Raw genomic sequence first — 57671 nt, 5'->3', positions numbered from 1 at the left:
CTGACGATTAATGGCTTTCTGAATGTTCTGGGGATGGTAATTTGTGCATTTTTCACCGCAGAGACACCACATGCACTGATTATGCTGGTGTTATTTCTTGGCGGAGTGTTCCGCTCTCTGCAATTTACCGCCATTAACACTCTGGTGTTCTGTGATGTGCCTAAGGATCAGATGAGCCATGCGAACTCCCTGTTCAGCGCTTCATCTCAGTTATCGATGGGAGTCGGCATCACTTTCTGTGCACTGAGCCTGTTCCTTACAGAGCGTCTGAGCCACGCTTCTGAATGGCTGTCACAACTTCCGGCTATCAGCTTCCGTCTGTCATTTGTCGCGTTGGGGATATTATGCCTGATAGCAATGGTGGACATTCTGTTGCTGGAGAAAAATGCCGGCAGCCAGGTGGCAACTACCCGTAAGTAGTATATGCAAAGTGGCCTGCCGGAGGCTGACTGCCCCGGCAAGCCATTCAGTTAGTTATAGTAATAATCCTGCCCGTTATTACGAATATACCAGCCAGTCAACGCCATTCTCTCTTTATGTGCCGGCTTCACCTCATGCAGAATTTGTTCCGACAGGAAACAAATAACACTTCCGGCAACTGGCTCAATCAGTCGCTCGCCCTCCGGCAGATGCAGGCAGAGTTGTCCACCGTCCAGAGGGTGCCAGTTCTGATTAATATAAACAATCAGCGTCACTGCCCTGCGCTTATCGTTTGCAAAACAGTCATAATGGGGTTTGTAATAAGCCCCCGGGGGATAGCGGGAAAAATGCCCTTCAAAATCGTTCAGCCCCAGATAAAATTCGCGGTTAAGTAGCTGACGAAGGGTTTCCACCAGCCCCAGATAACCGCGAATAGCCGGCATCTGTTCATCCTTCTCTATCCAGCTGATGCTGTCAGAACGGATCGACTCATTAATAATATTTTTCACCCCCTGGCCAATGCCGGCTTGCAGGAAAGTGCGGCTATGGCAAAGGTCGGCTAACTGTGACACCAGAGTGGCATCCAGTACGTTTTGCTGATAAAACCACCCCTGTTCACACAGTTGTTGAACTAACGCGTCAGAATCAAGCATATCGCCCCTGAAACGGGAAAAACGGAAAGTGCCGCGATTATATCCGGGTGAACTGATGGCAACCACTGGATTCATTGTGACCAGGGAAGGATTTTAAGTGAATAGCATCAGCCTGGCATCCTTGCCCGGCTGACGACAATCAGAGGGTCAGATATCTTTGGTCGCGCTGGCTGCCATCGTAGCATCAGCACGGGTTACCCCTTTGACCATAGCAACACGGTAGTAGATACCCGCAGACAGTGCGACACCGATAAACCAGCTGAAGTTAGCCACTTCATGCAATGCCGGAATAAAGCTTATCAGCAGACACAAAACCACCGATGGAATCAATGCCATAATCGCTTTCGGGTTAAAACCGTTCCGGTACCAGTATGCCCCTGTCGGAGTGTCATTAAACAGATCGTCAGTCCTGATGTGGCTGCGGTTAATCAGATAGAAATCACACAGCAAAATGCCAAATAACGGACCTATAAACGATCCCAGCACATCCAGCGTGTAGTGAATCAGCTCGGGTGACTGGAACAGATTCCAGGGCGTCAGGACGACAGATCCAACTGCCGCAATCATCCCGCCCATACGGAAGCTGATTTTTTGCGGTGAACAGTTAGAGAAATCGAACGCCGGAGAGACAAAGTTCGCCACGATATTAATTCCGATAGTCGCAGTGATCATCGTCAGCAATGCAACCGCCATTGCTACCCCGCTCCCCACCTGTGAAACCGTTTCGATAGGATCGGTAATCATGCGTCCAAATAATGAGTGGGTACCGGAAACAATCACCACGGTAATGATGGAGAACAGTAAAAAGTTAAACGGCAATCCCCAACGGTTACCACGGCGGATATCCTGCATACTGCTGGCATAACGAGAGAAGTCGCCGAAATTCAGTAACGGGCCAGAGAAGTAGGAAACGACCAGAGCTACCGCAGAAATCATCTGCCAGCCCTGAGCAGCCGGTGAAAGTGCCTTCTCAGACAAGGTCAGAGAAATCCCCGAGAAACCAGTCTGCGAGATAATCCAGACAGCCAGGGCCAGCATAACGATATAAACGGCAGGCCCTGCTATATCGATAAAACGCTTAATGGCATTCATGCCATGCCAGAATACCAGTGCCTGCAATACCCACATCACAGCAAAACAGATCCAGCCGAGTGCTGATAAACCAAGAAAATGGGCGGTTGTCATAGGGACCAGCGATGGCCAGAACTTTAGCAGTACCAGCATCAAAGCATTCGATGCCAGCCAGGTCTGAATACCGTACCAGGCAAACGCAATTAAGCCCCGGATAATCGCCGGAATATTTGCGCCAAACACCCCAAAAGCCTGTCGACACACTACCGCGTAAGGAACACCGCTTTGCTGGCTTGGCTTCGCGACCAGATTAGCAAAAAACTGAACGATACAGATCCCTGCCAGCAGACAAAGCAGTACCTGCCACCCTGCCAGACCCAGCGCGAAGAAGCTGGCGGCCACGACATAACCCCCCATACTGTGTACATCTGACATCCAGAAGGAAAAAATGTTGTACCAGTTCCAGTGTTGTTCCCGGACCGGTGCTAAATCATCATTAGTTAATCCCGGGCTGTAAGCTGGTTTGACGAGCCCGGAATTCTGTGGTTCATTTTTTGGCATAGTTGCAGTCCCCTGTAGATGGCTGATTAAACATCGGCACTGTTATCACCCTGCAGGATCCGGACCAGTTTTCATTTTTTTTGTATACAAAATTTCAAAAATGAGTATACCTAATAAAGACAGTGATTCAGGAGAACAGTAATGCTGAGCGCCAGCCCCTACCGCGAAAACGCCGAAGGTCATGAAAAAGAGCACAAAATCCGTGAAGCCTTGATGAAAGCGATAGTTGAGCATCAGCTACCGCCTGGCAGTAAGCTGCCTGAAGAGGCTCTGGCAGAAGCCTTTGGTATTAGCCGTACCGGGATCAGAAAAGTACTGACACGCCTTGCAACAGTGCAAATGGTTAATATGACGCCCAAACGTGGGGCATTTGTTGCCAGCCCCGATGAGCAGGAGTCACGGCATATATTCCGTACCCGTTCACTGGTGGAGCTGGCCAATTTGCAGGATGTCACTAACCGGGTTCAACCGGTCGATATCCGGGATTTGTCAGGGATCCTGACACAGGAACATGAAGCACATCATCAGAGGGATGCCGCGGCAGCCATCCGCTACTCGGCAATGTTTCATATCCGGCTACATGCAGTGGCCGCCAATCCGGTGGTCAGTGACATTATTACCAATCTGACCCTGCGTTCTTCGTTGGTGATAGCCGCCTGGGGGAGCCAGTGGCAGCAGGGTTGCCGTGATTCTGAGCACCACCAGCTGCTGGACGCGCTTCAGCAGAAAAATGTGCCATTACTGAGTTCGTTGTTACAGCAGCACTTTGACAATATTGTGGGCAGCCTGAATTTCAGCAGCCACAAAACCCCTCCGCCGGATTTCCGGAAACTGTTTTCTGCATAATGGACCGGAGTAATGATGAGCCAATATTGTATACAATTAATTAATCCTAACACCAGTCAGTCAATGACCAATAATATGGCCACAGCGGCCAGGGCAGTGGCTTCTGCCAGCACCCGGATTCTGGCGGTGAATCCGCAGTCTGGTGTTGGTTCAATTGAAGGCCATTTTGACGAAGCTATCGCGGCAGTGGGAGTGCTACAACAGATCCATCAGGGCCGTCAGCAAGGTGTTGATGGCCATATTATTGCCTGTTTTGGTGATCCGGGGCTACTGGCTGCCAGAGAGCTGGCCAGCGGCCCGGTGCTGGGTATTGCCGAAGCAGCGATGCATCTGGCCACCATGGTGTCCACCCGGTTTAGCATTGTGACAACCCTGCCGAGAACAGTCATTATCGCCAGGCACCTGTTACAACAATACGGTTTTACTGATCACTGTGCTGCGATCCGTACTATCGATTTACCGGTGTTATCGTTGGAAGATAGCAGCACGATCGCTGGCGATCGGATACGTGAACAGTGCCATCTGGCCATACAGCAGGATAATAGTGGAGCGGTGGTACTGGGATGCGGAGGTATGGCCGGTCTGGCAGAACAACTGACGTCAGAACTGGGTATCCCGGTGATTGACGGGGTTAGCGCCGCGGTAAAGCTGATGGAATCACTGCTGAGTTTAAGGCTGACCACCAGCAAACATGGCGATCTGGCTTATCCGGTGGCGAAACCGCTAAGCGGAATCTTTTCTGATCTCAGTCCCGTCTGAGCAACAAGCCAACCATGGGTTATTGCGGTTTGCGCGCTACAGCACAGACCGACGTTGCATCATTGTGTCATGCACCTTATGCTGAAATCACTTTTCGAATCATTAAAACAACGGCTTTTCAGCCCTGTTTTCCATCGCACCAGACCGGTACTTCTGGTCTGCTATGAATCATGAGGATAATTATGGCTGCAACACCTGTTTCTGCCAAAGCCCTGACGCTTGGCCACGGCCCGGCGTTACTCGAAGTTTTCCTTGAACCAACCTGCCCTTTCTCAGTTCGCGCTTTTAATAAACTGGATGGCCTGGTCAGTCTGATGGGTGAAGATCAGTTAACGGTTAAAATTTATCTGCAGTCACAGCCGTGGCATATGTTTTCCGGGGTCATTACCCGTGCCATTCTGGCTGCAGCAACACTGCCTGACGGTAATGCAGCGGCACTCAAAATTCTCAAAGCTATCGGTGATCATCGTGAAGAGTTTGAATTTACCGATCATTGCCGTGGACCGAATATGGATGCCACACCACAGCAAATCGTTGAACGACTGGAAAAGTACAGTGGCGTCAGTGTCAGTGAACCGTTTGATAAGCCTGAGTTACAGCAACTGATTAAATGGCACTGTAAATATTCACGGCAAAACGGGATTCATGTTTCACCTACCTTTATGATTAATGGTCTGATTCAGGCCGATATGGGCAGTGGTGAAGAGATAAGCCGGTGGGCTGAACGCATCCACAAAGGCTAATCTTAAAACGGTAAACAGCCGGCCTGTTTACCGTTATTTCCTGACACCCTCTCGCTTTGTCACCCCTGAAACAATTTTTATTACTTTGATGTAAATCACACTTTTGTGTTTCTTCACAAAGGCGTAATATGGCCCTTATCACCTTATTCCAGTGTGGATATCCTCCAGATGCACCGTTAATTTAACCCACTGTTATGTAACCTTTTTTAAGGTTATTTTTGTCATGATGTGGCTTTTTTTTGGCTGCCTGCAACTATTCCAATAATGATTCAATAAAAAATGCATAATTCATTACTTTTTCGGCTACGTTTTGCCTGCAAAACGACTTTTGCCCTGGTGATGGCGTTAATTTTGAGCTTTGTCCTGCAGTTGGATACACCTAAGTGGTCAATGATGACGGTGGCGATTATTGCCGCCTCCCCGGCCTTCGCCTCCGGCGGTGAGCCGATGACCGGCGTTTTAAGATTCAGGGGCTTTTTACGACTGATTGGTACTGCTGTCGGTTCTCTGGGGGCTGTGGTCATTATTTGCGGACTTGCCCGCGCTCCGGTACTGATGTTGTTTGCCTGCTGTCTGTGGGCCGGATTCTTTTCCTGGCTGTATACCGTGGTCAAACAGGAAATTTCTTACGCTTTTGGTCTGGCTGGCTATTCGGTATTTATTATTCTGGTTACCGCCTGGCAGACTCCGCAGGATGCGCCACAGATTGCCATCTACCGCTCTCTGGAAATATCGCTCGGCTTACTGTGTATTATTTTTTCCGATTTAATCTTTCTGCCGCGAAGTATTAAACCGCAAATCAGACGATTTATTGATGAAAGTCCGATGGCACTATTTGGGCTGATGTCCTGCTGTTTCACCGCCACCACCGAGCAGGAATTTGAAGATCGTTTCAAACTTATGCTGGCCGAATGCAAGAAATTTAATGCCATGCGCCAGGTCTTAAAAATGGAGTCGACCCACAACAATCCTGCGCTACATCAGCGTCTGAAAGGAATCAACGGGCTGATGTTCCATTTGTGTACTCTGACGTATGAAACCTGGCAATATTTCCACCTGCGACCTGAAAAACGAAGTACCAGCTGGTATATGTTATTTAGCCAGATTCCGGACTCTAACATTACGCTATCCCAGAAACTTCATCAGTTTACCCTGCTGATTCATCAGCTTTCGCCGGTACAGACTCCATATGCTCTCTCATCATGGATTAAAGGACTGAAGGAGTTACGTATTTTATGTACCGGTGTTCACTCCAAAATGCCGTTACATGATGTCGAAAAAGAGATCATCGGCCGTTACGAGATTAATGCCGCAGCATCCGTGCAGAAAGCCCATGCACTGGTTAACGGATTCCGTACCTTCCTAACCGGTGCCGTCGGCTGTTGTCTGTGGTTTACCACTACCTCCAGCGCTGTCACCGGATTTCTGATTATTTCGAGTATTGTTTCTACTCTGGCAATGCGGGCTGAGAATCCACGAACTGTGGCTATCGATTTTATCTACGGAATGATTTACATCCTGCCGATCAGTATCTTCTATTATCTGATTGTTTTGCCCGGAACGCAGCAGAGCTTCACCTTATTGATAATCTCCATCAGCTTTCTGGTATTTTTCTTTTCGCTTTGTGTTCAGTGGAAAATGCCTGGCAGTGGCGCATCACTGATGTTTGTCTTCAACTTAATTCCAATTACCAACCCGGAAACTTTCAGCTTTAATCACTACCTGGACAGTGCACTGGGACAGATTATTGGAGCCATCGTCACTTTACTGATTATCTGGTTGATCCCTGATCTCAGCCGGAGTTCGATGTCAAATTCTCTGCTGCGTAATATCCTTACTACATCACTGCAGACTCTGACCACCAACCCTAAACGCCGGAAAGTCAGCCGCCTGAGTGCACTGTATGATGACTTGTTGCTGCTGATTACCCTCGACAGCCGCAAATTAATGCGTTACCGGCTGGCGATTAATTTGATTATTATTTATCGCCGTATCACCGCATTAAACATTCCTTATCTGCAAACACTGTCAGAGTTTCACCAGCAAATACGTGAAACAGCAGAGGATTTATCCCGGCAAAAAATGGCTATTCAACGGGAACAGGCTTACATCAGGTTACAGCAGTTATTGCACGAATATCTGGAAGTGATCAATATCCTGCCAGACAACGAAAAAATAACTCTTGTCGTCAACGATTTGCAGGCTTTGCTCAGGACCTATCGTGGTGAGTTAATCAGCCGCTAAGATTTTCATCTCTCCGCCAGACAGCTTCAACCCTGTTGGGGCTGTCTGGCGGATATCCACTACCTGCCCTTTTTGTTACAGCCATCCCGCAATTAATTGTGAAATGCATCACAGCATTGACTACCGGCTTTATGTAATGTGAGACACTGATTTAAAAGGCTTTTTAAATCCCTGAGGTTTTCATTATGAAAAGGGTATGCAATGTTAGCTGATTATCTGAATGACCAGAATATCCATATTTGTGACTCGGTAGATAACTGGCAGCAAGCCATTACGCTGTCAGGAAATCCACTACTGGCACAGGGAATCATCACCCAGCGTTATATCGATGAAATTATTGCCGAACACGGACGTACCGGCCCCTACTATGTGCTGGCTCCGGGCGTAGCGATGCCACACAGTCGCCCGGAAAACGGCTCTGTCGGCGTAGGTCTTTCACTACTGATAGTTAAACAGGGTGTGGACTTCGGCAGTTCCGACAACGACCCGGTTAAAGTCATCTTCTTCCTCGCCGCCAAAGATGCTGACAGCCATATATCACTTATCTCATCACTGGCCGAATTGCTGGATGAAGAAGAGAATATTGGGCTTCTCGCCACCGGCAACAGCGAGACGATCCACGAACTGATTAATCGTTATTAACCGACACAATGATGTTATTTAAACTGCGACCCGGAAACAGCTCTCCGGGTTGCTTTACATCTCAGGGGAAATACTATGAAAATTTACGCAGTGTGTGGTCACGGTCTGGGCAGCAGTTTTATGCTGGAAAAAAATATTAAAACTGTAATGACTAAAATAGGTAAGGAAGCAGAAGTTGGTCATATTGATCTGGCCTCTGTCACTAATAATTTAGCGGATATTTTTGTGGTAGGTCAGGACCTCGCCCCGGGAATTTCCGGCAAAGTCGATGCTCATAAAGTCGTGGTACTTAAAAGTATTATTGCTAAAGCAGAGCTTGAAGAGAAACTGTCTCAATGGCTGGCGGATAACGCCTGATTGCTGTTAACCATCTGAATTGTATGCCTTCGGGAGCGTTACTATGGGTTCAGTTCTCTCTTTTTTCCTTGATATTCTGAAAGTACCTTCCATTCTGGTGGGTCTTATTGCACTGATTGGCTTGTGTGCCCAGAAAAAAAGTATCGATTTAATCATTCAGGGCACCATTAAAACTATCCTCGGATTTCTGGTTTAAGCGGTGGGGCTTCAGTGCTGGTCACCACTCTTGGACCTTTAGGTGGCATGTTTGAACATGCGTTTAATGTGCAGGGAGTTATTCCGAATAACGAAGCCATTGTTTCATTGTCCATGAGTAAATATGGTGAAAGTACCGCTTATATTATGGCGTTCGGTATGGTTGCCAATATATTCCTGGCGAGATTCAGCCGACTGAAATATATCTACCTCTCTGGCCATGTCTCGTTTTATATGGCCTGTATGCTGGCGGTTATTTTAAGCATTGCTGGTTTCAGCGGCATTTCATTAGTGATTTGTGGTTCTCTGATTATGGGAATTTTCATGGTTGCGCTGCCAGCCCTGGCTCAGCCATTTATGCGCAAAATCACCGGTGAAGATGAAGTCGCGCTGGCACATACCGGAACCATTGGTTATGTGCTCTCCGGTGTGATTGGCAAGCTGGTTGGTAAAAACTCGGCTTCCACAGAAGAGATGAATTTACCCAAAAACCTTGGCTTCCTGCGTGACAGTACCATTTCAATTTCTCTGACCATGATGGTGGTGTACATCATTCTCTGCCTGTGTTCCGGCAGCAGCTATGTTGAGCAGAATTTCAGCCAGGGACAGAACTTCTTTATCTTCTCGGTCATTATGGGGATTACCTTTGCAGCCGGAGTTTACATTATCCTTGCCGGGGTACGCCTGATATTGTCTGAAATTGTTCCGGCATTTCAGGGCTTTTCGGAACGTCTGGTCCCCGATGCCAAACCAGCACTGGACTGCCCTATTGTTTACCCGTACGCACCTAACGCTGTACTGATCGGCTTTGTGTCCAGTTTTGTCGGTGGTCTGGTTGGTCTGGTCATTCTGGGTAAACTGGACTGGGTATTGATTTTGCCGGGTGTGGTACCTCACTTCTTCACCGGAGCTACTGCCGGGGTATTTGGTAATGCGACTGGTGGTCGGCGTGGAGCAGTCATTGGTGCCTTTGCTAACGGGCTATTGATCACCTTCCTGCCAGCAATTTTGCTACCTTTACTTGGTCAGGTAGGTCTGCAGAATACGACCTTCTCGGATTCTGACTTTGGGGTGGTAGGCATTTTACTGGGCAATGCCATTAAGTACCTGACACCGACAGTGATTATCTCTCTGTTGGTCGTTATCTATCTCCTGATGATCGGCTACAACATGATCGCTAAGAAAAAAGCCTGATTAGCTGCAGGGCGGGAGTATCTTCCCGCCCTTTTCAACGCCGGTCGAGCGGCTGTTTACTGGTGGGAGGCGGAAAAACCCCATTAATGGCAGCAATGTCGGCTGCAGAAAGGACGATTCCTGTAGCCAGAGCATTGCGTTGCGCATGTTCGGGGTTCCCCGTTTCGGCAATAGCCGTCATGTTTTTTTGCAACAGTATCCATGCCAGTGCAATTACCGAAGCATCCGTACCATGTTCCGCAGCAATTCGTTCCAGTACCGGTGCCCTTAACAAAGGAGCCCCGGCGCCTCCCAACGGAGAATAGGCCATCAGGCTGACTCCCGCCCGCTGACATAATGAAATCAGCCGGTATTCAATGCCTCTGCTCTGACAATTGTAAAGCACCTGATTAATCTGGCAGTTTTCGCCTCCCGGAATATTCAGTAATCGCGTCATATCCTGAATATCAAAATTCGAAACGCCCCAGCCGCCAATCAGCCCCTCTTCCCGCAAGACTTCCAGACTACGTACTGCCCAGGGCAAATGCCCCGGATAGCGCCAGTGCAACAAATAGTAATCCAGATAATCTGTATTCAGCCGTTTTAGCGATGCCAGACACTGTCGTCTGGCAAGTAACGGGTTGGCATTCCACGGAAATATTTTCGATACCAGACACACTTCCTCACGTCTGGTTGCCATCACTTTACCAACCAGACGTTCTGAGCGGCCCAGTCCGTACATTTCGGCGGTATCAATGGTGGTGATCCCTGCATCGATGGCCTGGTGTAGTGCACTGATCTCAGTTTTTTCCGGATAACGGCCGGTGCCAAGATGCCATGTTCCGGCAGCCAGTGCAGAAAGATTTTGCTGTTTTTTCATACTACTCCTGCGATAAAAATCAGAATGCACTGTAATCAGTATGTGATCAGGATCGGGTTAATCGCAAATTGCCACCGATAAGCCGCGTGGATAACTATCGCCTACTGGAATTATCAGGCTCTCTGCACGACACTGATAATTTACGTCAGGAGCCCGACGGTGACACAACAGACCACACTCTTTTGTAATCAGCAGACCATTTCCGGGCCGGGAAGTATCCGGCAACTCAGTCAGCTAATCTCCCAGCCAGGGCTGCCAACACTGCTCTTCAGCTGCCGCTCTTTTCTGGAAAGCGAGGTCTGGCAACAGTTACAGGAATCCCTCTCTCCCTGGATCCTCGGGATAATCACCGTCAGCCACGAAGCTTCTCCACAACAACTGGATGAATGGATTTCAGAATGGCGTGGTAAAGCAGAACGGGTAGTGGCTATTGGCGGAGGGAGTGTTCTGGATGCCGGCAAAGCCTTTAGTACTCTCTGCCTGCAACCCCTTCCGACAGTGCATTATCTGGAAAAAATTGGTGATACACCGCTGGACGGCAAACGGCTGCCATTAATCGCGGTCCCAACCACTGCAGGCACCGGCAGTGAAGCCACCCAAAACTCAGTGGTCACAGACCAACAGCACTATCAGGTTAAAGCATCTCTGCGCCACCCTCGGCTGGTACCGGATATCGCTATCCTTGACCCGTTGCTGCTGCGCCATGCTCCTGCTGCAGTGCTGACCCGCTGCGGAATTGATGCGTTTACGCATCTGTTCGAAGCCTGGTTATCTTCTAAAAGCAGTTTTTTCAGCCGTCAGTTCTCTCTGCAAGGCATGCTGTTGTTTATCGCTGCATGGCCCGATCTCGACCGTCAGGACCAGCGGGGAGACGAGGCACGTGAAAAGATGATGATGGCATCCTGGCTCGGTGGACTGAGCCTGTCAATGGCAGGGCTCGGGGTGATTCACGGAATTGCCGGGGAAGCCGGTGCTATTATGCCGTGGCACCACGGCGAAGTGTGTGGTCGGTTACTGCTACCGTTCCTGGCTTTATGTGCAGAGGAACAGCACCCTGAACTGCAAGCCCGTTTGACCGAACTACATCATCACTTATTTCCGTCACAGAAAGAGGCCAATCCGGCACGCTATCTGGCTAAATGGCTGCAAAAAAACACAGTTTGTGACTTTTGGCAGTCGCCACCGTCACTTAGCCCTGCACAGCTGGAAAAAATACTTAGTACTGCTAACAGCAAAAACTCACTGATTACTTACAACCGTGAACAGTTGCTGTTTATGATTCGCGAAAGCTGGCCGGTTATCGGTGAATAACCGGTTGCCGGTGATACTTACACCAGCAACCGACATGTCAGCGCCGGAAAAATTGCAGAAAGGCATTCCGGTGCTGTCGGTCACGGAACGTGCTGATCAGAAATTCCAGCAGGTTAAACAGCAGACACAGCAGCAGTAATACCATCACATACGGCAAAGCATTTTGCCACGGTAACCCCATCTGATTAACCCCGGCAATTGCTTTGACTGCCCAGGTGGAAGGCAGCAAATCGGATAACAGACGAACTCCCCACGGCATTGCCTGCACCGGCCAGATGGTTCCTGATATATAGAATACCGGCATGGTAATAAATGACAGTGTCAGATAAACAATTTCCACCCGTCGGATACATTCGGTAAGCAGGTTTCCGAGACTTATTACCGCCAGCAAAAACGGGAATGTCAGCAATAAAAGCTCGGGGATAGAGGCCGTTTGCCGATAACCCAGAACCCAGGGCCAAAGCCCGAACAGTACGATGGACAAAAATAACCAAACCGGAACCAGCGCCGAATAGGCCCCCAGGATCACCGACAGCGAAGGCTTACCACGGGCACTGATGGTCAGATTTACCCGGACGCTGGCAATCAGCAATGAGTGTTGTAACAACATCACCAGTAGTCCGGGAAAAATGATGGCAGCAAAACTAATACCCGGGTTAAACACCGGCTGAGTTACCGCCCGTATCGGGGTTAACAGCACATTAGCTTCGGGTAAGGTAAAACCGTTATTCAGCAGTATGGTTGTTTCGTACTGCGCCAACATTTGCTGATAGGCAGCGATAACATCCTGTTCTATCTGCCCGTTAGCCAGACGGTTAGTGGCATCACCAAAAACCGGTATGGCCACACTGTTCCCCGCCAGCATTTTTTTCTCTAAATCAACCGGCATAACAATAACTGCGAACAGCTTACGCCACCCCAGATCACGGCGGGCATGTTCCAGGCTGGAGTAATTAATCATATCAATTTTTGAAGTCGCATCCAGAGAACGGATAAGTAATCTGCTGGCAGGGCTATGGTCCATATCCACCACTGCAACCGGTAAATCCCAGACAGTACGGTTAGCATAAACCATACTCATAATACACAGAGATATCAGCAGTATAGCCCACATAGGCCTGGCAAGCATTCCGGAAAGCACGGTAATAAACGTCTGACGATACTCTTTCATACCATCGCCTCCTGATCGCGTAACCGTGCCGGAAGCCTTTTACGTACCAGCAGACTAATAACCACAGGGTAGATCAGTAACACTGCGCAGACCTCAGCCACAGGCATTGCCGGAACCTCGCGCAGAAACAGGTCAAACATGGCATAGAGTGCATGAGTCAAGGGTTCAAGGTTGGAGATTAACTGTGCTGGCCAGGGCATTGATAACTCTGGTACAGCCATTCCCGAGAAGGTCATGGCAATACTGACCATTAATGCCATCAGGGTATAAGCAGTGATAGCTGTACGGGTAAAAGTAAACAAAAATACAGCCAGACTTTGCGCGGCAATAATGTAAAAGAACGCCACAAAAAACATATAGACCGGATTTCCAACCACCCTCGCATCAGAACTCCAGACCAGCAAGGCTATCTGAGCCATCAACACCGTTGTGTACATCAGTGTGTATGGCGCCAGTTTACCCAGCAACGATAATGTGAAGGAGTTCGAATAGATCAATGGCTTGCTGCGTGAAAGCACATAGATCATGCAGGTCACCACAAACAACTGCATCAGATGAATGGTGGCAGCAAACTGCTGGTAATAAATGTAACTGCCACTGGCATTAAACAGGGTTTGATAGGTCAGGGAAACCTGGGGCAGAGTTGGTACTGTCTTACCAATTTTTCCGGCAATAATCGTCCGGTAACGGGTATTTATGTCGGTCATCAGCCCCGAAAAGTCCTGGGTTGAATAGAGTCCGGCAGCATAGAACAGTGCATTGTAATAAAACACTACCTGAGGCTGGCGACCAGCCAGTGCATCGGACTCAAAATTTACCGGAATATAGAGAATGCCGTAATCTTCTGCAGTTCGTAGTTTTTCTTCAGCTTCCGGTAAACCTCCCGGCCATTCGGTCAGCCTTGCATGAGGGCCGGCATCCAGTTTGCGAATCAACTCCCTGGATAGTTCGCTGTGATCGTTATCAACTACCGCTACTGGCAGATGCAGCAATGTTCCTGCCGAAAAGTTGCTGCTTAAGAGCCAGAACAATAATAACGGGAAACACCAGGTCAGCCAGTGAATAACCGGCTTACGAAAATCAACCCGTATTTCCTTACTGAATGCACGGCTGAAACAGCGCCAGCTGCGTTTTAGTGTTGCCACTGCCATAATGCACTCATTCCCTGTCGTAATCCTTTTACCGGCATCACCGGCCACAAACGAACCTCAAAGGTTTTCAGGTCAAAATCCCCGGTAGCCCTGGTCGCGCTTTTGGTAGAGAAATCTCCCAATGGGGCAATGTAGTGCACCTTCGCTTCGATCATTTTGTTGTTTAACGCCGGAACTCTTAACCTGACAGTGTCCCCCTTACGGACATGGGCAAGAATATCTTCCCGCAGGTTGAATACGAAATAAGCCTGCGGCAATCTGACCAGCGTCAGTAACGGGCTGGAGGCCGTGAGTAATTCACCGACTTCTGCGGGTATCGGGCCCACTTCCCCGGAAACCGGAGCTCTTACCAGCAAGTCATCAGTCTGGGCTTTCACTTCCAGCAGTTGCTGTTCAGCTTCATCTAACTGAGCGGCATAGATATCACGCTGCTCCAGCCGGTCTCCGTTCAGGCCTTCATCCAGGTTGGCGCGGGCACTCTGCATGGCATGCAAAGCGGTATTACGACTGGTTCGTGCAGTCTCCAGATCCTGTGCAGAAATATAACCTCTGGCCGCTATTTTTTGCTGGCGCTCATATTCGTCACGGGCATTCTGATAATCAGCCGTTGCAGAGTCCAGTTCGGCCCGCAGATTGCGGAGGCTCTCTTCGCGGGTGCCATTCAGCGATAAATCCAGCTGAGCCTTTGCCTGGTCGCGTGCAGCTTCAGCTGCACGTAACTGAGCAATCAGCTCAGGTGCGTCCAGTTTCATCAGTACCTGTCCTGCTTTTACATCATCGCCACGCTCTACCAGTCGTTCGACCACCCGTCCTTTCGCTTTAGAGGCGACAATAACTTCAGGTGCATCAACTTCCCCCTGTAATAACAACCCCTGATTCTGCGCCCTGAAAAAAACGGCCAGGGAAACCACCGCAATCATTAATAACACGGTGAGTATTATTTTCTTATTCATACTAACTGCTCCGGCTTACAATCTGTCTGCTCCATGATCATTCCTGAGTAGTCTGACATAAATTCAGCATAGAGCATTGATATAGATTATGCATAAGTAATTCCAACGATTTATTTCAGATATTTTGCGAAAATTCGCTATTTTTCAGCACTAAAGCAAAATCGTCATGCAATTAGAAAATAATAATTCAGCCCGGATGAATCAGTTCTCATTTACCGGGTGTAAAAATAAAATATATAGCGTTTAAATAACCGGGAATATAACCGACAGCATAAAATAATTATGCTGCTATTCCACAAAGCGATGCCATGATAGCGGCCTGGTTTGATACTGCGAATGCTTATCAGCGGTCACCGGTTGTGAAACAAGCTTCGTTACAGAAAGGTATCCCGGTGCAGAAATGACAGCTAGCCCTGTTCAAAAGCGTGACAAACATCACCTATCTTAGATGCAGCCTATCAAATTGATATGCAGTAACGGATTTAACCCTAAAGCGCGGAAGGTTATGATTTAACCAGTTCAAAAATACATTATCGACAGAGGTGACTATGTTTTCATTAAACCGTTTTAACAGTAAAGAACTGGCACTGGCCTATGTCTCTGCACAGAAAGAGCCTTTGTCTCCGGCAGAGTTTCTGAATGCTGTGACCGCTGCAGAGCTGTCATTCAGCCGGTTGCTTAATTCTTCACAACTGCCTGAGAAACAGCCGCAGCCTGCATACTCTTTTGAAAGTTAAGCAGTAATGCCAGAGGTGCTGTTTGCATGACCCGCCGGAAAAAAGTCAGTTACAGACTCAGCAGACACGGAAGTGAATGGTATACAGTTGTTCGACGCCCGGATAAATTTTTGCAATCACCTGGCGGAGTTGCTGTTCTGTCATATTTTCCTGGCGGGCATGTTCAGTCGTCAACTCAGACTGGCGAACCGGTGTGACACTCAATACTTCCAGTGTGGCAAAATATTCCCCGTTATCCTCATAACCTGCCCGGAGGCGTTGACCCTGCCGGAATCCCGATTCTTTCTCATCCCGCAGTGTAATCGTCTTTTTGCCTGCTAAAATATCCGGGGCAAAATGCCGGTAAAATGTAATGTCTGTACTCATGATAGACCTTTTCTGGCTTTGTCAGACAGCACAGGGCCACTGACGGCGCCCTATGATATCAACGTTTAGGAGACTACCAGCTTTTAATCGCACCGCCATTGAAGATAACATCCGCAGCAGCAGCTACTTCCGGCGACTGGTAAGCTTTGATAAATGTCTTCACATTCTCAGCATCTTTATTATCTTCACGGGTAACAATAATATTCACATAAGGTGAGTTTTTATCTTCAATAAAGATACCGTCACGGGTCGGTGATAACCCGGTTTGTTGGATATAGGTCGTACTGATAATTGCCACAGTGACCTTCGGATCATCAAGCACCCTTGGCAGTTGAGCCCCTTCCATTGCGATAATATTCAGGTTCAGTGGATTACTGGTAATATCAGGCAAAGTTGGTAATAACCCGGTTCCTTCCCGTAAGGTGACCAGTTTTTCTTTTTGCAGCAACAACAGTGCTCTGCCCAGGTTGGTCGGATCGTTAGGTATGGCGATGGTGTCACCGTTTTTTAATTCACTGACCTGATGAATTTTGCGTGAATAGCCGGCCATCGGAAATACAAAGGTATTCGCGACTGCGACCAGGTGGTAACCTCTCGCCTTGTTATCCTGTTCAAGGAAAGGCCTGTGCTGGAATACATTGGCATCCAACTCTTTATGAGCTGTCGGTTCATTAGGCAGTAGCGAACCACTAAACCCTACCAGTTCAACGTGCAGACCGTATTTTTTCAACGCAACCTGTTTAGCAACTTCAGCCACATCCTGTTCCGCGCCGTTAATAACACCCACTTTAATATGGTGACTGTCTTCAGACGATTTATCACATCCTGCAAGCAGACAGCCACTCAGGATGAGTAATGCCGGAAACAGCAACTTTATAAATTTGTTCACCTGAACTCCCGGAGTCATTTCAAAATGTAAGTTTTTCTTATAATGACATAACCACCAGGCAGGGAGAAGCCGTTAATTCTTTAATTTTCAATAAAAAATATTCAACATTCCCCCGCTGATATTGCTATGCAGCGGACAAAATGTTTCAGCTCCGGTGGGAGCATCAGGGCGTTTCTTCATGGAATAGCCACTGTCTGAAATCGCGGATTTCGTCCAGACTGATGGTGTGTCCCATACCAGGATAAGTTTTAAACGTGACAGACGGGGTAAATGCCGTTAATTGTTTTACTGCCTGTTGGGCTTTTTTCAACGGAATTCGTTGGTCGGCTTCACCATGACCCACAAACACCTGCAACTGTTTCGCCGCCGCCAGCGGAACTGCCGACGGATCAAAACCGGCAGGCAGACGTCCGCTGAACACCGCAACACCATGAAATAACTGAGGGTGAGTCAAAGCAACCGCATAGGTCATGACGGCCCCCTGGCTAAATCCCCCCAGATAAGTATGGCTGGCCGAAATATGGTACTGATGCTGGAGAGTAGTGATTGTTTTGACAACTTCATCATCACTTTGCGCAACATCGTCCACTTCCTGCTGTTCACTACCGTTACTCCGGTACCACTGATAACTGTCACCGGCGACCGGCAACGGGGCCCGTAAAGAAACCACCAGCATGTTGCCTGGCACAATGACCGGGAAATCGTTAAAGTCCTGCTCATTGGCGCCATAGCCATGCATCATGACCAGCATTGAGGGGTTTTGTCCGGACAATGCGGCGGGCATAAATAAATAACTGAGATCAGCAGCACCCGCCAAAGGAGCCGCCAATAAACAGCTGTATATACTTAGTGCGGCAAGAGATTTTTTCACCAGATTACCTCAATACATTTCATGACTAATGACCACTATTCAACGTCACCGGATAACTGCCACTGGCCCTGAGAACTGCTCCAGCGGACAGCCGGAAACAAGGCTAACCGGATATTGAAAACAAAATAGAAAGGCATATAAAGATTAATGTTATTTTTTGCCAGCGGCTCCATCTGCACTAATACTCTTTCCAGCTCCCGTAACACATCCCCACCAGGCAATTCGTGGATATTTTTTAACCGCCGTTTCAGATACAGGCTAATTTCATGAAATAGTGGATCAGTCCGGACACCTGCCTGTTGCAGTATCTGGTAATAACGGCCATAAAAGTCGAATAAGTTGGCCCCCAGCCACAACTCAGTGATCAGATTATTTTCCATGGTCATGTTAATCCCGGGGTCAACCACATTGCGGGGCAGAATAATATTAATCCGGTCCAGCATTCGTTGGATAAATTGCTGGCGTTGCAGCAATGTTGATTTCTGCAGACGAATATCCCCCAGTAACTGAAGCAGCTCACGCAGCCCCGCTCTCAGCGCCCTTCTCGCTATCCATGAAGGACGTTTGTTACGGATTAACAATGTAATTACCAGCGAGAGAACAATACCGACGGTAGTGGAAAGCGCGGCATTAATGGTGGCGAAAGTATTGGGTGCGAAATCGTGGCTGAAACCAATATATCCCGGTAACTGGGTGGCAATAATCAGACCAATAAAATTGGTGGCCGGGTTGGCGATAATCAGCCCCATAAAAATTAAGGCTGGTGACAGGCAAATGATTAATGCTTCAAAAGTGATAGCCCGCGGAATGATGACCATTGAATAAAAGATACTGATCGCTATGGCAATGACCACGCCTTTCATAAATATGCGCATTCCGCCGATGGGACTGTCGTGGGTCGCAAAAAATGAACAGGTTACCGCAGCAAACATAGCGGCGTTAGAACCACTGCTCCAACCGGTACCTATCCACAGCAGACAACAGACAAAGGTGGCGATAAAAGCAGTAAACGATGACAGTGCGGCCATACCTTCATCGACATATTTTTTTCGATGCATCACCTCAGGCTTCCCGCGACGTCTTTTCAGCTGCGACAGTCTGACTTCCACACCGTGATAAGCGGTCAGAATACGGACAAAGTTTTGCAGTCGTTCAATTAACCCGGTAAACAACAAACTCTGCTCTGTACCCAATTCATTAGTTAAAAACCGCTGCTGGATAATTGACTGGGTTTCTTCCAACTGGCGGGTCACTGACTCACTGTTCTCTTCAGCCGAATCGTCCAGCCATGCCAGAAAACGTGTAACGCTCAGTCGCATCTCTTCGGGCAACTGAATATTTTCCGCTGCCAGTAATTTCAGACGCTTTTCGATAGCCGTCAGTGTAGGCACCAGGTATGAGAGATGCTGATACTGAGCTGACACCAGCCGCACCAGCCGCTGGACCTGATTAGCTTCATAGGCGCAATGCGTCATCAGCACTTCTACATTCAGCGGGTAATTAGCCATCTGTACCAGTATCTGATCCCTTTCCGGGGAATCCGCTGACTGATGCTGGGTTAATAATGAACCGCAGACTTTTTTCGCCTGCTGGTACCAGTTATTAACGCTGTTTTCCAGTAATGAACGCATACTGACCGGGAAGATCAACACATGTACCAGGCTACTGATAATTATCCCAACAGCCACTTCTTCAATCCGTGAAATGACGGTATAGCTAATGTCAGAAGGAGTCGTTACATCAGGAAACCCCATAATCGCAGCACTGTAGCCTGCCAGCATAAAAATATAACTTTTGGGAGTCCGGTCATGTAAGGATAAATACAGGCACACAGCGACCCAGCAGGATACTGCCAGACTGAACATCACCGGATACATTACTGTGGAAGGATAAATCAGGAAAATAAATACTCCGCCGAGTACTGTCCCCGCCAGCCTGAATAGCGATTTTGATACTGTAGAAGCGGTATAAATCTGCGAAACTACATACACCGTCGTCAGAGACCACGTTGGTTTTTCCAGATTGAGCTCTAATGCCAGATAAAAGGCGAGAAAAGCAGCAAGTGTCGTTTTTAACGAAAAAATAAACGCACTTTTTGTTAAAAAATTCATAGGGCTCAGTAAGTTGAGAATAAAATTCTGTTCAGAGACTTTAGTATAATACACCGTCGAAGTCGGGCACGATAAAAATTGTAACAGCCGTAATGTAATTAATCTTATCCTGCAGATTACCCTGAAATTAACATAAGCAGTGCTTATAACACCTGCCACAACCGGCATCCTCTCAGGGGTTCACCCTCATCACTCCGGCCAGCAGAGTCCCGGACATTCACCCGAAAAAATTTAAGAAAAAATAACTTCAATAAAGAAGCAGATTATTTAATTAATTATCCCGGAAAAACTGAAACAGTATTTAAAACTCACACTGTAATTAATTTAATTGCAGAAAATAAAATCAGCCGGTTATTTACTCCTGACACTCACGGGAATTATGATCATCTCTCCTTGTTGAAACATTTAACAATCAGAGGTTTTAACAACAGTAGTTATTTTACGGTCACACTCACCATTGCCCCCGGGCAACCACATTACAGGGAATATTATTTTTTCATATTAAAATCAATAATTTATTTAAGACGCACCAACAAAACCAATACCACCACCCTGATAATCCGTCACAGCAAGAGCGATTTATCCTGTTTTACTACTGCTTAATCATAGAATCACAATGACATGTTAATGGTGTTATTTTTACATTCTGAAATTCCCTGAGATTATTTCAGCCTGTGTTAGCTGATAGAATGTTATCGAAACGTAAAATAATTTTAAAAACTATTCGAGTAATGTCCGGAGTCATCCATGAAATGCGCTTATTTATCTTTACTGATAAGTACGCTGCTGTATGCCGGTTTTTCGCCCGCCACTCAGGCTGAAACACCCGCGACAGCAGAAACTCTGCTTGCACAAGGAAAATATTTATCTGTGGCTGCAGACTGTAGCGCCTGCCATGACAGTCCCGATCACCATGTCATGGCTGGCGGAAACAGTATAAATTCCCCACTGGGCAAGATTGTTGCCAGTAACATTACCCCGTCAGTGCACTATGGCATTGGCAGTTATACCGAGCAGCAATTTTCGGATGCGGTTCGAAAAGGTATTAATGCTCAGGGCGAAAACCTCTACCCTGCAATGCCTTACACCTCTTACAGCCAGCTCACCGACAGCGATATCCACGCGTTGTATTACTATTTTATGCATGGTGTAACTGCTGTCGATCGCGCCGCTGGGGCCACACAGCTGCCCTTTCCGTTTAACCTGCGTATCAGCATGAAACTGTGGAATGCTCTGTATGCGGACAACAAGCCGTTCCGTCCTTCATCCTCGCAAACCGATCAGGTTAACCGCGGCAACTATCTGATTTACGGGTTGGCTCATTGTGATACCTGCCATACACCGCGAAATGCCCTGATGGCCGAAAAATCTGACCAGTCTCTCTCCGGGGGATCACTCGGCCAATGGTATGCACCCAATATCACCTCAGATAAGTCCTCTGGTATCGGTAACTGGAGCGATCAGCAACTGTACCAGTATCTGAAGACCGGACATGCTGTCGGCAAAGCCCAGGCTGCCGGGCCAATGGCAGAAGCTATTGAACACAGCCTGCAATACCTGTCTGATGATGACCTGCATGCGATTGTAGCCAGCCTTCGTCTAACCAGACCGGTGAATACTGCATCCGCAGATCGCGGGATGCAGGGTAAAGCAATATCTGATGAAAACAGTATCCGTGGTACCAAAGTTGCCAGCGGAGAGCCGGTTTCCGGCCCAATGTCAGGGGCAATTCTGTACTCAGGTAACTGTGCTGCCTGCCATACGCCTTCCGGTGCCGGATCCTACAGCCAGAATTATCCGTCACTGGTACACAACACCACTGTAGGGAGCACCGATCCCACTAATCTGATTGCCACTCTGTTATTTGGCGTTCACCGTACCGTTGATCAACAAAGCATCACAATGCCCGCCTTTGGGCCACAAGGCTATACCGACCGTCTTAGCTTTGCAGAGATTGCCACACTGGCGACCTATGTCCGGCAGACTTATGGCGCCGGAGGTGAAGCTGTCAGCGAACAACAGGTAGAGCAGGTTTACCAGGGTGGGCCTAAGCCGCTGATTGGCTGGCTGGCCGACGGAAGAATACAGGCTTTAATCGTTGTAGTGCTGTTGCTGTTGGCTGGCCTGATTATCACCGTAGTGCGCAAAGGGAGAAAAGCATGAAACTCACAGATACTATTTCGACAGATCGCCGAAAACTGATTAAGTCATTATCGTTGCTGACCGTATTCTCTGTGAGTGGGTTACGTCTGGTGACCTGTCCGGCATTTGCTGGCGGTTTGCCTGCCAGTGCGGATTTTCATGAATTCTCAACCTTTGTTATTGGCCGGCCAGTAGATCCTGTTTTATCAGGCCGTTATTTTGCCGCATTGCAGGCTGCAGACGGACATTTCATTCAACAACTGAATCAGGCGATGGTTGCCAGTGTCCCGTTTCGCAGTCAGGGGATTGATACGATGCTGGCATCACTCCCTCACGACAGTGACATCTTTAATACCCTTAAAAAAATCACCTCAGCCTGGTATCTGGGAATCGTCGGCGAAGGCGCCGGGGCGACTCTGATCGCCTTCCATGACGCACTGATGTTCCAGCCAACCCGTGAATACGTTTTTGTTCCCGGTTATGGCGGGGGCCCTGACAGTTGGGTCTCACTTAAACATCCCGACTTACTGAGCGAAGATACCGAGCAGGAACAGAAAAATGGCTAATACTACTTTAGATTTCGACTACGTTATCGTCGGCTCAGGCGTTACCGGAGCACTGATTGCCTGGCAATTGTCCCGTCATGGTAAACGGGTTTGTATGATTGAGGCCGGCGATCACATTCAACGCTGGAAAGCGATAGAGCATTACCGCAGTTTGCCGGATAAAAGCATCGCCAATAATTCACCCTACCCTAATCTGGAGTGGGCACCCAATCCCATTGGCGGGCATTATCTGGAACAAAAGGGCCCGGTAAATTATGCGACGACTTATATCAGAATGGTGGGGGGAACTACCTGGCACTGGGACTCTGCGACCTGGAGACTGTTACCGTCAGATTTTGAACTTAAAACCCGCTATGGCGTAGGCCGCGACTGGCCGATTGGTTACGAAGTGCTGGAACCCTGGTATCAGAAAGCTGAAGAGCAACTGGGGGTCAATGGCTGGGATACTGAAGATCAGAGTGGCCAGGGCAAAGATCATTACCCTCCACGTTCACAACCCTATCCTACTCCGGGCCACCCGTTCAGTTGGGGACAACAGGTTGTTGCCGGTAAACTTGAGGCGGCGGGTTACTCTGCCATTCATGAACCCAATGCCAGGCTTTCTGTGGCTACCGCCGAACGTCCGGCCTGTGCCGGAAATAATACCTGTGACCCTATTTGCCCCATCGGCGCTAAATATACCGCTGACTTTCATGTGCAAAAAGCGCTCGACCATGGCTGTACATTGCTTTCTAACTCGGTGGTTTACCGTGTCGAGGCCGGAGATGATGGTAAAATTACCGCTGTGCATTTCCGTCGGCCGGATAAGTCAACGGGAACAGTTAGCGGGAAAGTTTTTGTGATTGCTGCTAATGCAATTGAGACGCCTAAATTGCTGCTGATGTCCGTATCGGAGCGCTATCCTCAGGGTATTGCTAATACATCAGGTCAGGTCGGGCGAAATCTGATGGATCACACCGGACTGGGCTTTAATCTGGTGACCGAAGATGAAGTCTGGCCAGGTACCGGGCCTAATGCCTTGCTGGTGATGCTCAATGCCCGTGAAGGGAAATTCAGAGCCGAAAGAGCGTCTTATAAAACTAAATTTCGTAATACCGCCGTCAATTTTGCCGTCACTAAGTCCCTGATTAAACAGGGAATCATGGGTAATGAGCTCTACCGGCAAATTAAATATCAGTCTGCCCGTCAGTTATCTATTGCCGTCGATCTGGAAACTTTGCCTAACCCGCAGAATCGTATTGTCCCAAGTAAAGATCGGACTGACAGCCTGGGGATCCCTGTCCCGGAAATCCACTACGATGTGGATGATTACTGGAATAAAGGGCGCGATGCTGCTATCGCTGACGTACAAAATATCGCAAAAATTCTGAACGCAAAGATTGTGGCAACGGATACCAATAAACAAAACCGCGAACATATTTTGGGAACCATGATTATGGGTAACTCACCCACTGATTCGGTGGTGGATAAAAATTGCCGGACTCACGATCATCCCAATTTATATATCGCCGGGACCAGTGTCTTTCCGGCCGTCGGCTGTGTTAATCCGACCCTGACAGGTGCAGCATTAGCTTTACGCATTGCCGACACGTTGTTACAGGATCCAGTGACTTAACTGCCGACACCTTTTCCGTAGTTGCTACACCTATGGCTCCCGATGGCCGATAAACAGCAATCCTGCGCTGTTTATCGGTCCTTTTCGCTCTGTCAGACCATCATTCACTGCCTGACAGGCTTACATCTTCTTTTCACTGTAAACGAAACCTAAAAAACTGATTGCTTTGCTTTTCAGATTTCGTGTTAGTTATTTACCTTATTGTTATTTTTTTACAAAAATCACTTCAAAAACCAGCCTTAGCAGCCTTCTGATCATGCAAACCCTTCGCTAAAAACCGGACTTTTTTATCAAAAAACATCAATGTGAAATAATTAACAACATAATGACATTTAATTTATTTTTAAATATCAATACTTAAATTGATAATAAGAAAAGTTCACTAACAAACGTAATTAAAGTGTAAGTTTTTAGTAATGATTTAGAAAAACAGATGTTTATCGAAAACCTTTATGATAATAATTATCAAACTCATTCAACACGTAACAAATTGTATCTGGAAATACGTATGTATTCTCTTACACAGCAACCTCGTCGTACCCGCTTAGCTATGTTTGTCGGCCTTGCTCTGAGTAGTATGTTGACAACCCCCTCACTCGCGGCTGACAGCAGCAGCGAAACCGAAACCAGCAGCATCACCGATGCGTCCCGTAACCAACATAGCGAAGGCGTGATTGTGGTTAAGGGCAAAGCCGAGGATGAATTAAAACAACAGCCCGGTGCATCACTGATCACTCAAAAGGACATTGAAAACTCCCCGCCAGTAAACGACCTGTCTGAAATCATTCGTAAAATGCCAGGCGTTAATCTTACCGGCAACAGTGCAACCGGTAGCAGAGGTAATAATCGCCAGATCGATATTCGTGGCATGGGACCAGAAAACACACTTATTCTGATAGACGGTGTACCGGTATCCTCACGCAGCTCAGTTCGTTACAGCCGTACCGGAGAAAGGGATACCCGCGGTGACTCTAACTGGGTTCCGCCGGAAATGGTTGACCATATCGATGTACTGCGCGGTCCTGCCGCAGCCCATTATGGTTCCGGAGCGATGGGGGGTGTGGTGAATATTATCACTAAAAAACCTACCAACCAGTGGCACGGTTCGGTATCACTGTTTACCAATCAGCCGGAAAATAAAAAAGAAGGTGCGACAAACCGCACTAACTTTAGTCTGAGCGGGCCACTGATTGACGACGTTCTGACCATGCGGTTATATGGCAATATTAATAAAACGCAGGCAGATGCAGCTGATATTAACACGGCGGAAAATGGCAGTTATGCTGCCGGGCATGAAGGTGTCCGCAACCGCGATATCAATGCGATGTTCGAATGGAAACTCTCACCGCAGCATATCATTGATTTTAACTATGCTTACAGCCGTCAGGGCAATATTTATGCCGGTGACACTCAATACAGTAACAGCAATATCAGTACGTTAGTGCCACAACTTTATGGCCAGGAAACCAACCGTATGTATCGTCAGTCATACAGCCTGACTCACAATGGTTTCTGGGACTGGGGGCAATCAAAATTCACCCTGAGCTATGAAGACACCCACAATACCCGTCTGAATGAAGGTTCTACCGGAAAAGTGGAAGGGATGATTAATGATACCAGTTACTCCACCAGCCGCTATAAAACCTGGCGAGGTAATGGTGAAGTCAATATTCCGTTTGAACTGTGGGTGGATAATACTCTGACCGCCGGATTCGACTGGAGCCGCGAAGAACTCAATGATCCGGCGTCAATTGAAGATACTAATGCATCAGGCTATGACATAGCCGGAACTTCGGGTAACCCGGCAGATCGCAGTCCAAAGAACAGCCAGAACCTGGCGGGAATCTATCTGGAAGATACTATAGATGCTTTACCGGGGACGACCCTGATTCCCGGTCTGCGCATGGATTACAGCGATCGTTTTGGCACCAACTGGAGCCCTTCATTTAATTTCTCTCAGGAACTGACTCAGCATCTGACCCTGAAAGCCGGCATCGCGAGAATGTTTAAAGCACCTAACCTTTACCAGTCAAGTGAAGGATATCTGCTGGCCAGTAGCGGTAATGGTTGTGTTCCTGGTACTACCGGCGGTTGTTATCTGATGGGCAACAAAGATCTGAAACCTGAGATCAGTGTTAACAAAGAAATTGGTCTGCAATGGAATGATGAAGGCTATGCGGCCGGGCTGACGTTCTTCCGAAATGATTATCAGAATAAAATTGTCTCCGGAACCAACTCTGTAGGAACGGTGAATGTTGCCAGTGCCTGGAGCAGTTCAGGCTACAATATCTATCGCTGGGAAAATGGCGGCAAGGCACTGACCCAGGGACTCGAAGCCAACCTGACGGTCCCGGTGGTTGAAGATCTGCTGACCTGGCGTACCAATGCCACTTATATGTTCGATGCTAAGTACAAATCAAATGGCAACCCATTATCATTGATCCCGAAATATACCGTGAATACTTTCCTGGAATTCCAGGTGACACCGAAGCTGACTACGTCTGCTGTCTGGACAGCTTACGGGCGCCAGAAACCACGTTCATCCGCAGATATTCGTAAAGAAGTGGATGCAATGAATGAAACTGAAGTTGGTTCTTACTCTATCTTTGGTCTGACGGCTAACTATAAGATCAGCAAAAATCTGCGGGTAAATGCCGGCATCAGTAACCTGCTGAATAAGAAAATCTATCGTTCAAATGAAGGTGCATCTACCTACAATGAGCCGGGGCGCGCTTATTCAATGGGAATGACAGCATCATTCTGATGCCATGAATCACTCAGCCATCTCAGTTGGCTGAGTGATTATCTTTGTTACTGTGCGCGGCCAACCTCTGGCCTGCACTCCTGTTAACCGGACAACTTCGGCTATCCGGCAACTCCCGCATACTGCAACATCACCTGCAATAATACATTAGCTCCTGCCGTCACATGTTCCGGTGATGCATACTCTGCTTCGTTATGACTGATACCATCTTTACAGGGAATGAAAATCATCCCGGTAGGGACCAGATAACTCATATACACCGCATCATGCCCGGCACCTGAAACAATTTCCCGTGACGGATAACCGAGTTTATCTGCCGCCCCTGCAATAGCTGCCTGACACTCTGCATCAAAGGGGGCGGCCGGATAGTGACTGACCTCTGTCAGTTCAATCTCCATACCACTCTGCCGGCTAAGATCTGAGATAAAGGTTTTTAAATCAGTATCCATTTCTGCTACCAGTTCATCACTGATATTGCGTAAATCGACAGAAAACGTCACTTCTCCCGGCACCACATTACGACTGTTCGGATAAACCTGAACGCTGCCGACAGTCCCGCGCCCTTCCGGGGTTTTCCCTGCAATAGTAATCACCTGTTGCATGATACGGGTGGCTGTTTGCAGGGCATCTTTGCGCAGTGACATAGGGGTGGGTCCCGCATGAGACTCCTGACCAGTGACTTTGCAGTCATACCAGCGAATTCCCAATACTCCCTGCACCACACCGATGACTTTCTCTTCATCTTCGAGGATAGGCCCCTGCTCGATATGGGCCTCAAAATAGGCGCCTACCGGGTGGTCGCCAGGCGTCTGCTCGCCGATATAACCGATATTTTCCAGCTCACTGCCCACAGTTTTGCCTTCACTGTCCTGTACGGCGTAAATCTGTTCCAGTGGAAAAACGCCGGCAAATACTCCGGACCCCATCATTACCGGAACAAAACGGGAACCTTCTTCATTGGTCCAGAATACGACCTCCAGAGGGGCCTCGGTAACAATATCCAGATCATTCAGCGTGCGGATAACTTCCAGCGCCGCAAGCACACCATAATTACCGTCGTATTTTCCACCGGTCGGCTGTGTATCAATATGGCTGCCAGCCATCACCGGCAACAGTTGAGGATTCCGGCCTTCCCTGCGCATAAAGACATTGCCGATTTTATCGATGGTCACAGACAGCCCGGCAGCTTTAGCCCAACTGATCACCAGATCTCTGCCCTGATGGTCCAGGTCTGTTAACGCCAGCCGTCGACAGCCCCCTTTTGCCGTCGCGCCGATTTCGGCCAGCTCCATCAACGAATCCCATAATCTTTCACCGTTAATCCGCATATCTGAGACTGCGGCAACTGAATTTACCAGCACATCGTTAGTCATTAATTTTCTCCGGAAGAAAGTATTGTGGCCATCTCAACCAACCGCTGATCACTGCCTCGCGGGCCGAGTAAAGAAATTCCCAGCGGCACACCATCCACTTCAGCCATCGGTACGGTGACCTGTGGAGCGGCGGTCATTACAGCAATAATCAGTAAATCCTGAGAGAGACGACGGGTCGCTTCGATTTGTTCTGCCGTCGCACTCAGCAACGGGGCAATCTCAGGTACTGTCGGTAATACGAGGATTCGTCCGGACAGTTGTTGATCCCACCATTCTGTAAATTGTTGCCGGTCACGACAGGCGCTCTGATATTCATCAGAGCTAACTCCACGTCCAAAAGCAAAGCGTGCCGCGATGTCAGGACCAAGACTCAGACTATAACGCTCTATAATCTCACCCTGAGCCTGCCATGCCTCATATCCCTGAATGACCCGAAAAGCATTAAACAGAGTTTCACGCTGTTCAGGCCAACCTGGCATAGGCAGAAACTCTCCCCATAAGCGGCTGATTTGTTGTAATACGGGAGTCAGCGCCTGCTGACTTTCTGCTGGTAACCGCCCGAACAGTTCACTACTGCAGGCTAACCGGATTTCAGCAGGCTGTGGCGTATCTTCACCGAGCAGACATTTTGCTACCAGGGAGAAATGTTTAGCATCTGAGGCAAAAAAACCACAGGTATCCATAGAAGGAGCCAGCGCCTGGCAATCCTGTAGCGAAATTCTTCCATGTGTCGGGCGGATACCGAAAAGGCCACAATAACTGGCCGGGGTACGTACTGAGCCACCGGTATCGGTGCCTAAGGCAATATCACACAATCCGTTGGAAACCGCTGCTGCAGAACCAGACGAAGATCCACCCGGAATACGGTCCGGAGCCGCACCATTGCAGGGTGTTCCATAGTGAATATTGTGGCCACTCATCGAAAACGCCATTTCATTAGTATGCGTCTTACCGACAAAGCGAGCTCCGGCATCCAGAAGCTGTTGGACTGCCGGAGCGGTACGGGTTTTGATACCGGACAACGCCAGAATATGCGGATTTCCCCCACCTGTGGGATATCCTGCCACATCAAATAAATCTTTCACCGCAAAAGTTAAACCACTTAACGGTCCCTGTTCTGCATGCTTCAGTTCAGTAAACGGATAAGGCATAAATGCCCGTGACTGGTCCCACATTGTTCCCTCCGGGAAAAGATTCCTGATGGTCATGCGCATGACTACCGACAGGTAACTATGACGCAACCATCTGAATTAAAAAGATATGGGTAATAAGCAAATGCCATACCAGCCCGGGCATGACAAAAACACGAGAAAGGAATTAAATATATCCCATTGAAAACAATGAAATTATCAGACACTCACGGGTTAAGCGACCGAAGTGTTCCGGCCGGAACCATGCACTGAATTGGGGAAATAAGCTCGCGGCACGGACAATTTACCGCTGCAGGAGTCCTGATAATCGTCGCCATTCACTGATAGTGAAGCGTCTCTCCCTGGGGTCTTCCGGATTGCCATCCTTCACCGGAAAACGCTAAAATATCTGTTCACATCCGATGTTTCAGCTTAACAGCACGGATAAATCAGCATAATGGCATGATTAAAGGGCCTGACAGGCCGGTATCTGCCCTCTGACGCTAACAGGATGCCGCAATGTTAAAAGTCTGGATTATTCTTTTTATTTCGATTATTTCCGAAACCTTCGCTACCTCAATGATTAAGTCTTCAGAAGGTTTTACCCGGTTACTTCCCTCTCTGGCAGTTATTTTTGGATATATAATCTCGTTTATCGGCTTATCACAGGTTGTTAAAGTGATGAATGTCGGGGTGGCTTATGCTATCTGGGCCGGGGTGGGTATCTGTCTTGTGTCACTGATTTCCTGGTTATTCTTTCATCAGAAGCTGGATCTGCCGGCCATCCTCGGTATTGCTCTGATCATTGGTGGTGTCATCGTCATCCAGCTATTCTCCAAATCAGTCTCACACTAAAAGTGCTGGCGGGCTGAACCTCCGGCCCGCAGTTAACCACAGGACTGGCTTTCTGCCGCCATATCACGCGTTAACCTTCGGCAGCTTTGCCCGGAGCCGATAAAACATTTAAGGCCAGATATTGCAATAAAATAATCGTTTTCGCGTCAGCAATTTCCCCGCTTTCAATCGCAGCCAGTGCCCGGGATAATGGCCATTCCAGTACCTCAATATCCTCCCCTTCCCCGGCCAGTCCCCCTCCAGTGCCGCAGCGATCTGCATCATTATATTCGGCGATAAAGAAATATAATTTTTCGGTGACTGAGCCCGGGCTCATATAGACTTCCATAATCTTTTTTAGCTGCTGAATCCGGTAGCCGGTTTCTTCCTCAGTTTCCGCAATAATCCGTGCCTCAGGGGAAATATCGTCCAGCAACCCGGCAGCTGCCTCTATCAATAACCCATGATGACCATTAATAAATACCGGAAAACGAAACTGCCTGGTAAGTACAACACAACGCTTTTGGCGGTTATACAACAGGATGACAGCACCGTTTCCACGATCGTAGGCCTCACGTTGCTGTTCCTGCCACTGCCCGTCGGAACGCAGCAGTTCAAAAGTATATTTTTTCAGGATGTACCAGTTATCGGATAATAACTGCTCACGGATATTGCGTATTTTCGGCTGCATAAATTTCTCTTTTTAAGATGACACCAATGACCATAACATGCAAAATAACGCACATTCAGGAAAAAACAAGAAAGAAAAATCATGCTATCTGCTCAGCGTAAACAACAAATCCTTGCAATACTGGCAGCCGAAAGCCAGGTGATGTCCGGCGACCTCAGCTTGCGCTTTGGGGTTTCAGAAGATTCTGTACGCAGGGATCTGCGCGAGCTGGCTGCCGATGGATTACTCCAGCGGGTTCATGGTGGTGCTCTGCCGGTTTCTGCCGCAACGGCCGATATACAAACACGCAAAAACGTGCAAACACTCTCTAAGCAATATATTGCCAAAAAGGCGGCGCGACTGATCCAGCCCGGTCAGGTCGTCATCATTGACGGTGGAACGACCACTGAAGCAATGGTTCGTCAGTTACCAAAAGATCTGATATTTACGGCAATCACCCACAGTCCGACAATTGCTGTGGCATTAGCTGAGCTGCCATTGGTCGAAGTGATTTTGATTGGCGGGCAACTTTATCGTCATTCATTAGTGGCTGTCGGCAGCACGGTATTTGAAGCCATAGCCCGGATTAACGCAGATCTGTTTTTTATGGGGGTAACAGGGGTACATAAAACCGCAGGCCTGACCACCGGAAACTACGAAGAAGCAGGAGTAAAACGGGCGCTGGCTTCCCGTGCTGCAGAAACCATTGTCATGGTCTCGAAAGAGAAACTCAATTCAGCCTCTGCATACGCTATTGGCGATTTGGCTCTGGCCAGTACGATGATAATCGACGGGGATCCTGCACAACAGATGCCTGAATGGTTACAGCAAAAGGGAATCACATTGCTGTAAAGTGCCTGAAATTTTAGCTGCCTGAAAGCTACCTGAACGGAACTGAAGATTTATCCACGCGGAGTTAACATAATCAACGTCTCTGTACGGTGATTTTCTGCCACTCTTATACAATCCTGCGTATCCGTGAGCTCATCGGTTTACAACAGTAGTTCAGAATTAAGTTTCCAGTGAGCGCTACTTATTTCACGCACCCTGGCTAACTTCCTGCAGCCCCGGAGTCACACCCGTAAAAAACCCCGCCATTGCGGGGTTTCTATGCAGGTTATTAACGTGGCATTTCGGCATCAAGCCTGTCAGAAATGTTTTTCTTAATTGCCAGGCAAACCTGATGGTAACTATATGCTGAATTATCTGCAGGAATAATGAAAGGGGCCCCTGTCGCATCCCCCACCAGCACAAAGATCTTTCCTTCCCGCATGGATAATGTGAGCTCAACGTTAGCAAAACGCTTTTTAATCTCATTAACGGAAAGGTCCGTCAGAATAGCGAACTTTAACCGTTGCTCTTCATTCAGCTGCGCTTCACTCAGTCTGACAAACTCAGCTTTTCCATTCTGGATTTCCCCGATGAAAGCAATTTTTGCTCTGTTATCACCGTGGTATACCAGTGATTCGCGGTACTCTTCGAGAATTTTCTCTGCACCCTCAATCAGATCTGCAACCCGCTCCGTATATTTCCGATCTAAAAGTTTTTGTTTTTCCACTAAATCATCGTAAGTAATATTCATGGTTTTCTCCTTAACAGACCTGTCACTGATAAGCATAGTTACTGCAGCAAATAATTCCTGTGCCCAAAACAAAACGGCCCCGCCAAAGCGGAGCCGCAGAGCTATGTGTAATTACGGGAAAATTGTTTAACCCTATAATTTATGTTGCTTTTATTTCAGTTAATTCGCTTGATAAATAAATATTTTCCGGTCTACCCTTCAAACCCGCCCTTCACTTAGACTCAGGTAATAAACCGAAAAATAATATTTAGAAACCTGATTGTAACTTTCAGTAAAACATAGTTTATTGGGCGTATCAGCTATGCTCAGCCCAATAGCAAATTTTTAATCAGAATAAATATCCTGGTTTCTTAAGGTGGGATATCAGTACTCTTTTCTGTGTTTACTGACAGGCAGGCTAAAAGATCACTGGAGAATAACCGGGTGATAAAATTACTCAGATAAGAAAAACCGCATGAGAGCGGTTAACACACATTGTATCCTGGTATTTACTTTCGGGTAGGTTAAACCGGAGTTCCCCTTGCCTGTATTACTGCCACAGAAACTCACCGGCTGTTAAACTGAGATATGTAAAACCTGCAGGGTCATTTTCATCGCAGTATCGAATGGTGTGACTGTTCTTACTATTTTCACCATCACACTGGCACCAACCCACAACTGATACAAACTTTCGGCAACCTTTTCAGGCTCGTCTTCGAGTGTTAAAGACCCTTCCGCCGCACCTGCTTCCAGTGCTTCTGCCAGACGGGAAATGATACCAGCGGTTCCGTGCATCAATGCCATACGCATTTTATCTGACAGATCTGCTACTTCCGCTCCAAGTTTTACTGCCAGACATTTCCCCTGACAATCATGAAATGACTGTGTCGCTCGCCATTTCTGCCAGTAATTTACCAGCCTCTGAGCATTGTTAAGGCCTGGCTCAGCCAGCGTCTGGTTAAGATCGTCCAGATAGTCCTCAAAATAGTGTTCGAGCATGGCTACGCCAAAATCTTCTTTTGAGGAAAAATAGTAATAAAAAGAGCCCTTAGGAATATCAGATTCCTCAAGGATCTCTTTCAGACCGACCGCCGAGAACCCTTTCCCCGCCATAATACGCTGACCGGTAACAAGAATATGTTCACGAACTTGCTGGTTTTGTTGTTTAGTTGCAGTTTTCATAGCGTCAATTTATCAGAGACTAGACCGGTCGTCTACGGAATGATTTCCGGCAGAATTGACAGATAAAACCCGACTTCCGTCTGGCAGAGCTCAGGTTTATGGTTCACCGTAACCTGCCATTTTTAATAAAACCGGGATGATTAAGCCTGTGGTTGAACTCGCCTCGCTACGGCCAGTTTTATGCTTGCTGCCCTGCCATATCGTTTATGCAATTACAGGGAAAATAAGGTTCAGATAATAGTTCCCGCGCTTAGCAGTCACTGAACTTTAGGTACTCTGATGCCCGACAGACTTTTATTCACATTTCCCGTTCATAAATCAGTAATTGTAACGGGTTACCGGTTCACAAACGGGAAAGTGCCAGTTCTTTACGGACCCTGTTATCTGTCAACGGGACAGCGATTGAGCCGCTTTTTCGATAACGGATGCAATTGCCTGAGGCTGTGACGCATAAATAGCATGATTACCTTTTAGTTCGATAACTATGCTGTCTGCCCGCTTAGCCATAAAGCGCTCCAACTGTGGATTTATAGCACGATCTTCGGTTGCAACAACTGCCCAGCTGGGTTTATGTTTCCATGCCGGTTCTCCTGCCGGTGCGGTAAAAGCTGCAACTGCGGGCATAACCTGCGACCGGGCCATCAGATCTGTTACCTTTTCAGGCAGATCTGCCGCAAAATCAGCATGGAAGGCTGATGGCTTCAGGTAGAGGAAGTGATCATCCGTTTCGACAATCGAATGGCCGGCCGGGGGATATTTTTTTGCCAGGCTTAACAGCGAATCTCCTTTATCTGGCTGCATGGCTGCAATGTAGACCAGACCAGCTACAGATGGGTCATTACCAGCATCGCTAATAATCATCCCGCCATAACTGTGCCCGACCAGCAATGTTTTCCCGGTTTGCATCTTCAGTACCCGTTTGGTCGCTGCCACGTCATCTGCCAGAGAAGTCTGGGGTTCCTGCACAATTGAAACCTGATAACCCTGCTTAGTCAGGATGCTGGCAACCGGATTCCAGCCAGATCCATCAACAAAAGCGCCATGCACCAGAACGATATTTTTTACCGGTTCTGCCATTGATGTATAAGTACAGGCAGATAGCGCCAAACCTAAAACAGCATAACCTAATGATTTTTTGCTCATTCTAAATCTCACTTATCACTATCAGTGGGGTTATCTTTAGTTACCCGAAGACGGGAGGCTGGCTTACAACCTCCCCTGTCCCGGGAAGATTTATTTCGCCAGTTGGTCCAGTAGTTGAACCGCAGCCGCCGCTGAAGAACCCGGGTTTTGGCCGGTGATCAATAAACCGTCGGTAACCACATAAGAGCTCCAGTCTGCACCTTTGGAATAGATACCACCTTTTGCTATTAGCTCATCTTCTACCAGGAATGGCACCACACGGGTCAGACCAACGGCTTCTTCTTCCGTATTAGTGAATCCGGTGACCTGACGACCAGCAACCAACGGGCGGCCATCCGGAGCTTTTACATGACGCAGTACCCCGGGAGCATGACAAACAAAAGCAATGCTTTTACCTGCAGAGAAAAATGACTCGATCAGTGCAATGGAATGCTTGTCTTCTGCCAGATCCCACAGTGGACCATGTCCCCCCGGATAAAAAATAGCGTCAAATTCTGTCTGGGAAACAGTGTCCAGACGGACAGTGGTAGCCAGTTGCGCCATCGCATCGGTATCAGCTTCAAAACGGTGAGTAAATTCGGTCTGAAAATCTGGTTCGTTACTTTTCGGATCCAGCGGAGGATTTCCACCCAACGGAGATGCCAGCACAATTTCGGCACCTGCATCTTTAAAGGCATAGTAAGGTGCGGCCAGCTCCTCAAGCCAGAAACCCGTTTTACGGCCAGTTTCACCCAGTTTGTCGTGTGAGGTCAGTACCATCAGAATTTTCATCATCGTTCTCCAAAAACAGATTTTTAATTAAGCAAACAGGTCGTTAGCAAACTAAAATAATAGACCGGTCAACTATAAATGAATGTCACCTATGGCAGTTAAACCAGCAATTTTCTGAGCCAGGTCTTAGACTGGTATGACACCAGACAGTATCAATGACTTCAGAATCTCGTCAGTTCGTTCCATGGCTTTAAGCTAACAAACTAATAGACCGGTCGTCTAGTTAATTTTCACGATAGATGAAAAATATTTTTAAGGAGGTAGTAACTGGCTGCATTGATATGGCTGGTAAATCTGAGTATTTTCCCGTTAATTCATAATGTTGCTACACATTACTGTAGATTTTTAACACCTGTACAGTCCGGGAAATGGCAAATACCCGCAGGCCATACAGGGCCAGTTCAGGCAGCAAACACTCTTTTGGATTGAAAATATTTGGTGATGACCAGGCTCCTGACCTCACTGCCATCCATGGTGAAATACGCTGGCTTGTCCTTTGGCCCGTGGCGCTCATGTATTTTCTCTGCTAATCCGCTTAGCTGACGATAAACAAGGCACTGGTTCATGAATAAAAACGGGTAAACCTCAGATGTCCGGGAAATTATGTATTGCCTGTCGTCGTAAGACCAGAAAGAGGTTAGCACTAAATTGCTGGTGCTTTACCCCCACCGAAATAAGCCCCATAGCGATGTTTTCAATTCAACCCGGAACGGCACGAAGATAATGACTCAGGAAAAATATCCATACCTGAAAACTGATTTCACGTTTCATGATTTAGAGGCCAGAGCAATATCTGATACGGAAGGAAGCCTGGAGCAGAAGCCGGTAATTTCAGGCGATCGAGGCCCGGGAGAGAACTTAGAAAACAAGCAAAAAAACAACGCCATTCACGTTATCTGAATTAACACGTCAGTTAAATAATATTATGAAGTGATATTATGCTCCTACCGCAGAAAACAAAAAACCGCCTGATTGAACTGCACCCCAAAAGTTGGACACCCAACTGAGTAAGGTGCAGTTTTTTATGAGTAAGTATTCTCTCAGCTTCAAACTTGAGGTCGTGCAGCACTACCTTTCCGGACTGGAGGGACAGAAAGCGACAGCAAAACGGTTTGGTATCGATAACAGTGCCGTAAGAAAGTGGACTGCTTTATGGCAGCTTCATGGCGAAGCCGGGCTGACTATGCGGTGCTTCACCTATTCTCCGGCTTTCAAAGAGTCTGTTATCTTGTCTATGCGTGAACACCGTCTGTCTGTTCGCGAAGTCTGTGCCAAATTCGCTATCCCTGCTTTTTCCTCAGTATGTCTGTGGGAACGGTTGTATGATGAGGGGGGTATTGAAGCCCTCAAAGTCAACCGCGGCAGGAAAAAAACGATGCCAGATACACCTGAAAAGAAAGCGGTTAACCTTTCTCAGACCACCCTCAATACGGACGAACGCGAAGAGCTTGAGCAACTACGCGTCGAAGTGGCTTACTTAAAAAAGCTTCAAGCCTTACTCAGGGAAAAAAACACGCCAAAACGCGGGATAAAACGCAAGTCGTGAATGAGCTAAGGTCACAATTTCCTTTGGCGCGTTTGCTGAAAGCCGCTGAGTTAGCCAGAAGTACGTTTTACTGGCAGTTGTCATGCGGCAAAAAGGCAGATAAATATGCCGATGATAAGCGTCGGATCCTGGCGTTGTTCCATCACCATAAAGGGCGATATGGATATCGCAGGATCACGCTTGCGGGTCGGGGTGTTTACTGAATCATAAAACGGTTCAGAGGCTCATGAAGCAGTTACAGCTGGCATCCTGTATCAGAGTGAAAAAGTACAACTCTTACAAAGGCCGATACGGCAAAGCTGCCGGTAATGTGCTGGATCGTAAGTTTACTGCGGACAGACCAAATCAGAAGTGGGTCACGGACGTTACGGAATTTAAAGTTGGCGGGGAAAAGCTGTACTTATCTCCGATACTTGATCTTTATAACGGTGAAATCGTGGCATATCAAATGGAACATCGCCCCCGGTTGTCGATGGTAGATGATATGTTGACTAAAGCGTTATCAGTGCTGAACGAAGGTGAATACCCGTTGCTCCATTCAGATCAGGGTTGGCAGTATCAAATGGTGCAATATCAGAAGCGACTTAAGGAAGCAGGGCTGAAACAGAGCATGTCACGAAAGGGCAACTGCTATGACAATGCGGTAATAGAAAGCTTCTTCGGGACATTAAAGGCGGAATGCTTTTACCTCAGTGAATCTAGAGATATAAAAGAGTTACGCATAGCAATCGATGAGTATATCCACTATTACAATCATGAAAGAATAAAACTGAAACTAAAAGGGCTAAGTCCGGTAGAGTACCGAACCCAGCCCCTGGTAGCCGTTTAACATGAACCGTCCAACTTTATGGGGTCAGTTCATGACGGCGGTTAAACGACATTGCACATATGTGCTTATTTTTGTTCATTTTAATCGGTGGTGCCCAGGGCGGGACTTGAACCCGCACAGCCTTACAGCCGAGGGCTTTTAAAAACTACGACTCTGCTTTTTAAATCATAAGATTATGATTTAATTTTATGATTTAATTTAAATAAAAGATTGTTTATGACTACACAATCCAGCTTTTTGCTAATTTTCGCCGCCATTTTTTACGAGATCTTCTGCTCTACACTTCCCCCTCTTGCTATACGCCATTGACTTATAGATTATAAGTGTTAGTATCTCTGACACCATACGCCAATGACGTACACTTATGCTGTTTATTGAAACCCATATATTCACCGAAGATGTAAAGGAACTACTGAACGATGATGAATACCGCGAGTTTCAGCAGTTCATGGCAGACAACCCTGCCTGGGGAGACGTGATTCAGAATACAGGTGGCCTGCGTAAGGTACGCTGGGCTGCCAGGGGCAAAGGTAAACGTGGCGGTGTTCGGGTAATTTACTACTATAAACTATCCGAATCACAGATCCGACTTCTGCTCATCTATAAAAAAGGCATCAGGGATGATTTATCTGAGGAAGAAAAACGTTTGCTAAGGGCGTTGAATGAGGGCTGGTAATGGACAAGAAACTGTTTGAGCGTCTGACAGAAAGTATGACGCAAATGAATGAAATCGTTGAGGGTTCACGTGAACCCTCCCGTGAAACAACGGTTACCGCAGTTAAGGTCAAGGCAATCAGAACAGCCACCGGTCTTTCACAGAGTGGGTTCGCGAAACTGATTTCAGTGAATGTTGACACGCTGAAGAACTGGGAACAGGGACGACGCGAACCCACCGGACCGGCAAAAGCATTGCTGAGAGCGATAGAACGCGATCCTCAGCATGTGATCCCGGCACTTTCTCCTGATACACCCTAACCACCGAAACCAGCGTTAAAGCTGGTTTTTTTGCCTGACAATAACGCACAACTTCAGAAAACAAAAAACCGCCTGACGGCGGTTAAACGACATTGCACATATGTGCTTATTTTTGTTCATTATAATCGGTGGTGCCCAGGGCGGGACTTGAACCCGCACAGCCTTACAGCCGAGGGATTTTAAATCCCTTGTGTCTACCGATTTCACCACCTGGGCAAATCTGGAGGCGCGTCCCGGAGTCGAACCGAGGTAGGCGGATTTGCAATCCGCTGCATGGCCACTCTGCCAACGCGCCTTTTATTCTTTTAAATTACAACACCTTAGAGATGTTACAATTGTTAATTCTTGTCAGTCAAACCTAAGCTTTCGATTTAACTTGTTGATTCCTAAAGACTTAATTACCTGTCGTCTTCGGAATGGTCGCTATTATGGACTGGTTCCCAGGGCTTGGCAAGAGCTATCCCCTTTTTTTTCCGATATTAATGTCCGAATGCCCGAAAATTCAGCAACCTGTTCACAGAGCAAACACCCTGCAGTTAAAGTGGTGAAATTAGCCCCTTATTATCCTGCCATTGCTCCAGCAACCCTGCAGTTCCGATACAGATATCTTTATGCTGCTTTTGTCCGGAAAAAGACTTTCTCAGGAATCGTCAGCTTTGCGAAATACAGTAGATATATCCCTTTAACGACTATAGCGCCGGGTTAACGGTGATCCCTGAAAACATTTCCGGTTAATGGAACAGTCTGATCATTTCCGCCAGATTGTAGAGCAGTCCGAATATCGCTACCCCCAGCATAAAAAATGAAGCTATCCGGTGAATCTTTGCCGCATAGCGGTCCGGTAACCAGTATCTGACCAGCAGAATCCCAAACGACAGAACAGCAAAATCAAAAACGACCCATATGGCGGTCAGAGTGGCAATACTGGTGGCAAAATTATTTGTCACAGCAATGAACTGCGGAAAGAATGAGACAAAAAACAGGATATCTTTAGGATTCGAAATCCCCGTCAAAAATCCGGTGATAACAGCATTTTTACTGTTTCCAACTGTTGGCGTTGTATCATGCTGAACTGCAATCTGTGGTCTGAGGCCGGATAACGCGTTCCAGCCGATATACAAAGAACCAGCAATCCCCGCCAGCATCAGAAAAATCGCTGGCAAAGCCACAACCCCTGCCAGAACTGATGCAGCCATACTAATCAGCACCAGGGAAGCACTGTTAGTCCCTATGACGGTGGCGAATGCTTTGCGAGCACCATATTGTGCGGCAGTGCCTGTAACCAGGGCTACCACCGGACCGGGAGTGATCAGCAGCGTGATTACTGCAACGATGTAAGCCAGTAATAATCCAGGATTCATGGGGAGATATTCCTATAACTATTTATACTGCAGCCGCCACTGTCTGACTGATTTTTTACCTTCACAATAATGTCCTTTCCATGCCAGCGCTAAAACGCACGGTAATGTACCCCATCAAAAAACAGCTGTTCCGTCTTCGGCACAGCCTGCTGTTGAATTAAATCTCGTAACCTATTATTGACGGGTATCAGAAGATTGAAAAACGGAAAAAAATGCAGTTCAATGTGAGTAAAACTCAACTAAGCATCCTCTATGTCCTTACCACCACTCTATGCATTACGGGCATTTGAAGCCGCAGCCCGATCGGGCTCTTTCAGCAAAGCCGCAGATTTGCTCAATGTTACTCCCGGAGCTGTAAGCAGACACATTCGTACCCTTGAACAATGGTTCGACTGTCAGCTTTTCCATCGCAAAGGACCGCAGGTAGAAATCACCAGCGCCGGGCAGATTCTTGCCATGCAACTGACAGAAGGTTTTCAAAGCCTGGAGCGGGCCTGTGATCATTTTCGCAGTGGTCGCCACAAATTGCGGCTAAAAGCTCCTTCGACACTCACTATGCGTTGGCTGCTGGGAGCACTTCGTAGCCTGAGCAATCAAGCCGATTGCCCGGAGACAGAAATCACCAGCGTATGGATGGATACTGACAGTATCGATTTTCACCGTGAGCCTTACGACTGCGCAATACTGCTTGGCAACGGTCAGTTCGGCGCCGGGACCATCAGCCGGTTGCTGTTTAAAGAATGGTTAATTCCGGTGTGCAGCCCTGCTCTGGTGAGCGATGCCAGAAAAGATATCTGCCGTTGCGAACTGCTGCACCCTTCTTATGATCGTCGGGACTGGAGAAGATGGATAAACGGGTCTGGCAGGTTTCGCGATCTTAATATGCTGCAGGGTAAGGTATTTGATACTCTTGAACAGGGGATTCAGGCTGCTACCGGAGGACATGGTGTTTCGATCGGTGATGTATTGCTTTGCCTGTCCGCAGTGAATGATAATTTACTCGCATTTCCGTTTGATGAGGCAGTGGCAACCGGTGACGGATATTATCTGGTCTGGCCAAAGGCATCTGCTGCAGAGTCACGAATAATCCGGTTGTTTGAACACCTGAGTCCCCAGGTCCCCGGCTTAGTCCCCGAACACCTGATTATTCATCCTGCCATTGCAGAATAACCTGTGCTGACTAAGTTCTGGCTTAATATTACGGCTGGCAGTGAAAAGATTACGGAAACACAGAGCATTAACAATGGGATATCAGGCAACAAAAAAAGGACCCTAAGGTCCTTTTTTTGTGAGTATCAGAAAATAATAATCTGACACTTTAGAATCTGGAGCGGGAAACGAGACTCGAACTCGCGACCCCGACCTTGGCAAGGTCGTGCTCTACCAACTGAGCTATTCCCGCAAAATTGTTCTGAACTCTGTAAACAGATAAGCAGGACAACCTTTGATGTGCCGCATTTTACTGACAGCGGCAATTCAGTCAATCAGTTTATTACAAAACAACTGTCGTTTGCTGTTATTTGCAGCATTATGCTCATTCATCCAGCAGATCTTTTCTTGCCGCACTAAGATACTGAAACATCGACCAGAAAGTTAGTACTGCGGCAATGTATAATGCAAGAACACCAACCATTTCTACCATATCATTCGGCCGCCAGAGTAATGCGACCAGTGCCAGCATCTGAGCTGTGGTTTTTACTTTACCAATCCAGGAAACTGCAACACTGCTGCGTTTGCCAATTTCTGCCATCCATTCACGTAAGGCCGAAATAATTATTTCACGAGCAATCATTGTTGCCGCGGGTAAAGTCACCCACCATGCATGAAAATATTCAGCCACCAGCACCAGCGCAATAGCGACCATCACTTTATCGGCAACAGGGTCAAGAAATGCGCCAAAAGCTGTTGTTTGCTTCCAGCGGCGAGCCAGAAAACCGTCAAACCAGTCAGTTATTGCTGCGATAACAAACAACAATGCACAGCAAACAGGTGCCCAGTTGAATGGCAAATAGAACGCCAATACAAAGAAGGGAATTAAAACAACCCTGAAAAGCGTAAGATATGTCGGTATATTAAATTGCATAGAGCACTAACGGCCTGGATGGGGTGGTGTTTGTCTCTATGTTCCTACATTGCCCCTGCTGTTTCAATGCTAGTGTTTGAGAGAATAGAATATTTTTTCCGCCAGTGTCACAGAAATACCTGGAACTTTGGCGATTTCTTCAACCGTCGCATTTTTCAGTGGCTGCAACCCACCCATATATTTTAGCAACTGCTGGCGGCGCTTAGGTCCGACCCCTTCAATACCTTCCAGGCTACTGGCTGACTTTACTTTGGCACGTTTCAGACGATGCCCGGAAATAGCATGATCATGAGATTCATCACGAATATGCTGAATGACATGCAATGCCGGGGAATCCGGTGGCAATGACATCCCTTCCCCTTCGGCTTCAAAAAACAGCGTTTCCAGACCGGCCTTACGGTCACTGCCTTTTGCTACCCCTAACAGCAAAGGGTGATTCTTATCCCAGTCAACATCGAGTCCGGCAAATACCTCTTTCGCCTGAGCAAGCTGGCCTTTTCCGCCATCAATTACGATGACATCAGGAATTTTACTTTCTTCCAGCGACTTACTGTAACGTCGTTGCAAAACCTGATTCATGGCCGCGTAATCATCCCCCGGAGTAATTCCGGTGATATTATAACGTCGGTACTCGGCTCGTACCGGGCCATTAGCATCAAACACTACGCATGAGGCAACAGTCTGCTCCCCCATCGTATGGCTGATATCAAAACATTCCATCCGGCGAATAGCCGGTAATCTGAGATAACTGGCCAATGCCGCAAGTCGTTGATGAATTGTCGATTGTTGTGCCAGTCGGGATACCAGCGCTGTGGCAGCATTGGTTCTTGCCAGCTTAAGGTAACGCGCGCGATCACCCCGAGGTTTACTCTGCAGGCTGATTTTCCTGCCTGCCAGTTCTGTCAATGATTCACTTAGTACACTGATTTCCGGCAAGGCAAAGTCCAGTAATATATCCCCGGGCAACGTACGAACTTCACTCCCCTGCAGGTAAAACTGACCAACAAACGTCTGTACTACTTCTGATAGTTCAGTATCCGGCGGTACTTTCGGGAAATAGCTCCGGCTGCCCAGCACCTTGCCCTGACGAATAAACAGCACATGGACACAGGCCATTCCTGAATCATAGGCAATGCTGATGGCATCCAGGTCATCCCCCTGATTTGAGACAAACTGTTTCTCAGTAATTTGCCTGACCGCCTGAATCTGGTCACGTATCCGGGCAGCTTCTTCAAATTTCAATTCCTTACTCGCCTGCTCCATCCGGCTAATCAGCAATTTCAGAACCTGATCATCCTTGCCAGACAAAAACAGTCTGACGTACTCAGTCTGTTCCTGATATTCCTCTTCAGAAACCAGACCTTCAACACATGGCCCAAGACACCGCCCTATCTGATATTGCAGGCAGGGGCGTGAGCGGTTGCGATAGACGTTGTTTTCGCACTGGCGGACAGGGAACACTTTTTGCAGGATAGCCAGCGTTTCACGCACGGCACTACCACTCGGAAAAGGGCCGAAATATTCACCTTTAACATGTTTGGCACCACGATGGGATGCCAGACGAGGATGTTTGTCATTACTTAACAAAATAAACGGATAGGACTTATCGTCACGCAGCAATACATTGTAACGTGGCTGGTATAACTTAATATAGTTATGCTCCAGCAGTAAGGCTTCAGTTTCGCTGTGGGTCACCGTCACGTCGATATGACGGATATTAGCCACCAAAGCTTCCGTTTTACGGCTGTTGACCTGAATACGAAAATAGCTACTGAGTCGCTTCTTTAAGTCTTTTGCTTTTCCTACATAGATGACTTCATCACCGGTACCGTACATCCGGTAAACCCCGGGCTGATGTGTGACCGTACGAAGAAAATCGACAGAATCAAAAATTTCACTCACTGCTGATTACCAAATCCGAATTAACTAACCCGTGCCGTATCGCCAGATGCGTCAGCTCAACATCACCGCTAATATTCAGCTTACTGAACATACGATAACGGTAACTATTAACTGTTTTAGGACTAAGATTCAACTGCTCAGAAATATCGGTCACTTTCTGGCCTTTAGTGATCATTAGCATAATCTGCAACTCACGCTCTGACAGGCTGGAAAAAGGAGACTCACTGCCATGATATTCAACCTGGCTAAGCGCCATTTTTTGCGCAATATCCGGGGCAATGTAACGCTGCCCTGCATTAACCGCGCGAATAGCGTTAATCATTTCCTGAGGCGTTGATCCTTTCGTCAGATACCCTACTGCTCCAGCCTGCATGACCCGGGCCGGCAGGGGATTCTCACAATAGATGGTCAGCATGATAATTTTGACATCCGGATGGATACGCATAATTTTCCTGGTAGCCTCAAGCCCGCCAATGCCAGGCATATTCATATCCATCAGGATGACATCTACCGTATTCTGCCTGCACCACTTAATGGCATCCTCTCCACAACACACCTCACCGCTAACCACCATGGTAGTAACATCTTCCAGTATACGACGTACACCGGCCCGGACTAATTCGTGGTCATCAACAAGGAGGATACTAATCAAAAGGGTGTACTCCAAAAGGCTTGCAGAGGAATTTTTGGCAGAGTTAGCCACAAACAGTCTTACATAATCGCCAGGGCAGATCCTTTATAAGCGACCATTATTTGATGAAAATCAAGTTTCGATTATAGCATAATTTATGGCTTTTACTGTTTAACCATATAAAATCAAGCTGCGTCAGCGACTGAAAATCAGAGTAACTTTCTTTTATTAATACCCGGAACCACATTTAAAACTACAGAAAGTGCCACACCCCCTAAAATGCTAATGCCAACATTTTGATTCTGTTATAATATCCGCAATTATGGCGAGTTATCGCTGGTTAACGGAGTCTGAAATAATGAATTATGTAGAATTTCCAACAGATAAAACCCCTGAATCACTGGCCAGAGAAGTGACCTGCTTGAAAATGATGATTACCTGTATTTTGCAATCTATGAGTCAGGTAGATGCAGGTAAAGCCATTTTGAATATGGAACGTTACCTGGGTTCACTGGAAAATACTGCTGATTCAGAAGCGTTTATTGCAACGCTGAAACAGATTAAAGCCGGATATCTGCAGTAATCCGTTAATATCCTGTCTCTTTACTGAGGCAGGAGTTCCTCACCAAATCTCTCTTCTAAACAACTTTTTTCGCTCTTTTTCTCTCACCAGACTCATCTACAGTTTTTCACTGTGTACACCTTACAAAAAGTTGCGAACGAAAAAACATCACTCAGACACAGATATCGCGCTTGTTATTTCTCACGTTATCGAGAGTGTGATAAAAGGTGACTCCTGCAGACACTTAACTGATTTACCCGTCACTGTCCTCTGATGAACTGAGGGCAGAAAACAATAAAAACAGCCAGCAGAGCTGACACAATTATCACAGGAAATGAAGGAATGACACACCAACCTCAGGAAAATGTGCCCGTTCAGGACACGCAAAAACTGCGACGTAATTTAAATAACCGCCATATTCAGTTGATAGCGATTGGCGGAGCTATCGGGACAGGGTTGTTCATGGGGTCAGGTAAAACTATCAGTCTTGCCGGCCCGTCAATCATTTTTGTTTATATGCTCATTGGTTTTATGCTGTTTTTCGTCATGAGAGCGATGGGTGAGTTGCTGCTGTCTAATCTTGAATATAAATCGTTCAGCGATTTTGCCGCTGACCTGCTCGGGCCCTGGGCCGGCTATTTTACCGGCTGGACCTACTGGTTCTGTTGGGTGGTGACGGGTATTGCAGATATTGTGGCTATCACTTCTTACCTGCAGTTCTGGATACCCGGTTTTTCGGTGTGGATGAGCGCAATTCTCTGTATTGCAATATTCCTGGTCCTGAATATCGCTACTGTAAAAATGTTTGGTGAGATGGAGTTTTGGTTCGCCATTATTAAAATCGTAGCCATTATCGCTCTGATTGCGATTGGTATTGTTCTGGTCTGTATTCACTATGGTGTTCCTGGCGGCCCGCATGCTGCCATCAGTAATATCTGGACTCATGGCGGTTTCTTTCCTAAAGGGCTAAGCGGCTTTTTTGCCGGATTCCAGATTGCGGTGTTTGCTTTTGTGGGTATCGAACTGGTCGGGACTACGGCGGCAGAAACCCATGACCCGAAAAAGGTCCTGCCACGTGCCATTAATGCCATACCACTGCGTATTATTATGTTTTACGTCTTTTCACTGCTGGTTATTATGGCCGTCACTCCGTGGGATCAGGTGGTACCGTCACGTAGCCCGTTTGTAGAAATGTTTGTGCTGATTGGCTTACCTGCAGCCGCCGGTATCATCAATTTTGTCGTACTGACCTCAGCAGCTTCCTCGGCTAACAGTGGTATTTTCTCCACCAGCCGGATGTTGTTTGGCCTGGCAGAGCAAGGGGTAGCCCACAGCCGGTTTGCGAAATTGTCGGGCCGTGCGGTACCGGTAAGCGGATTGCTTTTCTCCTGCTTCTGTTTGCTGGCAGGGATTGCACTGATTTATCTGATCCCGAATGTTATGACTGTATTTACGCTGGTCACTACCGTTTCAGCGATTCTGTTTATGTTCGTCTGGTCGATTATTTTATGCAGCTATCTGGTCTATCGCCGTCAGCGCCCTGAACTGCATCAGGCTTCCGTGTTCAAAATGCCTGCAGGAAAACTGATGTGCTGGGTATGTCTGCTCTTTTTTGCCTTTGTGCTGGTGTTATTAACCCTGCAGCCGGATACCCGTCAGGCACTGATGGTCACTCCACTCTGGTTTATCGTGCTGGCTATTGGCTGGCAGGTACAGAAGCGCAAAATTGCATAATCCTGCCCGCCGGATAATACAGTAGCTACTCAATGTTGTATCACCCGGCTGTTCCAGCCACAGAATTACCAGTGATGGTTTTTCTGTGGCGGTCCGCGAAGCAAAAGTTTCAAAAACAGCATCATCTTCCGTCAGTATCAGATCATCTGGTGAGTATTAAACTTCCCGTTCTGCCTGAGGCATTAACCGCCCACCGATACGCTTAAAATATTGTTATACAGCCGCGCATTATTTACCGGATGCCGGGTAATTCGCTGGTTTCAGATAAAAAAAAACCCCGCATTTTGCGAGGATTTTTATCAGCCAGGGATCACCGGAAGGTGAGAGCTACCGGCTATTTATTTTGCATCACCGCCCTTTCCACCACCAGAGCTGTGGCCGGCAGATGAATGGTTGGCATCAGCTGAATTTGATTTACTGGCTGATGGATTTCCAGCCGGAGCGTTAGCCGCTGGCGATTTGGTCTGACTGTCTGTCGCAGCAGGCGCTGCCGCTGCCGGAGTTGACGAAGCAGTACTGTCAGCAGTTGAAGCCGTTGCCGGTGCCGCCGGAGTTTCAGCAGGCGCCATATGTGGTTGCATCGCGGTACCTTGCAGAGCCTCATTCAGAACCTTACTGAAATCATCCCATGAACAGTAACCATTACTGTCTGCAGGACAACCTTCGAGTTGTAAAGTCACCCGCTGTGGCGGGTTCGCCAGGCTCAGTGTCGATGCTTCATGCAACTGCTGAGTACTCTGATACACATACTCAATTTTCAGCAGATCTTTGTTGGTTTTCTTATCATGCCAACGTTCGAAGACCAGCTGACCACCAATAGGCGTTTGCTCATACTGACCTGGCAGTTGATATGGTTTTACTTTCAACGCCGCCAGAACTGATGCGATATTTGAATCATGTCCGACCATAAAAGTGAAAGCCGGGGCGCTGGTTTTATCCTGATCAATCAGTTGGCTACGAATATAATCAACCAGAGGTGCCGCAACATCACGTGCAACCTGAGGAGTGGTGAACAGGATATTCTGGTAGGCGTTTTTGATTTCTGATAAAGCTTTCCACTGTTCAGGCGTTTTGATTTGCCCCCAGGCGACCTGGTCTGCAGGGAACCCCTGGTAATACTGTAAGGTGAATGCATCAACCAGAGCATTACCAATCTTCAGCGGGCCTTCAACAGCGGGTTCTTTACCTTTGTCCAGGCTGAAATTATCTGACTGACTGCCCAGAGAGCACTTATCTTTGCCTTTGCATAACGGAGACGCTGAGAAATCAACCACTTTACTCAGCTGGCTATAAGCGCCCTGTAATTGCTGTTGTTGCTGTTTGTCAGCGGCAGACATCTCCTGAAGTGCTGATTTTTTAAAATCAGCACTGTCATTAGCAATGACAGGATTAAATACAGGATCCATCGTACCCATGGCATCCTGATGGGTTACCGCGACATCACATCCCGGAAATGCTCCGCTCACAAAAAATTGTGCTGTTGCTACTGTGCGTTGCAGGCTGTTGGCATAAACAAAGACAGAATCTGACGCCGGGCACTGGTTTTTGTCCACCACTCCCTGTTGTGCCAGCCATTCACGGGTATATTTACCCATGTAAGCTTCAAGCACACCTCCACGAGTGGTCAGTTCGCCACCCGCCACATCCCACTGCGGCCATTTCTTATTAGTCGACTGTTCAAGGATACTACCGCCATTCGCCAGGGGAGCCCGCAGATTATGACGGCTAAGCATTAACACCTGTTCCAGCTGCATACTGTTTTCTGCCGCAAAAGTTTGCAGGCTCACAGGTAGTGCTGCCAGTACAGCGAGTGTACACAAGCTCAATTTCTTAATCATTATAACTGTTCCATGAATTCTGAGGGGCGCGAGAAAAATTGTCTCTGACATTGTCCATCCGGATGAATACCGCTTTGGCCACTGTTCTCTCCTTGTCAGTTAATGATGTCAGAGCAAAAAGTTTACATCACTATATCAAACTTAATTCACTACGTAAGAGGGAATAGAGTCCATGTGCTGATGAAAGTTCCCGGAGAATGAAAAGTTGCACATCAATAAACCGCAGGCAAAAAAAAACCAGCCATCAGGCTGGTCTTTCTTAAGATATGGCGGAGGAGGAGAGATTCGAACTCTCGGATGGTTGCCCATCGGCGGTTTTCAAGACCGCTGCCTTCAGCCGCTCGGCCACCCCTCCGTAAGGGTCAGAACAGACGATATACTGCTCTGTAAAGCAAATAAAACAGAGTACTAAAGATGGCGGAGGAGGAGAGATTCGAACTCTCGGATGGTTGCCCATCGGCGGTTTTCAAGACCGCTGCCTTCAGCCGCTCGGCCACCCCTCCGCAATGAGGCGCACTATAAACATCCCCCCGAACATTGTAAAGCCCTGAATGTTCCATTTGCCTGAAAAACAGCCAAATTATTAATGAGTGCTGGCAAAAACAGCAGATTGCCGGTTTATGGAGCAATTTTCCACGTAAAGATGGGTAAAACGACTTCATCCATTGCCCGGCAGTGCGTATTCTGCGGGCATTACAAAAAACATTTTTAATAGTTTAAGGAGCCTGTATGGACAGAATTCTTGCCCCTGGACGCAGTAACAGTTTAATCAGTACCCATAAGGTACTGCGAAATACCTATTTCTTACTCGGAATGACTCTGGCTTTCTCTGCAGTCACCGCAACCGCAAGTACTATGCTGGCATTACCCGCTCCCGGGCTGATTCTTATGCTGGTTGGATTCTACGGTCTGATGTTTCTGACTTACCGACTGGCTGACCGGCCGGCAGGTATTCTGGCTGCGTTTGCCTTTACCGGTTTCCTGGGTTACTGCCTGGGCCCGATACTCAGCAGTTTCCTGTCCGCAGGTATGGGTGATGTTATAGCTCTGGCCCTGGGTGGTACTGCATTAGTATTTTTCTGCTGCTCAGCTTATGTGCTCACCACCCGTAAGGATATGTCGTTCCTGGGTGGAATGATGATGGCAGGTTTTGTCGTACTGCTGGTTGGAATGGTTGCCAATATCTTCCTGCATTTGCCAGCACTTCAAATGGCTCTGAGTGCGCTGTTTATCCTGTTTTCTGCCGGTGCCATCCTGTGGGAAACCAGTAATATCATTCATGGCGGCGAAACCAACTATATCCGGGCAACAGTAAGCCTGTATGTGTCGCTATATAATATTTTTGTCAGCCTGCTGAGCCTGTTAGGTTTCTCACGCAGCAACTGACAGACCCGCCATATTCCTTTTAATACCCGCTCCGGCGGGTATTTTTTCGTCCTTCACAGTTTGCTACACTGCGAGACAGTTACTGAAGAGGATATATTGTGAAGTTTGCAGGTCATGACATTGAAACAGATACAGAAGGTTATCTGAAATCTCCGGCCGACTGGTCAGAAGCCCTGGCTGAGGAAATAGCTACCAGTGAAGGTATTACACTGACAGAGGCCCACTGGCAGGTTGTCAGGTTTGTCAGGGAGTTTTACCTGGAATTTAACACCTCCCCGGCCATACGTATGCTGGTGAAAGCGATGGCAAAAAAGTTCGGTGAAGAGAAAGGCAACAGCCGTTATTTGTTCCGTCTGTTTCCTGACGGACCTGCAAAGCAGGCAACAAAAATAGCCGGACTGCCTAAGCCGGCAAAATGCCTTTAACCCTCTGAGTGTTCAGCCAGTAGTGAATCCTGTAACTCCACCATCAGATTCCAGAGGCTGTACATCAATACTATCTACCCTGGCAGCAGGCGGGCCGCCGGCAGTGATCCACGCTACAACGGTTTCGACGGCAGTGAGCTCACCGGACAGCAGGATCTCTACACTGCCATCACTGAGATTAATAGCATACCCATTGATCCCGTGATTCAACGCCTGTCGCCTGGTACTGTCCCGGAAAAACACCCCCTGTACCCGTCCGGTAACCCGGACTTTGCAGATTGAATGCATTTGTTGCCCCCGCTGTTGATTAGTTTGCAATTTGGCGGTATCCGCTTAACAATACCGCCTTTATTCTTTGCTACCTGTATATTATGACTGCCAGATTAATTCTTTCCAGGGGACGTGAAAAATCCCTGCTACGCCGCCATCCATGGGTTTTTTCCGGCGCAATCAGCCGTATCGAAGGTTCCGCCAACTCCGGGGAAACTGTGGATATTTGTGACCATAAAGGTAGCTGGCTGGCACGTGCGGCATACTCTCCTCAATCGCAAATTCGCGCCAGGGTATGGAGCTGGGAACAGGATGAAACGATTGATATTGCCTTCTTCGAACAACGGCTCATCAAGGCCAGACAATGGCGCGAATGGTTGGCTAAAGCCGACAATCTCGACAGTTATCGTCTGATTACCGGGGAATCAGATGGCATGCCCGGTGTGACAATTGATAAGTTCGCCGATTATCTGGTGGTACAGTTGTTATCTGCCGGTGCTGAATATCAGCGCCCTGCTATTGTCACCGCATTACAGAATTGTTTCCCTGAGTGTTCTGTCTATGATCGTTCCGATGTTTCGGTACGTAAAAAAGAGGGACTCCCCCTCACCCACGGTATGATCTCAGGTCAGGAACCTCCGGCCCTGTTACCGATTACCGAGCATGGTATGAAACTGCTGGTCGATATCAGGGAAGGACATAAGACCGGATATTATCTGGATCAACGTGACAGCCGTTATGCATTACGTCGTTACAGTCAAAATGCACGGGTACTGAACTGCTTCTCTTATACCGGCGGATTTGCGGTTTCAGCATTAATCGGCGGTTGTCGCGAAGTACTGAGCGTTGATACCTCAGAAGCTGCACTGGATGTGGCCAGACAGAATATCGAGCTCAACCAGTTGCCACTGGATAAAGCCAAATTTATCCGGGACGACGTGTTTAAGTTGCTGCGTCGTTACCGTGATAGCGGTGAGAAATTTGATGTAATAGTCATGGATCCCCCTAAATTTGTTGAAAACAAAAATCAACTGGCGGGAGCCTGTCGTGGTTATAAAGATATCAATATGCTGGCGATGCAGTTGCTGAATCCCGGCGGGATACTATTAACTTTTTCCTGCTCCGGACTGATGACCGTGGACTTATTTCAGAAAGTCATCGCAGACGCCGCGCTGGATGCAGGGAAGAATGTCCAGTTTGTTGACCAGTTGCGCCAGGCTGCCGATCACCCGGTCATTTCATCCTATCCTGAAGGGTTGTATCTGAAAGGTTTTGTTTGTTACGTAGAATAGCTTGAAAAAAAGTGACCCTGCCCTTATATCTTTGGAATGATGATCTTCCGGAGGTATTTATGATTAGCAGCAAATTTGGTATTGGCCAGCAGGTCCGGCACAAACTCTCCGGAACTCTCGGAGTAGTCGTTGATGTAGATGCTGAGTTTTCACTGGATATGCCGGTTCCTGAGGAACCAAGCTATGACCTACACGGTACCCGTCCCTGGTATCATGTAGTGATGGAAGATGAAGCCGGTGAAACTGTGCATACTTATGTCGCTGAATTCCAGCTGACCGGGGAAGTTTATGATGAACACCCTGATCAGCCGGTACTGGATGAGCTGGCCGAGAACGTCCGCCAGCAATTGCGCGCGCCACACCGCTGTCACTAATCACTGTCGCCTTTTTCAGCTATGCAGTTAAAGGCGGCAGTCCCAGTTTCATTATTTCAATTTTAGTGCATTTATCCGCCACGACCGTAAGCCCTGCCTTACTGGCAAGTTCTTCAGCCTCCGGATTAAAGGTGCCAGGCTGCAGCCAGAGCACATCTGCGCCATGAGCAACCGCCTGTTCTGCAATTGCAGGCACCACTTCCGGATTGCGAAATACATCGACTATATCAATATGCCCGGGCACCTGATCAAGCGAAGCATAACCCAGTTGACCCGCCAGTGTTTTGCCTGCAACCCGCGGGCTCACAGGAATGACTTCATAGCCGTGCTGTAATAAAAACATCATTATCTGCCATGCCGGACGCTCCGGGTTATCACTGGCCCCTACCAACGCAATACGCCGCGCTGTTGTCATTATCCTGCCAATATCTGGTTGGTTCATTATTCCCCCCTTGCCTGGCCCGTCATTGTTCCCAGAGGTTATCCTCAGTGTATCGCTAAAACTCAGTATCACCAGCGGCGCTACCGCACAATAAATATGACAAATTGTAAAATTTAATGCCATAATACTAACTGCTGATAAATGCATGGTCGTAAGGTTGCCCCGGAGCAAAGATGAAGTTTTTAGCACCTCTCCTCTGCCTGTTGCTTGGTAGTTTTTCATCTGCTGCCGAAGCATTAAGCTTCAGACTTAATCCGGAAATGAATTTACTGGTTCTGGACGGACATCCTTTGCCCGGTAGCCTGTTGAAAGGTGCTGACAGTATTGAACTGAACCGCGGACAGCATCAGATTTTATTTACCATTGATCAGCAAAAAAACTCCCCGGCATTTATTATTACTTTCACCGCACAAGGCCAGAAGGTTAATGTGCTATTCCCGAAACCAGCCGCTCCAGGTGAGTTACAAAAGCAGGTTTCCAGCGCAACCCGCTTCCGGGTTGTTGATGAGAACGATCATGATGTTCCTGCCATTCAGGACCATTTGTCACTCGCACCCGGAGTCGATTATGTTGCCGAAATGACAGCTTATAATCAGTTAAAAAGAAAAGCGTCAGTAGAAAAATTTACCGGAGCCGGTTTGCAGGGAAATATTCTGACTGATACTGATAACCGTGAATATGTTAATCAGGATGTTTCTTCATTGAGCAGTTCTTTATCCTTTGCCGGCCGCTCATTCCAGTCTTTATTATCCTGGTTACGTGAATTCCGAACCAGTTGAACAGTTATTCCCCGCCGCGCTACACTGCTTTAGAACCCAGCGAATTCGCTCAATCAAAAGGATAAATAATGGAGCAGACGGTCAGAACGTTGCCGGAAAAGAAACATATCGCCCTGGTTGCTCATGATAATTGCAAAGCTTCTCTTCTGGAGTGGGTCACGCAAAATCAGCCTTCACTTGAATCGCATACGCTTTATGCGACCGGTACTACCGGTAATCTGATTAATAAGCACTGTGGTTTACATGTAAATCCGTTACTGAGTGGCCCGATGGGTGGGGATCAGCAGGTTGGAGCTATGATCTCTGAAGGTAAAGTGGATATGTTAATCTTTTTCTGGGATCCGTTAAACGCAGTGCCCCATGATCCTGATGTGAAAGCATTATTGCGGCTGGCCACCGTATGGAATATCCCCGTGGCAACTAACCGCTCAACTGCCGATTTCATTGTAAACTCCGTCTTATACCGGCAGAGTGTTGAGATTACGATTCCTGACTATCCGCGCTACATGGCTGAACGATTGCAGGAACCGTTACTGAAAAACGATTAAGTCGTTCAGGGTTTGCGAACCACAGGGACACCAAGATCCCTGAGGTTTTCGACAAAACATGAAGGTGTTTGTTTGTCGTACAGCAACCACAGCTGCTGTTTTGCCCTTGTCATCGCGACATAAGCCAGTCGTCGTTCCTCAGCATCAGGAAAATCCTCCGGCTCAGGCAGTAACCCTTTTTCGATCACGGATTCTCTGGTTGCCGCAGGAAATCCGCTGTTTCCTTCGTTCAGGCCAATGACAATGACATAGTCGGCCTCTTGCCCTTTACTGGCGTGCATGGTCGTAAAGCTGACCGATAATTTAGGCCAGCGGGTCGCAGCTTTAGCCAGTACCGGCGGTCTGAGGTAGTGATAACGGGCCAGAATCAACACTGTTTCGTCATCTTTAACGTAGCCACTCATTTTATTTAGCAGTGCTTCCAGTTGGTCTTCCGGCAGTAGTGATACTGACTTTTTGTTCCCTTTTGTCAGGCTGTTGAGACTTTTTTTCATCTGCAACGGGTTTTGCTGAATAAACCGGTTAGCGACCAGGCCAATCTGTTGGTTGAAGCGATAAGTGGTGTCCAGTACGCAGATGTCACCTTCTCCAAATTGCTGGTGAAAACGGGTTGTCAGATTAATTTCCGCCCCGGCAAAACGATAGATAGCCTGCCAGTCGTCCCCGACAGCAAACAGGCTGCATCGTTTATTCTGCTCACGTAAGGCTTTAATCAGTGATGAGCGTTGTGTGGAAATGTCCTGAAACTCATCAACCAGAATATACTTCCAGGGACTGATAAAACGCCCTTTATCCAGCAAAGCAACGGCCTGCTGAATTAAGCCGGTAAAATCAACGGCCCCTTCCTGTTTGAGATGACTCTTCCACGCTTTCAGTAACGGAGCCAGTAGCCTGATTCGTTTGCCGAATAAAACCCTGATATCCTCCGGAGCTTCGTCAATCATTGCTGCCTGCGCCCCGCCATGGTTACGCATCAGTGAGACCCAACGCTCCAGCCGGCCAGAGATCTGTGTAAGCAGTTTTTCATCCTGCCAGAAGGCATCAGCAGGTATCTCCCACTGCAATTCTTCCTGTAACCATTGACGCCAGCCATTGGCAAAAGATTTTTTTTCCGCACATTGCTGTTGCCATACTTCAGTTAGCATTTGGCGACGGAAACCAGCATCGCTTTCAAGCTGGCTGATCTTCGGCTGTTTATTACTGCTTTGCTGAATAATATGTAACGCGAGGGAATGGAACGTCCGGGCTGTAATGGTTGCTTCCCCGGTGGATTTAATCACCCGCTGGTTCATCTCATCTGCAGCATCCCGGCCAAATGCCAGCAGCAAAATCTGGTCTGCAGAAGCCAGTTTCCGTTTTATCAGCCAGGCTGCGCGGACAGCCAGCACAGAGGTTTTGCCGCTACCGGCCCCGGCCAGTACCAGCAGATTATCCTCTCCGTTAATCACTGCCCGGCACTGGGCCGGGTTAAGAGGAGAAGATTCAACCGTTTCAAAGAAGTCCTGATAACGTTCCAGAATCTCCTCTGTCCACTGGCGATTTCGCTCGTTACGCTGCTGTTCAGTGGAATTCAGCCAGCTCAGGCAAAACTGCCATAATGGCAGACACTGTTCAAATTCGGGGATACGTTCATGGGGAAGCGGTAAAGCTGAGAATTTTTGCTCAATTTTCTCGCGAAAACCACGAATGTCACTGCGGGTAAGCCAGCTATCACGCTGTACCTGACTCAGCAGATACTGCTGCAGTTCACTGAGGACCTGATAACAAACATCCGCCATTTGCTGGCTCCAATGTTGCCAGGATTGCAGCAGATAGTGATAAAACTGCTGAGTTTCCTGCCATTCGGTGCCATGCAGCCTGACAACTTTGTCTTCCGGAAGCTGAAATTCCAGTTCTCCCCAAACCACCCCTCGTTTACACTGAATACCGAGTAACTGATTAAAAGGTATAATATATTCATGGCGGTCGCCACTGACTTCAACACCTGCAGGCAACAGGCGAACCCGGTTGTAAGGATGCTGTGCCAGCCGTTTGCCCATTGAAGTTGCTTTAAGTTCCATGCTTCACGCCATTATCAATACCATGCTTAAGTAACAGTTTAACTGTGAGTCACTGAGTGCTCCAGACAAAAAACAACGTTACACTATGCATTATGAGTCACACAGATAAAAGGAGCCCTGACATATGCGGACTGTGCTGAATATACTGAATTTTATCCTGGGTGGATTTGCCACAACACTGGCCTGGTTACTGACCACTCTGATCACCATTGTTCTGGTTTTTACTCTGCCCCTGACTCGTTCCTGCTGGGAGATTACTCGTTTATCTCTGTTCCCCTTCGGTAATGAAGCGGTCCATGTGGATTTGCTGCGTCCGGAAAACAAAAGCTCGCTGCGTAACTCCGGCGGGACGCTGTTAAATATTTTCTGGTTCATTTTTTTTGGATGGTGGCTATGCCTGGCCCACATTTCGGCCGGAATAGTCCAGTGCATTACCATTATCGGCATTCCGGTCGGTATTGCTAATTTCAAGATTGCTGCGATTGCTTTATGGCCGGTGGGTCGTCGGGTTGTCTCTGTTGAAGAAGCAAAATATGCCCGCGAGAATGCGGCCCGCAGGCGTTTTTAAGGAAAACAGAATTAATGAAGTTTGGTTCGGGTTTACTCAACGGCTGGCGTACGTTTTTAATGAATAAACTATGGCGCGATCCGGTCAGAATTTTTATCGCAATGACCGGATGCGTGATACTTTCCTGGTCATTGCAGAATATCACCTGGACCATTCCCCTGATTCTTGGTGTGGTTGCAGCTGCTCTTACCGATATCGATGATCGCTTAAC

54 protein-coding genes, 5 tRNA genes and 2 pseudogenes (2 of these 61 cut by a window edge) are annotated in these 57671 nt (G+C 47.7%); 31 read left to right on the top strand and 30 right to left on the bottom strand.

Going from position 1 to position 57671, the window contains the following annotated elements:
• Positions 1-420, top strand: the final stretch of a protein-coding gene (locus A7K98_RS07375) for an MFS transporter (RefSeq protein ID WP_087487962.1). The gene continues 999 nt to the left of window position 1, outside the view; only the last 420 of its 1419 coding nucleotides appear in the window; its start codon lies off the left edge, out of view; the stop codon is at positions 418-420.
• Between the two features lie 50 nt (positions 421-470).
• Here A7K98_RS07375 and A7K98_RS07370 read toward each other — a convergent pair whose 3' ends face one another.
• On the bottom strand, positions 471-1073 hold the full coding sequence (locus A7K98_RS07370) for a 2OG-Fe(II) oxygenase (protein WP_157665895.1): 603 nt from the start codon (positions 1071-1073) through the stop codon (positions 471-473).
• Between the two features lie 147 nt (positions 1074-1220).
• Positions 1221-2705 (bottom strand): NCS1 family nucleobase:cation symporter-1, encoded by a 1485-nt coding sequence (locus tag A7K98_RS07365; protein ID WP_087487960.1) that lies wholly within the window; start codon positions 2703-2705, stop codon positions 1221-1223.
• 141 nt (positions 2706-2846) lie between these two features.
• Here A7K98_RS07365 and A7K98_RS07360 point away from each other — a divergent pair, with 141 nt between their 5' ends.
• From A7K98_RS07360 to A7K98_RS07330, 7 genes and pseudogenes are all read left to right on the top strand, one after another.
• On the top strand, positions 2847-3551 hold the full coding sequence (locus A7K98_RS07360) for a GntR family transcriptional regulator (RefSeq protein WP_087487959.1): 705 nt from the start codon (positions 2847-2849) through the stop codon (positions 3549-3551).
• A gap of 15 nt (positions 3552-3566) precedes the next feature.
• Positions 3567-4310: an aspartate/glutamate racemase family protein gene (locus A7K98_RS07355; RefSeq protein ID WP_087487958.1), complete on the top strand. Its 744-nt coding sequence runs from the start codon at positions 3567-3569 to the stop codon at positions 4308-4310.
• A gap of 182 nt (positions 4311-4492) precedes the next feature.
• Positions 4493-5053, top strand: coding sequence for a DsbA family protein (locus tag A7K98_RS07350; protein WP_087487957.1), 561 nt, complete (start codon positions 4493-4495; stop codon positions 5051-5053).
• A 279-nt stretch (positions 5054-5332) separates the two neighbouring features.
• Positions 5333-7297, top strand: a complete 1965-nt coding sequence (locus tag A7K98_RS07345; RefSeq protein WP_087487956.1) for an FUSC family protein — start codon at positions 5333-5335, stop codon at positions 7295-7297.
• Positions 7298-7498: 201 nt separating this feature from the next.
• A complete protein-coding gene (locus tag A7K98_RS07340) occupies positions 7499-7939 on the top strand; it encodes a PTS sugar transporter subunit IIA (protein ID WP_087487955.1) in 441 nt (146 codons plus the stop codon).
• A 75-nt stretch (positions 7940-8014) separates the two neighbouring features.
• Positions 8015-8296, top strand: coding sequence for a PTS sugar transporter subunit IIB (locus A7K98_RS07335; protein ID WP_087487954.1), 282 nt, complete (start codon positions 8015-8017; stop codon positions 8294-8296).
• A 43-nt stretch (positions 8297-8339) separates the two neighbouring features.
• A pseudogene (locus A7K98_RS07330) lies at positions 8340-9685 on the top strand (PTS ascorbate transporter subunit IIC).
• 34 nt (positions 9686-9719) lie between these two features.
• Here A7K98_RS07330 and A7K98_RS07325 read toward each other — a convergent pair.
• A complete protein-coding gene (locus tag A7K98_RS07325; RefSeq protein ID WP_087487953.1) occupies positions 9720-10544 on the bottom strand; it encodes an aldo/keto reductase in 825 nt (274 codons plus the stop codon).
• Between the two features lie 159 nt (positions 10545-10703).
• Between A7K98_RS07325 and A7K98_RS07320 the strand changes: the two genes are divergently transcribed.
• Positions 10704-11855: an iron-containing alcohol dehydrogenase gene (locus tag A7K98_RS07320; RefSeq protein ID WP_087487952.1), complete on the top strand. Its 1152-nt coding sequence runs from the start codon at positions 10704-10706 to the stop codon at positions 11853-11855.
• Positions 11856-11892: 37 nt separating this feature from the next.
• Here A7K98_RS07320 and A7K98_RS07315 read toward each other — a convergent pair whose 3' ends face one another.
• The 3 genes from A7K98_RS07315 to A7K98_RS07305 are packed head-to-tail and all read right to left on the bottom strand — an operon-like array spanning position 11893 to position 15130.
• Complete coding sequence (locus A7K98_RS07315) at positions 11893-13026, bottom strand: ABC transporter permease (protein WP_087487951.1); 1134 nt, start codon at positions 13024-13026, stop codon at positions 11893-11895.
• Positions 13023-14177: an ABC transporter permease gene (locus tag A7K98_RS07310; protein WP_087487950.1), complete on the bottom strand. Its 1155-nt coding sequence runs from the start codon at positions 14175-14177 to the stop codon at positions 13023-13025. Before A7K98_RS07310 ends, A7K98_RS07315 begins: the two co-directional genes overlap by 4 nt.
• Positions 14159-15130: an HlyD family secretion protein gene (locus A7K98_RS07305; RefSeq protein ID WP_087487949.1), complete on the bottom strand. Its 972-nt coding sequence runs from the start codon at positions 15128-15130 to the stop codon at positions 14159-14161. The genes A7K98_RS07310 and A7K98_RS07305 overlap by 19 nt, the downstream gene beginning before the upstream one ends.
• Positions 15131-15678: 548 nt before the next feature.
• Between A7K98_RS07305 and A7K98_RS07300 the strand changes: the two genes are divergently transcribed.
• Positions 15679-15867: a hypothetical protein gene (locus A7K98_RS07300; protein ID WP_087487948.1), complete on the top strand. Its 189-nt coding sequence runs from the start codon at positions 15679-15681 to the stop codon at positions 15865-15867.
• A 57-nt stretch (positions 15868-15924) separates the two neighbouring features.
• Here A7K98_RS07300 and yqfB read toward each other — a convergent pair whose 3' ends face one another.
• The 4 genes from yqfB to A7K98_RS07280 all read right to left on the bottom strand — a co-directional run bounded on the left by yqfB (position 15925) and on the right by A7K98_RS07280 (position 20104).
• Positions 15925-16233 (bottom strand): N(4)-acetylcytidine aminohydrolase, encoded by a 309-nt coding sequence (gene yqfB / locus A7K98_RS07295; RefSeq protein ID WP_087487947.1) that lies wholly within the window; start codon positions 16231-16233, stop codon positions 15925-15927.
• Positions 16234-16306: 73 nt separating this feature from the next.
• Positions 16307-17110 (bottom strand): lipoprotein NlpA, encoded by an 804-nt coding sequence (gene nlpA / locus A7K98_RS07290; protein WP_407703106.1) that lies wholly within the window; start codon positions 17108-17110, stop codon positions 16307-16309.
• A 175-nt stretch (positions 17111-17285) separates the two neighbouring features.
• The gene (locus tag A7K98_RS07285) at positions 17286-17993 is read right to left on the bottom strand and encodes an alpha/beta hydrolase (protein WP_087487945.1); all 708 of its coding nucleotides are present in this window, start codon (positions 17991-17993) and stop codon (positions 17286-17288) included.
• Between the two features lie 35 nt (positions 17994-18028).
• Positions 18029-20104, bottom strand: a complete 2076-nt coding sequence (locus A7K98_RS07280) for an FUSC family protein (protein ID WP_087490408.1) — start codon at positions 20102-20104, stop codon at positions 18029-18031.
• Between the two features lie 747 nt (positions 20105-20851).
• On the opposite strand from A7K98_RS07280, the gene A7K98_RS07275 reads away from it, so the two are divergent.
• From A7K98_RS07275 to A7K98_RS07260, 4 genes are all read left to right on the top strand, one after another.
• The gene (locus A7K98_RS07275; RefSeq protein ID WP_087487944.1) at positions 20852-22267 is read left to right on the top strand and encodes a cytochrome c; all 1416 of its coding nucleotides are present in this window, start codon (positions 20852-20854) and stop codon (positions 22265-22267) included.
• Positions 22264-22812, top strand: coding sequence for a sugar dehydrogenase complex small subunit (locus A7K98_RS07270; RefSeq protein WP_087487943.1), 549 nt, complete (start codon positions 22264-22266; stop codon positions 22810-22812). Before A7K98_RS07275 ends, A7K98_RS07270 begins: the two co-directional genes overlap by 4 nt.
• Entirely contained in the window at positions 22805-24427 is a 1623-nt protein-coding gene (locus A7K98_RS07265) for a GMC family oxidoreductase (RefSeq protein WP_087487942.1), read from the top strand. The genes A7K98_RS07270 and A7K98_RS07265 overlap by 8 nt, the downstream gene beginning before the upstream one ends.
• A gap of 508 nt (positions 24428-24935) precedes the next feature.
• The gene (locus tag A7K98_RS07260; protein WP_232461599.1) at positions 24936-27191 is read left to right on the top strand and encodes a FepA family TonB-dependent siderophore receptor; all 2256 of its coding nucleotides are present in this window, start codon (positions 24936-24938) and stop codon (positions 27189-27191) included.
• Between the two features lie 101 nt (positions 27192-27292).
• Here A7K98_RS07260 and A7K98_RS07255 read toward each other — a convergent pair whose 3' ends face one another.
• The gene (locus tag A7K98_RS07255; RefSeq protein ID WP_087487941.1) at positions 27293-28564 is read right to left on the bottom strand and encodes a Zn-dependent hydrolase; all 1272 of its coding nucleotides are present in this window, start codon (positions 28562-28564) and stop codon (positions 27293-27295) included.
• Positions 28564-29739, bottom strand: a complete 1176-nt coding sequence (locus tag A7K98_RS07250) for an amidase (RefSeq protein WP_087487940.1) — start codon at positions 29737-29739, stop codon at positions 28564-28566. Before A7K98_RS07250 ends, A7K98_RS07255 begins: the two co-directional genes overlap by 1 nt.
• Positions 29740-30213: 474 nt before the next feature.
• Between A7K98_RS07250 and A7K98_RS07245 the strand changes: the two genes are divergently transcribed.
• The gene (locus tag A7K98_RS07245) at positions 30214-30549 is read left to right on the top strand and encodes a DMT family transporter (RefSeq protein WP_087487939.1); all 336 of its coding nucleotides are present in this window, start codon (positions 30214-30216) and stop codon (positions 30547-30549) included.
• A 70-nt stretch (positions 30550-30619) separates the two neighbouring features.
• Here A7K98_RS07245 and A7K98_RS07240 read toward each other — a convergent pair whose 3' ends face one another.
• Positions 30620-31219 carry an NUDIX domain-containing protein gene (locus A7K98_RS07240; protein WP_087487938.1) on the bottom strand — a complete coding sequence of 200 codons (600 nt, stop codon included), beginning with the start codon at positions 31217-31219 and terminating at the stop codon, positions 30620-30622.
• Between the two features lie 81 nt (positions 31220-31300).
• Here A7K98_RS07240 and A7K98_RS07235 point away from each other — a divergent pair, with 81 nt between their 5' ends.
• Positions 31301-32050, top strand: a complete 750-nt coding sequence (locus tag A7K98_RS07235) for a DeoR/GlpR family DNA-binding transcription regulator (protein WP_087487937.1) — start codon at positions 31301-31303, stop codon at positions 32048-32050.
• A 268-nt stretch (positions 32051-32318) separates the two neighbouring features.
• On the opposite strand, the gene A7K98_RS07230 is transcribed toward A7K98_RS07235, so the two are convergent.
• From A7K98_RS07230 to A7K98_RS07215, 4 genes are all read right to left on the bottom strand, one after another.
• A complete protein-coding gene (locus tag A7K98_RS07230) occupies positions 32319-32780 on the bottom strand; it encodes a hypothetical protein (RefSeq protein ID WP_087487936.1) in 462 nt (153 codons plus the stop codon).
• Between the two features lie 555 nt (positions 32781-33335).
• Complete coding sequence (locus tag A7K98_RS07225) at positions 33336-33941, bottom strand: TetR/AcrR family transcriptional regulator (protein WP_087487935.1); 606 nt, start codon at positions 33939-33941, stop codon at positions 33336-33338.
• 387 nt (positions 33942-34328) lie between these two features.
• The gene (locus A7K98_RS07220; RefSeq protein WP_087487934.1) at positions 34329-35084 is read right to left on the bottom strand and encodes an alpha/beta hydrolase; all 756 of its coding nucleotides are present in this window, start codon (positions 35082-35084) and stop codon (positions 34329-34331) included.
• A gap of 90 nt (positions 35085-35174) precedes the next feature.
• Positions 35175-35855: a type 1 glutamine amidotransferase domain-containing protein gene (locus tag A7K98_RS07215; protein WP_087490406.1), complete on the bottom strand. Its 681-nt coding sequence runs from the start codon at positions 35853-35855 to the stop codon at positions 35175-35177.
• Between the two features lie 723 nt (positions 35856-36578).
• Between A7K98_RS07215 and A7K98_RS21275 the strand changes: the two genes are divergently transcribed.
• The 4 genes and pseudogenes from A7K98_RS21275 (at position 36579) to nadS (ending at position 39205) form a co-directional block, all read left to right on the top strand.
• The gene (locus tag A7K98_RS21275; protein ID WP_157665893.1) at positions 36579-36755 is read left to right on the top strand and encodes an integrase; all 177 of its coding nucleotides are present in this window, start codon (positions 36579-36581) and stop codon (positions 36753-36755) included.
• A gap of 124 nt (positions 36756-36879) precedes the next feature.
• Positions 36880-38230, top strand: a pseudogene (locus A7K98_RS07210) (IS3 family transposase).
• Positions 38231-38594: 364 nt separating this feature from the next.
• On the top strand, positions 38595-38906 hold the full coding sequence (locus tag A7K98_RS07205; RefSeq protein WP_087487933.1) for a type II toxin-antitoxin system RelE/ParE family toxin: 312 nt from the start codon (positions 38595-38597) through the stop codon (positions 38904-38906).
• Entirely contained in the window at positions 38906-39205 is a 300-nt protein-coding gene (gene nadS, locus A7K98_RS07200; protein WP_087487932.1) for a NadS family protein, read from the top strand. Before A7K98_RS07205 ends, nadS begins: the two co-directional genes overlap by 1 nt.
• 129 nt (positions 39206-39334) lie before the next feature.
• On the opposite strand, the gene A7K98_RS07195 is transcribed toward nadS, so the two are convergent.
• The 3 genes from A7K98_RS07195 to A7K98_RS07185 form a co-directional block, all read right to left on the bottom strand.
• A tRNA-Leu gene (locus A7K98_RS07195) sits at positions 39335-39421 on the bottom strand.
• Positions 39422-39426: 5 nt separating this feature from the next.
• Positions 39427-39500 (bottom strand) — tRNA-Cys (locus A7K98_RS07190).
• Positions 39501-39936: 436 nt separating this feature from the next.
• Entirely contained in the window at positions 39937-40566 is a 630-nt protein-coding gene (locus A7K98_RS07185) for a LysE family translocator (RefSeq protein WP_087487931.1), read from the bottom strand.
• A 252-nt stretch (positions 40567-40818) separates the two neighbouring features.
• Here A7K98_RS07185 and A7K98_RS07180 point away from each other — a divergent pair, with 252 nt between their 5' ends.
• Positions 40819-41736: a LysR family transcriptional regulator gene (locus tag A7K98_RS07180; RefSeq protein WP_087487930.1), complete on the top strand. Its 918-nt coding sequence runs from the start codon at positions 40819-40821 to the stop codon at positions 41734-41736.
• A gap of 156 nt (positions 41737-41892) precedes the next feature.
• Here A7K98_RS07180 and A7K98_RS07175 read toward each other — a convergent pair.
• From A7K98_RS07175 to uvrY, 4 genes are all read right to left on the bottom strand, one after another.
• Positions 41893-41968: transfer RNA gene (locus A7K98_RS07175), tRNA-Gly, on the bottom strand.
• Between the two features lie 132 nt (positions 41969-42100).
• Entirely contained in the window at positions 42101-42649 is a 549-nt protein-coding gene (gene pgsA, locus A7K98_RS07170) for a CDP-diacylglycerol--glycerol-3-phosphate 3-phosphatidyltransferase (protein WP_087487929.1), read from the bottom strand.
• 69 nt (positions 42650-42718) lie between these two features.
• Positions 42719-44551, bottom strand: coding sequence for an excinuclease ABC subunit UvrC (gene uvrC, locus A7K98_RS07165; RefSeq protein WP_087487928.1), 1833 nt, complete (start codon positions 44549-44551; stop codon positions 42719-42721).
• Complete coding sequence (uvrY, locus tag A7K98_RS07160; RefSeq protein ID WP_087490405.1) at positions 44544-45203, bottom strand: UvrY/SirA/GacA family response regulator transcription factor; 660 nt, start codon at positions 45201-45203, stop codon at positions 44544-44546. The genes uvrC and uvrY overlap by 8 nt, the downstream gene beginning before the upstream one ends.
• Before the next feature lie 337 nt (positions 45204-45540).
• Here uvrY and A7K98_RS07155 point away from each other — a divergent pair, with 337 nt between their 5' ends.
• Together A7K98_RS07155 and cycA are read left to right on the top strand one after the other, a co-directional pair.
• On the top strand, positions 45541-45765 hold the full coding sequence (locus A7K98_RS07155) for a DUF2594 family protein (protein ID WP_087487927.1): 225 nt from the start codon (positions 45541-45543) through the stop codon (positions 45763-45765).
• 321 nt (positions 45766-46086) lie between these two features.
• Positions 46087-47478, top strand: coding sequence for a D-serine/D-alanine/glycine transporter (cycA, locus tag A7K98_RS07150; RefSeq protein WP_087487926.1), 1392 nt, complete (start codon positions 46087-46089; stop codon positions 47476-47478).
• Positions 47479-47816: 338 nt separating this feature from the next.
• On the opposite strand, the gene agp is transcribed toward cycA, so the two are convergent.
• The 3 genes from agp to A7K98_RS07135 form a co-directional block, all read right to left on the bottom strand.
• The gene (gene agp / locus A7K98_RS07145) at positions 47817-49316 is read right to left on the bottom strand and encodes a bifunctional glucose-1-phosphatase/inositol phosphatase (RefSeq protein WP_087487925.1); all 1500 of its coding nucleotides are present in this window, start codon (positions 49314-49316) and stop codon (positions 47817-47819) included.
• Between the two features lie 267 nt (positions 49317-49583).
• Positions 49584-49671, bottom strand: a tRNA-Ser gene (locus A7K98_RS07140).
• Between the two features lie 60 nt (positions 49672-49731).
• Positions 49732-49819 (bottom strand) — tRNA-Ser (locus A7K98_RS07135).
• A 226-nt stretch (positions 49820-50045) separates the two neighbouring features.
• Between A7K98_RS07135 and yccA the strand changes: the two genes are divergently transcribed.
• Together yccA and tusE are read left to right on the top strand one after the other, a co-directional pair.
• Entirely contained in the window at positions 50046-50702 is a 657-nt protein-coding gene (gene yccA, locus A7K98_RS07130; RefSeq protein WP_087487924.1) for an FtsH protease modulator YccA, read from the top strand.
• A gap of 98 nt (positions 50703-50800) precedes the next feature.
• Entirely contained in the window at positions 50801-51127 is a 327-nt protein-coding gene (gene tusE / locus A7K98_RS07125; protein ID WP_087487923.1) for a sulfurtransferase TusE, read from the top strand.
• Positions 51128-51139: 12 nt separating this feature from the next.
• Here tusE and A7K98_RS07120 read toward each other — a convergent pair whose 3' ends face one another.
• Positions 51140-51415: an acylphosphatase gene (locus A7K98_RS07120; protein WP_087487922.1), complete on the bottom strand. Its 276-nt coding sequence runs from the start codon at positions 51413-51415 to the stop codon at positions 51140-51142.
• A gap of 83 nt (positions 51416-51498) precedes the next feature.
• Here A7K98_RS07120 and rlmI point away from each other — a divergent pair, with 83 nt between their 5' ends.
• The gene (gene rlmI / locus A7K98_RS07115) at positions 51499-52689 is read left to right on the top strand and encodes a 23S rRNA (cytosine(1962)-C(5))-methyltransferase RlmI (RefSeq protein ID WP_087487921.1); all 1191 of its coding nucleotides are present in this window, start codon (positions 51499-51501) and stop codon (positions 52687-52689) included.
• Between the two features lie 59 nt (positions 52690-52748).
• Positions 52749-53063 carry a heat shock protein HspQ gene (hspQ, locus tag A7K98_RS07110; protein WP_087487920.1) on the top strand — a complete coding sequence of 105 codons (315 nt, stop codon included), beginning with the start codon at positions 52749-52751 and terminating at the stop codon, positions 53061-53063.
• Between the two features lie 19 nt (positions 53064-53082).
• Here hspQ and A7K98_RS07105 read toward each other — a convergent pair whose 3' ends face one another.
• Complete coding sequence (locus A7K98_RS07105; RefSeq protein WP_087493477.1) at positions 53083-53505, bottom strand: CoA-binding protein; 423 nt, start codon at positions 53503-53505, stop codon at positions 53083-53085.
• A 173-nt stretch (positions 53506-53678) separates the two neighbouring features.
• Here A7K98_RS07105 and A7K98_RS07100 point away from each other — a divergent pair, with 173 nt between their 5' ends.
• Positions 53679-54284 (top strand): DUF2057 family protein, encoded by a 606-nt coding sequence (locus A7K98_RS07100; RefSeq protein ID WP_087487918.1) that lies wholly within the window; start codon positions 53679-53681, stop codon positions 54282-54284.
• A 68-nt stretch (positions 54285-54352) separates the two neighbouring features.
• Entirely contained in the window at positions 54353-54832 is a 480-nt protein-coding gene (locus tag A7K98_RS07095; RefSeq protein WP_087487917.1) for a methylglyoxal synthase, read from the top strand.
• A gap of 5 nt (positions 54833-54837) precedes the next feature.
• Here A7K98_RS07095 and helD read toward each other — a convergent pair whose 3' ends face one another.
• Positions 54838-56892 (bottom strand): DNA helicase IV, encoded by a 2055-nt coding sequence (gene helD, locus A7K98_RS07090; RefSeq protein WP_087493476.1) that lies wholly within the window; start codon positions 56890-56892, stop codon positions 54838-54840.
• A gap of 124 nt (positions 56893-57016) precedes the next feature.
• Here helD and A7K98_RS07085 point away from each other — a divergent pair, with 124 nt between their 5' ends.
• Positions 57017-57460 carry a YccF domain-containing protein gene (locus tag A7K98_RS07085; protein ID WP_087487915.1) on the top strand — a complete coding sequence of 148 codons (444 nt, stop codon included), beginning with the start codon at positions 57017-57019 and terminating at the stop codon, positions 57458-57460.
• Positions 57461-57474: 14 nt separating this feature from the next.
• On the top strand, positions 57475-57671 hold the 5' end (the start) of the coding sequence (gene yccS / locus A7K98_RS07080) for a YccS family putative transporter (protein WP_087487914.1). It continues 1948 nt past the right edge of the window; the window shows 197 of its 2145 coding nt (coding positions 1-197); it begins with the start codon at positions 57475-57477; the stop codon falls past the right edge of the window.

This window comes from Tatumella citrea (genome assembly GCF_002163585.1).
Taxonomy (GTDB): domain Bacteria; phylum Pseudomonadota; class Gammaproteobacteria; order Enterobacterales; family Enterobacteriaceae; genus Tatumella; species Tatumella citrea.
The sequence above is the reverse complement of the archived record's forward strand: the minus strand, read 5'-3'. Positions and strand labels throughout refer to the sequence as shown.

What these genes read in the sequence shown, in the direction of transcription:
- A7K98_RS07230 (WP_087487936.1), bottom strand. Translation starts at nt 32,780, where the DNA reads ATGAATATTACTTACGATGATTTAGTGGAAAAACAAAAACTTTTAGAT.
- A7K98_RS07245 (WP_087487939.1), top strand. Translation starts at nt 30,214, where the DNA reads ATGTTAAAAGTCTGGATTATTCTTTTTATTTCGATTATTTCCGAAACC.
- A7K98_RS07360 (WP_087487959.1), top strand. Translation starts at nt 2,847, where the DNA reads ATGCTGAGCGCCAGCCCCTACCGCGAAAACGCCGAAGGTCATGAAAAA.
- A7K98_RS07260 (WP_232461599.1), top strand. Translation starts at nt 24,936, where the DNA reads ATGTATTCTCTTACACAGCAACCTCGTCGTACCCGCTTAGCTATGTTT.
- A7K98_RS07340 (WP_087487955.1), top strand. Translation starts at nt 7,499, where the DNA reads ATGTTAGCTGATTATCTGAATGACCAGAATATCCATATTTGTGACTCG.
- A7K98_RS07180 (WP_087487930.1), top strand. Translation starts at nt 40,819, where the DNA reads ATGTCCTTACCACCACTCTATGCATTACGGGCATTTGAAGCCGCAGCC.
- A7K98_RS07280 (WP_087490408.1), bottom strand. Translation starts at nt 20,104, where the DNA reads ATGAATTTTTTAACAAAAAGTGCGTTTATTTTTTCGTTAAAAACGACA.
- A7K98_RS07185 (WP_087487931.1), bottom strand. Translation starts at nt 40,566, where the DNA reads ATGAATCCTGGATTATTACTGGCTTACATCGTTGCAGTAATCACGCTG.
- nadS (WP_087487932.1), top strand. Translation starts at nt 38,906, where the DNA reads ATGGACAAGAAACTGTTTGAGCGTCTGACAGAAAGTATGACGCAAATG.
- A7K98_RS07085 (WP_087487915.1), top strand. Translation starts at nt 57,017, where the DNA reads ATGCGGACTGTGCTGAATATACTGAATTTTATCCTGGGTGGATTTGCC.
- A7K98_RS07305 (WP_087487949.1), bottom strand. Translation starts at nt 15,130, where the DNA reads ATGAATAAGAAAATAATACTCACCGTGTTATTAATGATTGCGGTGGTT.
- A7K98_RS07120 (WP_087487922.1), bottom strand. Translation starts at nt 51,415, where the DNA reads ATGCATTCAATCTGCAAAGTCCGGGTTACCGGACGGGTACAGGGGGTG.
- A7K98_RS07355 (WP_087487958.1), top strand. Translation starts at nt 3,567, where the DNA reads ATGAGCCAATATTGTATACAATTAATTAATCCTAACACCAGTCAGTCA.
- A7K98_RS07225 (WP_087487935.1), bottom strand. Translation starts at nt 33,941, where the DNA reads ATGAAAACTGCAACTAAACAACAAAACCAGCAAGTTCGTGAACATATT.
- A7K98_RS07345 (WP_087487956.1), top strand. Translation starts at nt 5,333, where the DNA reads ATGCATAATTCATTACTTTTTCGGCTACGTTTTGCCTGCAAAACGACT.
- A7K98_RS07250 (WP_087487940.1), bottom strand. Translation starts at nt 29,739, where the DNA reads ATGTGGGACCAGTCACGGGCATTTATGCCTTATCCGTTTACTGAACTG.
- A7K98_RS07205 (WP_087487933.1), top strand. Translation starts at nt 38,595, where the DNA reads ATGCTGTTTATTGAAACCCATATATTCACCGAAGATGTAAAGGAACTA.
- rlmI (WP_087487921.1), top strand. Translation starts at nt 51,499, where the DNA reads ATGACTGCCAGATTAATTCTTTCCAGGGGACGTGAAAAATCCCTGCTA.
- A7K98_RS07215 (WP_087490406.1), bottom strand. Translation starts at nt 35,855, where the DNA reads ATGAAAATTCTGATGGTACTGACCTCACACGACAAACTGGGTGAAACT.
- A7K98_RS07335 (WP_087487954.1), top strand. Translation starts at nt 8,015, where the DNA reads ATGAAAATTTACGCAGTGTGTGGTCACGGTCTGGGCAGCAGTTTTATG.
- yqfB (WP_087487947.1), bottom strand. Translation starts at nt 16,233, where the DNA reads ATGAGTACAGACATTACATTTTACCGGCATTTTGCCCCGGATATTTTA.
- agp (WP_087487925.1), bottom strand. Translation starts at nt 49,316, where the DNA reads ATGATTAAGAAATTGAGCTTGTGTACACTCGCTGTACTGGCAGCACTA.
- A7K98_RS07275 (WP_087487944.1), top strand. Translation starts at nt 20,852, where the DNA reads ATGAAATGCGCTTATTTATCTTTACTGATAAGTACGCTGCTGTATGCC.
- A7K98_RS07310 (WP_087487950.1), bottom strand. Translation starts at nt 14,177, where the DNA reads ATGGCAGTGGCAACACTAAAACGCAGCTGGCGCTGTTTCAGCCGTGCA.
- A7K98_RS07095 (WP_087487917.1), top strand. Translation starts at nt 54,353, where the DNA reads ATGGAGCAGACGGTCAGAACGTTGCCGGAAAAGAAACATATCGCCCTG.
- A7K98_RS07370 (WP_157665895.1), bottom strand. Translation starts at nt 1,073, where the DNA reads ATGCTTGATTCTGACGCGTTAGTTCAACAACTGTGTGAACAGGGGTGG.
- A7K98_RS07365 (WP_087487960.1), bottom strand. Translation starts at nt 2,705, where the DNA reads ATGCCAAAAAATGAACCACAGAATTCCGGGCTCGTCAAACCAGCTTAC.
- pgsA (WP_087487929.1), bottom strand. Translation starts at nt 42,649, where the DNA reads ATGCAATTTAATATACCGACATATCTTACGCTTTTCAGGGTTGTTTTA.
- A7K98_RS07155 (WP_087487927.1), top strand. Translation starts at nt 45,541, where the DNA reads ATGAATTATGTAGAATTTCCAACAGATAAAACCCCTGAATCACTGGCC.
- cycA (WP_087487926.1), top strand. Translation starts at nt 46,087, where the DNA reads ATGACACACCAACCTCAGGAAAATGTGCCCGTTCAGGACACGCAAAAA.
- A7K98_RS07105 (WP_087493477.1), bottom strand. Translation starts at nt 53,505, where the DNA reads ATGAACCAACCAGATATTGGCAGGATAATGACAACAGCGCGGCGTATT.
- A7K98_RS07265 (WP_087487942.1), top strand. Translation starts at nt 22,805, where the DNA reads ATGGCTAATACTACTTTAGATTTCGACTACGTTATCGTCGGCTCAGGC.
- yccA (WP_087487924.1), top strand. Translation starts at nt 50,046, where the DNA reads ATGGACAGAATTCTTGCCCCTGGACGCAGTAACAGTTTAATCAGTACC.
- A7K98_RS07300 (WP_087487948.1), top strand. Translation starts at nt 15,679, where the DNA reads ATGTTTTCATTAAACCGTTTTAACAGTAAAGAACTGGCACTGGCCTAT.
- A7K98_RS21275 (WP_157665893.1), top strand. Translation starts at nt 36,579, where the DNA reads ATGACTCAGGAAAAATATCCATACCTGAAAACTGATTTCACGTTTCAT.
- A7K98_RS07220 (WP_087487934.1), bottom strand. Translation starts at nt 35,084, where the DNA reads ATGAGCAAAAAATCATTAGGTTATGCTGTTTTAGGTTTGGCGCTATCT.
- hspQ (WP_087487920.1), top strand. Translation starts at nt 52,749, where the DNA reads ATGATTAGCAGCAAATTTGGTATTGGCCAGCAGGTCCGGCACAAACTC.
- A7K98_RS07270 (WP_087487943.1), top strand. Translation starts at nt 22,264, where the DNA reads ATGAAACTCACAGATACTATTTCGACAGATCGCCGAAAACTGATTAAG.
- A7K98_RS07100 (WP_087487918.1), top strand. Translation starts at nt 53,679, where the DNA reads ATGAAGTTTTTAGCACCTCTCCTCTGCCTGTTGCTTGGTAGTTTTTCA.
- A7K98_RS07315 (WP_087487951.1), bottom strand. Translation starts at nt 13,026, where the DNA reads ATGAAAGAGTATCGTCAGACGTTTATTACCGTGCTTTCCGGAATGCTT.
- A7K98_RS07235 (WP_087487937.1), top strand. Translation starts at nt 31,301, where the DNA reads ATGCTATCTGCTCAGCGTAAACAACAAATCCTTGCAATACTGGCAGCC.
- helD (WP_087493476.1), bottom strand. Translation starts at nt 56,892, where the DNA reads ATGGAACTTAAAGCAACTTCAATGGGCAAACGGCTGGCACAGCATCCT.
- A7K98_RS07255 (WP_087487941.1), bottom strand. Translation starts at nt 28,564, where the DNA reads ATGACTAACGATGTGCTGGTAAATTCAGTTGCCGCAGTCTCAGATATG.
- A7K98_RS07325 (WP_087487953.1), bottom strand. Translation starts at nt 10,544, where the DNA reads ATGAAAAAACAGCAAAATCTTTCTGCACTGGCTGCCGGAACATGGCAT.
- A7K98_RS07350 (WP_087487957.1), top strand. Translation starts at nt 4,493, where the DNA reads ATGGCTGCAACACCTGTTTCTGCCAAAGCCCTGACGCTTGGCCACGGC.
- A7K98_RS07240 (WP_087487938.1), bottom strand. Translation starts at nt 31,219, where the DNA reads ATGCAGCCGAAAATACGCAATATCCGTGAGCAGTTATTATCCGATAAC.